General features: G+C 61.0%; 55 protein-coding genes (1 of these 55 running past the window's edge). 23 read left to right on the top strand and 32 right to left on the bottom strand.

The annotated features are described in order from the left end of the window. Positions 1 to 216: 2-dehydropantoate 2-reductase N-terminal domain-containing protein (locus AC630_RS01760; protein WP_349537804.1), on the bottom strand; the 216-nt coding region annotated here is incomplete at its 3' end. 152 nt (positions 217 to 368) lie between these two features. Then, positions 369 to 1,388, bottom strand: coding sequence for an NAD-dependent epimerase (locus AC630_RS01765; protein WP_074116824.1), 1,020 nt, complete (start codon positions 1,386 to 1,388; stop codon positions 369 to 371). A gap of 296 nt (positions 1,389 to 1,684) precedes the next feature. On the opposite strand from AC630_RS01765, the gene AC630_RS01770 reads away from it, so the two are divergent. Together AC630_RS01770 and AC630_RS01775 are read left to right on the top strand one after the other, a co-directional pair. Continuing rightward, positions 1,685 to 2,800 carry a glycosyltransferase family 4 protein gene (locus AC630_RS01770; RefSeq protein ID WP_074116771.1) on the top strand — a complete coding sequence of 372 codons (1,116 nt, stop codon included), beginning with the start codon at positions 1,685 to 1,687 and terminating at the stop codon, positions 2,798 to 2,800. 83 nt (positions 2,801 to 2,883) lie between these two features. Further along, on the top strand, positions 2,884 to 4,044 hold the full coding sequence (locus tag AC630_RS01775; protein ID WP_083636091.1) for a glycosyltransferase: 1,161 nt from the start codon (positions 2,884 to 2,886) through the stop codon (positions 4,042 to 4,044). 11 nt (positions 4,045 to 4,055) lie between these two features. Here the strand turns inward: AC630_RS01775 and AC630_RS45150 are convergent, their stop codons facing one another. Beyond that, complete coding sequence (locus AC630_RS45150) at positions 4,056 to 4,199, bottom strand: hypothetical protein (RefSeq protein WP_167561111.1); 144 nt, start codon at positions 4,197 to 4,199, stop codon at positions 4,056 to 4,058. A 513-nt stretch (positions 4,200 to 4,712) separates the two neighbouring features. Between AC630_RS45150 and AC630_RS01780 the strand changes: the two genes are divergently transcribed. From AC630_RS01780 to AC630_RS01800, 6 genes are all read left to right on the top strand, one after another. After that, complete coding sequence (locus AC630_RS01780) at positions 4,713 to 5,942, top strand: polysaccharide biosynthesis/export family protein (protein WP_245330221.1); 1,230 nt, start codon at positions 4,713 to 4,715, stop codon at positions 5,940 to 5,942. A 138-nt stretch (positions 5,943 to 6,080) separates the two neighbouring features. Then, the gene (locus AC630_RS01785; RefSeq protein ID WP_349537808.1) at positions 6,081 to 7,394 is read left to right on the top strand and encodes a glycoside hydrolase 5 family protein; all 1,314 of its coding nucleotides are present in this window, start codon (positions 6,081 to 6,083) and stop codon (positions 7,392 to 7,394) included. A gap of 96 nt (positions 7,395 to 7,490) precedes the next feature. Next, on the top strand, positions 7,491 to 8,099 hold the full coding sequence (locus AC630_RS46640) for a glycosyltransferase (protein ID WP_245330222.1): 609 nt from the start codon (positions 7,491 to 7,493) through the stop codon (positions 8,097 to 8,099). After that, on the top strand, positions 8,071 to 8,628 hold the full coding sequence (locus tag AC630_RS46645) for a glycosyltransferase (protein WP_245330232.1): 558 nt from the start codon (positions 8,071 to 8,073) through the stop codon (positions 8,626 to 8,628). The genes AC630_RS46640 and AC630_RS46645 overlap by 29 nt, the downstream gene beginning before the upstream one ends. 56 nt (positions 8,629 to 8,684) lie before the next feature. Beyond that, positions 8,685 to 9,896, top strand: a complete 1,212-nt coding sequence (locus tag AC630_RS01795) for a glycosyltransferase family 4 protein (protein WP_074116773.1) — start codon at positions 8,685 to 8,687, stop codon at positions 9,894 to 9,896. 71 nt (positions 9,897 to 9,967) lie between these two features. Continuing rightward, positions 9,968 to 11,365: a hypothetical protein gene (locus tag AC630_RS01800; RefSeq protein WP_074116774.1), complete on the top strand. Its 1,398-nt coding sequence runs from the start codon at positions 9,968 to 9,970 to the stop codon at positions 11,363 to 11,365. Here AC630_RS01800 and AC630_RS01805 read toward each other — a convergent pair. Together AC630_RS01805 and AC630_RS01810 are read right to left on the bottom strand one after the other, a co-directional pair. After that, positions 11,362 to 12,489: a glycosyltransferase family 4 protein gene (locus AC630_RS01805; RefSeq protein WP_245330223.1), complete on the bottom strand. Its 1,128-nt coding sequence runs from the start codon at positions 12,487 to 12,489 to the stop codon at positions 11,362 to 11,364. The two genes, AC630_RS01800 and AC630_RS01805, sit on opposite strands and share 4 nt — an antisense overlap. 267 nt (positions 12,490 to 12,756) lie before the next feature. Then, positions 12,757 to 13,821: a glycosyl hydrolase 53 family protein gene (locus tag AC630_RS01810; protein WP_245330224.1), complete on the bottom strand. Its 1,065-nt coding sequence runs from the start codon at positions 13,819 to 13,821 to the stop codon at positions 12,757 to 12,759. 507 nt (positions 13,822 to 14,328) lie between these two features. Here AC630_RS01810 and AC630_RS01815 point away from each other — a divergent pair. Further along, entirely contained in the window at positions 14,329 to 18,204 is a 3,876-nt protein-coding gene (locus AC630_RS01815) for a hypothetical protein (protein ID WP_074116775.1), read from the top strand. Positions 18,205 to 18,270: 66 nt separating this feature from the next. Here AC630_RS01815 and AC630_RS01820 read toward each other — a convergent pair whose 3' ends face one another. From AC630_RS01820 to AC630_RS01845, 6 genes are all read right to left on the bottom strand, one after another. Further along, positions 18,271 to 19,008: a class I SAM-dependent methyltransferase gene (locus AC630_RS01820; RefSeq protein ID WP_074116776.1), complete on the bottom strand. Its 738-nt coding sequence runs from the start codon at positions 19,006 to 19,008 to the stop codon at positions 18,271 to 18,273. Between the two features lie 305 nt (positions 19,009 to 19,313). Continuing rightward, complete coding sequence (locus tag AC630_RS01825; RefSeq protein WP_074116777.1) at positions 19,314 to 19,865, bottom strand: serine O-acetyltransferase; 552 nt, start codon at positions 19,863 to 19,865, stop codon at positions 19,314 to 19,316. A gap of 31 nt (positions 19,866 to 19,896) precedes the next feature. Continuing rightward, the gene (locus AC630_RS01830) at positions 19,897 to 21,351 is read right to left on the bottom strand and encodes a lipopolysaccharide biosynthesis protein (protein WP_074116778.1); all 1,455 of its coding nucleotides are present in this window, start codon (positions 21,349 to 21,351) and stop codon (positions 19,897 to 19,899) included. 48 nt (positions 21,352 to 21,399) lie between these two features. Beyond that, positions 21,400 to 22,452, bottom strand: coding sequence for an acyltransferase family protein (locus AC630_RS01835; RefSeq protein WP_083636099.1), 1,053 nt, complete (start codon positions 22,450 to 22,452; stop codon positions 21,400 to 21,402). Between the two features lie 79 nt (positions 22,453 to 22,531). Further along, on the bottom strand, positions 22,532 to 23,884 hold the full coding sequence (locus AC630_RS01840) for a hypothetical protein (RefSeq protein ID WP_074116780.1): 1,353 nt from the start codon (positions 23,882 to 23,884) through the stop codon (positions 22,532 to 22,534). Between the two features lie 4 nt (positions 23,885 to 23,888). Continuing rightward, positions 23,889 to 25,073 (bottom strand): acyltransferase family protein, encoded by a 1,185-nt coding sequence (locus AC630_RS01845; RefSeq protein ID WP_074116828.1) that lies wholly within the window; start codon positions 25,071 to 25,073, stop codon positions 23,889 to 23,891. 1,089 nt (positions 25,074 to 26,162) lie between these two features. Here AC630_RS01845 and AC630_RS46650 point away from each other — a divergent pair. From AC630_RS46650 to AC630_RS01860, 3 genes are all read left to right on the top strand, one after another. Beyond that, on the top strand, positions 26,163 to 26,519 hold the full coding sequence (locus AC630_RS46650) for a hypothetical protein (RefSeq protein ID WP_245330225.1): 357 nt from the start codon (positions 26,163 to 26,165) through the stop codon (positions 26,517 to 26,519). Positions 26,520 to 26,539: 20 nt separating this feature from the next. Continuing rightward, positions 26,540 to 28,750 (top strand): GNVR domain-containing protein, encoded by a 2,211-nt coding sequence (locus tag AC630_RS01855; protein WP_074116782.1) that lies wholly within the window; start codon positions 26,540 to 26,542, stop codon positions 28,748 to 28,750. A gap of 753 nt (positions 28,751 to 29,503) precedes the next feature. After that, positions 29,504 to 30,238: a metallophosphoesterase family protein gene (locus AC630_RS01860; protein WP_074116783.1), complete on the top strand. Its 735-nt coding sequence runs from the start codon at positions 29,504 to 29,506 to the stop codon at positions 30,236 to 30,238. A gap of 104 nt (positions 30,239 to 30,342) precedes the next feature. Here the strand turns inward: AC630_RS01860 and AC630_RS01865 are convergent, their stop codons facing one another. From AC630_RS01865 to AC630_RS45155, 3 genes are all read right to left on the bottom strand, one after another. Further along, positions 30,343 to 30,762 (bottom strand): hypothetical protein, encoded by a 420-nt coding sequence (locus tag AC630_RS01865; protein ID WP_074116784.1) that lies wholly within the window; start codon positions 30,760 to 30,762, stop codon positions 30,343 to 30,345. A gap of 51 nt (positions 30,763 to 30,813) precedes the next feature. Beyond that, on the bottom strand, positions 30,814 to 31,116 hold the full coding sequence (locus AC630_RS01870; RefSeq protein WP_074116785.1) for a hypothetical protein: 303 nt from the start codon (positions 31,114 to 31,116) through the stop codon (positions 30,814 to 30,816). A 294-nt stretch (positions 31,117 to 31,410) separates the two neighbouring features. After that, the gene (locus tag AC630_RS45155) at positions 31,411 to 31,566 is read right to left on the bottom strand and encodes a hypothetical protein (RefSeq protein ID WP_167561112.1); all 156 of its coding nucleotides are present in this window, start codon (positions 31,564 to 31,566) and stop codon (positions 31,411 to 31,413) included. Positions 31,567 to 32,304: 738 nt separating this feature from the next. On the opposite strand from AC630_RS45155, the gene AC630_RS45160 reads away from it, so the two are divergent. From AC630_RS45160 to AC630_RS01880, 3 genes are all read left to right on the top strand, one after another. Then, the gene (locus AC630_RS45160) at positions 32,305 to 32,478 is read left to right on the top strand and encodes a hypothetical protein (protein ID WP_167561113.1); all 174 of its coding nucleotides are present in this window, start codon (positions 32,305 to 32,307) and stop codon (positions 32,476 to 32,478) included. A 230-nt stretch (positions 32,479 to 32,708) separates the two neighbouring features. Then, positions 32,709 to 32,960 carry a hypothetical protein gene (locus AC630_RS01875; protein ID WP_074116829.1) on the top strand — a complete coding sequence of 84 codons (252 nt, stop codon included), beginning with the start codon at positions 32,709 to 32,711 and terminating at the stop codon, positions 32,958 to 32,960. Between the two features lie 363 nt (positions 32,961 to 33,323). Beyond that, positions 33,324 to 33,638, top strand: coding sequence for a hypothetical protein (locus tag AC630_RS01880; protein WP_245330226.1), 315 nt, complete (start codon positions 33,324 to 33,326; stop codon positions 33,636 to 33,638). 71 nt (positions 33,639 to 33,709) lie between these two features. Here the strand turns inward: AC630_RS01880 and AC630_RS01885 are convergent, their stop codons facing one another. Next, positions 33,710 to 34,726, bottom strand: coding sequence for an exopolysaccharide biosynthesis polyprenyl glycosylphosphotransferase (locus tag AC630_RS01885; RefSeq protein ID WP_208866944.1), 1,017 nt, complete (start codon positions 34,724 to 34,726; stop codon positions 33,710 to 33,712). Then, the gene (locus tag AC630_RS46145; RefSeq protein WP_208866945.1) at positions 34,683 to 35,144 is read right to left on the bottom strand and encodes a hypothetical protein; all 462 of its coding nucleotides are present in this window, start codon (positions 35,142 to 35,144) and stop codon (positions 34,683 to 34,685) included. The genes AC630_RS01885 and AC630_RS46145 overlap by 44 nt, the downstream gene beginning before the upstream one ends. Before the next feature lie 723 nt (positions 35,145 to 35,867). Here AC630_RS46145 and AC630_RS01890 point away from each other — a divergent pair. Further along, a complete protein-coding gene (locus tag AC630_RS01890; RefSeq protein WP_245330227.1) occupies positions 35,868 to 36,563 on the top strand; it encodes a metallophosphoesterase family protein in 696 nt (231 codons plus the stop codon). A gap of 1,046 nt (positions 36,564 to 37,609) precedes the next feature. Here the strand turns inward: AC630_RS01890 and AC630_RS01900 are convergent. Beyond that, complete coding sequence (locus tag AC630_RS01900; RefSeq protein ID WP_074116786.1) at positions 37,610 to 37,885, bottom strand: hypothetical protein; 276 nt, start codon at positions 37,883 to 37,885, stop codon at positions 37,610 to 37,612. Positions 37,886 to 38,313: 428 nt separating this feature from the next. Next, on the bottom strand, positions 38,314 to 39,630 hold the full coding sequence (locus AC630_RS42735) for an AAA family ATPase (protein ID WP_245330228.1): 1,317 nt from the start codon (positions 39,628 to 39,630) through the stop codon (positions 38,314 to 38,316). Between the two features lie 63 nt (positions 39,631 to 39,693). On the opposite strand from AC630_RS42735, the gene AC630_RS46655 reads away from it, so the two are divergent. Further along, entirely contained in the window at positions 39,694 to 39,882 is a 189-nt protein-coding gene (locus tag AC630_RS46655; protein WP_245330229.1) for a hypothetical protein, read from the top strand. Here the strand turns inward: AC630_RS46655 and AC630_RS01915 are convergent. The 3 genes from AC630_RS01915 to AC630_RS01925 all read right to left on the bottom strand — a co-directional run bounded on the left by AC630_RS01915 (position 39,879) and on the right by AC630_RS01925 (position 42,052). Continuing rightward, positions 39,879 to 40,451 carry a hypothetical protein gene (locus AC630_RS01915; protein ID WP_074116788.1) on the bottom strand — a complete coding sequence of 191 codons (573 nt, stop codon included), beginning with the start codon at positions 40,449 to 40,451 and terminating at the stop codon, positions 39,879 to 39,881. The two genes, AC630_RS46655 and AC630_RS01915, sit on opposite strands and share 4 nt — an antisense overlap. A gap of 178 nt (positions 40,452 to 40,629) precedes the next feature. Beyond that, positions 40,630 to 41,511 carry a hypothetical protein gene (locus AC630_RS46150; protein WP_074116789.1) on the bottom strand — a complete coding sequence of 294 codons (882 nt, stop codon included), beginning with the start codon at positions 41,509 to 41,511 and terminating at the stop codon, positions 40,630 to 40,632. 1 nt (position 41,512) lies between these two features. Then, positions 41,513 to 42,052, bottom strand: a complete 540-nt coding sequence (locus AC630_RS01925) for a hypothetical protein (RefSeq protein WP_074116790.1) — start codon at positions 42,050 to 42,052, stop codon at positions 41,513 to 41,515. A gap of 223 nt (positions 42,053 to 42,275) precedes the next feature. On the opposite strand from AC630_RS01925, the gene AC630_RS01930 reads away from it, so the two are divergent. Beyond that, positions 42,276 to 42,488, top strand: coding sequence for a hypothetical protein (locus AC630_RS01930; protein WP_074116791.1), 213 nt, complete (start codon positions 42,276 to 42,278; stop codon positions 42,486 to 42,488). Between the two features lie 147 nt (positions 42,489 to 42,635). Here the strand turns inward: AC630_RS01930 and AC630_RS01935 are convergent, their stop codons facing one another. The 11 genes from AC630_RS01935 to AC630_RS01980 all read right to left on the bottom strand — a co-directional run bounded on the left by AC630_RS01935 (position 42,636) and on the right by AC630_RS01980 (position 52,204). Then, positions 42,636 to 43,277 (bottom strand): hypothetical protein, encoded by a 642-nt coding sequence (locus AC630_RS01935; RefSeq protein ID WP_143197737.1) that lies wholly within the window; start codon positions 43,275 to 43,277, stop codon positions 42,636 to 42,638. A gap of 12 nt (positions 43,278 to 43,289) precedes the next feature. After that, positions 43,290 to 43,790 (bottom strand): DUF4357 domain-containing protein, encoded by a 501-nt coding sequence (locus AC630_RS01940; protein WP_074116793.1) that lies wholly within the window; start codon positions 43,788 to 43,790, stop codon positions 43,290 to 43,292. Beyond that, positions 43,775 to 44,233 carry a GIY-YIG nuclease family protein gene (locus AC630_RS01945; RefSeq protein ID WP_143197738.1) on the bottom strand — a complete coding sequence of 153 codons (459 nt, stop codon included), beginning with the start codon at positions 44,231 to 44,233 and terminating at the stop codon, positions 43,775 to 43,777. The genes AC630_RS01940 and AC630_RS01945 overlap by 16 nt, the downstream gene beginning before the upstream one ends. 250 nt (positions 44,234 to 44,483) lie before the next feature. Continuing rightward, entirely contained in the window at positions 44,484 to 44,645 is a 162-nt protein-coding gene (locus AC630_RS45165) for a hypothetical protein (RefSeq protein ID WP_167561114.1), read from the bottom strand. A 364-nt stretch (positions 44,646 to 45,009) separates the two neighbouring features. Beyond that, positions 45,010 to 46,665 (bottom strand): MobA/MobL family protein, encoded by a 1,656-nt coding sequence (locus tag AC630_RS01950; protein WP_074116795.1) that lies wholly within the window; start codon positions 46,663 to 46,665, stop codon positions 45,010 to 45,012. Positions 46,666 to 46,965: 300 nt separating this feature from the next. After that, a complete protein-coding gene (locus AC630_RS01955) occupies positions 46,966 to 47,358 on the bottom strand; it encodes a hypothetical protein (protein WP_074116796.1) in 393 nt (130 codons plus the stop codon). A 361-nt stretch (positions 47,359 to 47,719) separates the two neighbouring features. Next, on the bottom strand, positions 47,720 to 47,887 hold the full coding sequence (locus AC630_RS45170) for a hypothetical protein (RefSeq protein ID WP_167561115.1): 168 nt from the start codon (positions 47,885 to 47,887) through the stop codon (positions 47,720 to 47,722). Positions 47,888 to 47,978: 91 nt separating this feature from the next. Continuing rightward, entirely contained in the window at positions 47,979 to 48,827 is an 849-nt protein-coding gene (locus AC630_RS01960; RefSeq protein WP_074116797.1) for a P-loop NTPase family protein, read from the bottom strand. Positions 48,828 to 48,964: 137 nt separating this feature from the next. Next, positions 48,965 to 50,176 (bottom strand): hypothetical protein, encoded by a 1,212-nt coding sequence (locus AC630_RS01965; RefSeq protein WP_074116798.1) that lies wholly within the window; start codon positions 50,174 to 50,176, stop codon positions 48,965 to 48,967. A 7-nt stretch (positions 50,177 to 50,183) separates the two neighbouring features. Continuing rightward, positions 50,184 to 50,627 carry a hypothetical protein gene (locus tag AC630_RS01970; RefSeq protein WP_074116799.1) on the bottom strand — a complete coding sequence of 148 codons (444 nt, stop codon included), beginning with the start codon at positions 50,625 to 50,627 and terminating at the stop codon, positions 50,184 to 50,186. 1,292 nt (positions 50,628 to 51,919) lie between these two features. Then, positions 51,920 to 52,204: a hypothetical protein gene (locus AC630_RS01980; protein ID WP_074116801.1), complete on the bottom strand. Its 285-nt coding sequence runs from the start codon at positions 52,202 to 52,204 to the stop codon at positions 51,920 to 51,922. Between the two features lie 557 nt (positions 52,205 to 52,761). On the opposite strand from AC630_RS01980, the gene AC630_RS01985 reads away from it, so the two are divergent. From AC630_RS01985 to AC630_RS02005, 5 genes are all read left to right on the top strand, one after another. Further along, positions 52,762 to 53,259: a hypothetical protein gene (locus AC630_RS01985; RefSeq protein ID WP_245330230.1), complete on the top strand. Its 498-nt coding sequence runs from the start codon at positions 52,762 to 52,764 to the stop codon at positions 53,257 to 53,259. Between the two features lie 59 nt (positions 53,260 to 53,318). After that, positions 53,319 to 54,650 (top strand): MBOAT family O-acyltransferase, encoded by a 1,332-nt coding sequence (locus AC630_RS01990; RefSeq protein WP_208866946.1) that lies wholly within the window; start codon positions 53,319 to 53,321, stop codon positions 54,648 to 54,650. A 9-nt stretch (positions 54,651 to 54,659) separates the two neighbouring features. Then, positions 54,660 to 55,718: an alginate O-acetyltransferase AlgX-related protein gene (locus AC630_RS01995; protein ID WP_074116804.1), complete on the top strand. Its 1,059-nt coding sequence runs from the start codon at positions 54,660 to 54,662 to the stop codon at positions 55,716 to 55,718. Between the two features lie 16 nt (positions 55,719 to 55,734). After that, positions 55,735 to 56,703 (top strand): alginate O-acetyltransferase AlgX-related protein, encoded by a 969-nt coding sequence (locus AC630_RS02000; RefSeq protein WP_143197740.1) that lies wholly within the window; start codon positions 55,735 to 55,737, stop codon positions 56,701 to 56,703. A gap of 254 nt (positions 56,704 to 56,957) precedes the next feature. Further along, a protein-coding gene (locus AC630_RS02005) for an NfrA family protein (RefSeq protein ID WP_074116806.1) crosses the window boundary here: on the top strand, positions 56,958 to 57,671 show its start. The gene runs 1,818 nt beyond the window's last position; only the first 714 of its 2,532 coding nucleotides appear in the window; the start codon lies at positions 56,958 to 56,960; its stop codon lies beyond the right edge, outside the window.

The raw sequence follows: 57,671 nt of genomic DNA on the forward strand, positions 1-57,671 counted from the left end.
CTTGGACAGGTCGGTGGTGAAGTCGAGCCGCTTGGCCTTGACGTTGGTTGCGACCAGCTCGTCGAGGCCGGGCTCATAGATCGGGATCTCGCCGCGATGAAGCGCTGCGATCTTCTTCTCGTCCTTGTCGACGCAGGTGACGTCGTGACCGAAATCCGCAAAGCAGGCTCCGGACACCAGTCCCACATAGCCCGTGCCGATCATCGCGATTCGCATGAAAAACTCTTTCCGTTAAAGGCGGATGTTCCACCGAACACCCTAGACCATTTCTGTATCCGACCGCGCGCCCAACATTAGGGCAAGTTACTGCGCACCGAAAGCACACGAGCCAGGCCTTCCGGACGACACGCGTGTCGTCGATCGCGCGATCACACGCCGTGGTACTTTCGATACCATTCGACGAAGCGGCCGAGGCCCTCCGCGAGCGGCGTCGAAGGCGCGAAACCGACGTCGCGCTGGAGGGCGGAAATGTCGGCGCGCGTCTCCAGAACGTCGCCGGCCTGCATCGGCATAAGCTTGCGGATTGCCGGCTTGCCGATGATCTTCTCCAGCGTCTCGACGAATTCGATCAGGTTGACCGACCTGTTGTTGCCGATGTTGTAGACGCGATACGGCGCATAGCTCGTCGAGCATTCCGGCTGCTCGGCATTCCACGCAGGATTTGGTGTCGCGGGCCGATCGAGCGTGCGGACCACACCCTCGACGATGTCGTCGACATAGGTGAAGTCGCGCCACATGTTGCCATCATTGAAAATCTTAATCGGCTCATTCGCGAAGATGGCGCGTGTGAACAGATAGGCGGCCATGTCGGGCCGGCCCCACGGACCGTAGACGGTGAAGAAGCGAAGACCGGTAACCGGCAGCCCGTGAACGTGCGCGAACGTGTGCGCCATCAGTTCGTTGGCCTTCTTGCTCGCCGCATAAAGGCTGACCGGATGGTTCACCGAATGCTCGGTCGAATACGGCAAGGTGCGGTTGGCGCCGTACACGGAGCTCGACGAGGCGTAGACGAGATGCGCCAGGCCTTGACGCCGGCCGGCCTCGAGCACCGTAACAAAGCCGTCACAATTGGCTCGAATGCTGGTGATGGGATCGTCGATCGAGGCCCGCACGCCGGGCTGGGCCGCCAGATGGACGACGCGATCGGGCGAGACCTCATCGAAAACGCGCGTCACCGCGGCGAAGTCTGCGAGGTCGATCTCGTAGAAGGAGAACCCGGGGCGGTGCTTGAGCGTTTCAAGGCGCGCGCGTTTCAGCGCCGGATCGTAATACGGCGTGAACGCATCAATTCCAACGACCTGCTCGCCACGTGCCAACAGCCGCTCACAAACGTGCATTCCGATAAAGCCGGCAGCGCCGGTAACGATCACTGGTCGCAAGGTTGTCATCTCGTTCATTCCGCCAAGCAATGCCAGACCAAAACATGAGAGGCAAGGTTTTGACGATCACGACAATCATCAAACCAAACGGTTCGCGTAAGCGAACCAAACAGTTCACGTAAGCACATCGAAATGTGTAGGAAACATGATGGCGCCATGCACAATCGCATGCTATCCGCCTGCGAACGTGCTCGGACGATAGCGCCGCACGTGCTAAACGTCATGAAACGTATCTCCGGCGCGGATGCTCAGAGGCATTGTTCGCGTAGGACGCCCGCCAGAACCTGCAAAGAAATAGACCGGCTTTGAAACTTTCCATCAACGGCAGGTTCCTGTCACAGTCGCTAACTGGCGTGCAACGCTACGCCGCCGAAATCGTCAAGGCGATGGACCGCTTGCTCGCGAGCGGAGATGCTCCGCGGCAACTTCTGGATGCGGAATGGCAGATCCTAGCGCCGCCGAATGCGCGGACGCTCGCTGGTCTTCGGCGCATCAACGTAAAACAGGTCGGATCGTTGCAGGGGCACGCGTGGGACCAGGTTGATCTGGCGCGCGCGGCAGCCGGCACGCGTCTCGTCAGCCTCGCCAATTCCGGCCCCGTGCTTCATCGCGACCATCTGGTCGTCATTCACGACGCGCAAGTTTTCAGACGGCCGGACTTTTTCAGCTGGCGTTACCTCGCCCTGCATCGGGCGCTTGGCCATTTGCTGGCACGCACCGCAACGATCGCAACAGTTTCCTCGTTTTCGCGCAACGAACTTGCCGATGCGCTGTCGCTGGATCCTGCGTCGATTCCCGTCATTCCGAACAGCGCGGAACACTTCGCGACCGTCGATCCGGACTTTTCAATCATCGAGAAGCTGCATCTTGCGCCCCACCAGTTCTTCCTCTTCGTCGGCTCCATGTCGAAGAACAAGAATGTCGAGACCGCCGTTCGCGCGGCCGAGCGGCTTGGCCGCGCTGATTTTCCGCTGGTCGTGGTCGGAGGCGACAACAGCAAGGTCTTTGGCGGCGGCGCCACTGAGTCGAGATCCGGTGTCGTCATCGCCGGGCGCCTGAAGGACGAGGAGATCGCCGCGCTGTTCTCGCGGGCTGCGGCCTTCGTGTTTCCGAGTCTGTACGAAGGGTTCGGCGTGCCTCCGCTCGAAGCGATGTTCTTTGCCTGTCCGGTCATCGCGAGTTCCGCCGCGGCGGTGCGCGAGACCTGCGACGACGCCGCCGTCTACTTCGATCCGCTCAACGCAGGCGAGTTGTCGGCTCGAATGCACGAAAGAATTGCACTAGGCAGGATTTCGCCGGCGGAACACCAGAAGCAGCAACAGCGACTGGTGACATATTCCTGGGCCAAGTCGGCCGCAGCCATGCTCGAATTCCTCGCCAAACCCGCTCCCCAAACCACATCCGGCCGTCCGACACGATGATGCGGCCCAAATCTTGCTGCTTAGAGGCGCTAGACGGTTCGTCTGCAATATCTGGCGCCTGCAAGACAAGGAAGGAATGACCGTTGTCCAACGGCCTGAAAGTTCTACATGTTGCCGAAACGGTCAGAGGCGGCATCGCGACCTATCTGAACGAGCTTCATCCGCATCAGTGCGCGAGCTTCGGGCGCGGAAATGTCAACTACATAGTTCCGTCCGACCATCGCGGCGATCTGGTGAACATCGATGACGATGCAGTCACCACGTTTCCGCGCGACGGCCGCAACGCGGTCGGCCTGTTTCGTATGCTGTTTGCGACAATGCGTGCAGTCCGGCAGCTTGAGCCGGACATCATCCACCTGCACTCGTCGTTCGCCGGGCTCGTGGTGCGCCCGGCGCTCTGGCTGACCTATCGACGTTCGCGCATCGTCTATTGCCCGCACGGATGGGCTTTCGGCCGCGAGACCGGCCGCCTCAGCCGCGAGGTCACGAAGTTCGCCGAGCTCATGCTGTCGAAGTTCACCCATCGCATCGTGTGCATCTCGGAAAGCGAGCGGGCCGATGCCATGCAGGCGGGAATCGCGGCGAATCGCCTCGCCCTCGTGCACAACGGGATTTCCAAACGGCGTCCCGTGCTCGACAAACGCGCAGAGCCTTGGCGGTCGGAAAAGATCAAGGTGCTCTTCATTGGACGCCTCGACCGCCAGAAGGGATATGATCTCCTCATCGAGGCGGCCCGCGCGCTCGGAGACAAGCTCGATGTGCGCCTCATCGGCGCCTCTGTCGTCAGCAAATTTCGCAGAAGCGACTTGCCGGCCAACGTCTCGCTGCTGGGCTGGATGAACCGCAACCAGATCGAGGCAGAGCTCGACCAGGCCGACATGGTCGCTATCCCGTCACGCTGGGAGGCGTTTGGCCTGGTCGCAATCGAGGCGATGCGGGCGGCCAAGCCGATCATCGCCTTCCGCATCGGCGCGCTGCCGGAAATCGTCGAAGACAATGCGACGGGCGTACTGTGCGACGAGATCTCGTCCGAGAAGCTGGTCGAAGGTTTTCTACGCGCGACCAGGCTTGACCTGGCTGCGGTCGGCCTGGCCGGATATGAGCGCTTCACCCGCCTCTACGACATCGAGCAGACGCACCGCACCCTCAGTCAGGTGTATGTCGACGTCCTGCACACGCGCGCGAGCGACTCCAGCCTGCAGACGAAGCTGCAATCCGATTTCTCGAACAATCTGCGATCGTAGCGAGCAGCCGATCAGGCCGTCCGGCGGGCATCGCGCTGGGCGAACTCTCCGTCGGTCACCCGGTTGTCGGAGAATGACCACGCAATCGCGGACGCCACGATCATCGCGCAGCTGAGGAAGCCGCCCGCGAACAGCAGTGGTCCGGTCTGCAGCATTGTCTTCGCCTTCCCCAATTGTTTGACCCACAAACTAAAGCGTAATGAGTTTTGGTTGAATCGACGGGAGCCCGGAACTCAGATCACCTCGCCCGTAGGGAGAGGTCGGAACGCATCGATTCGCAATCTCGCCGGAGATGCGTTTCGGCGCAAGAATTGGCGAGATAACAACGCAGAGTAACCGCAGACGCATCCCCAACATTTGACGTTTTACTGCAGCATGTCTCACGCTGTTCCTGTCTCGATGCGTGCAGCTTCGCCGCATGTCACCTATGAGATCGCAAACGATCTCAATCGTGACATCGATCCGACACCTCCGTGTCTAACTTGCAAGCTGCATATGAATTAGAAGGCTCCGCACGAATTTTGAACCGTGCTGCTTGCGTGTTCCAAGTTCACAAGTTGCAATAAGGTCACAGCCACAAGTGCTTTACCTCAAAGTTGAAGACGCAGCAGTGACTCAGCAGCACGATGATTGGTACGGTGATTCCGAGTTTGCGTGAGTACGAGGGAATGGCGGTGGCTAAGACCGAGCGTTTTGATTTCGATTTCGGTATTAGCCGAATCCTGGCCGTCACGGCGATCAGCATCTCCTTAACGGGTTGCGGTAGCTTCATTCCGTTAGACTCTCCGGATGCCGCATCCACACACACGAACGCTGCACTCGTCACCGAGCCAAGCGCGCCCCTCGCCTATGCGCTGATGCCGGTCAATCCGGCAATCCTCCAGGCGACCAACGCATTCACGGACTCTTCCGGAATTGTGTTCTCCCGCCTTCCCGGCGGCAATTATCGCGACATCACGATCGGCATCGGCGACATCGTCACCGTGACCGTCTACGAAGCGCAGGCGGGCGGCCTTTTCATTCCGAGAGAAGCAAGCGTGAGGCCGGGCAACTTCGTGGACATTCCGCGGCAGCAGGTCGACCAGTCCGGCAACATCAACATTCCCTACGCCGGGTCGATCAAGGTCGCGGGGCTGACGCCGCGCGCCGTTTCGAACATCATCCGCGAACGCCTCAAGGACCGCGCCATCGACCCGCAGGCCGTGGTGAGCGTCGCCGAACAGCGCGGCAACCAGATCAGCGTGCTCGGCGAAGTCAACTCGCCACTCCGCTTCCCGGTCGACCCCGGCGGCATTCGCCTGATGAGCGCGATCGCACGCGCCGGCGGCCCGAAATATCCCTCCTACGAGAGCACGATCACGATCAAGCGGAACGGCCGCACCTACAACGAGTCGATGTCGACTGTGGTGCACCACCCTGGCGAGGACGTGCTGCTCGCGCCGGGTGACGTCGTCTTCCTGACCCGCATTCCGCGCGTCTATATGGTCTTCGGTTCGACGCCGTCTCCGGGGTCGATCGGCGGCACCAACAACCGTCGCTTCACGTTCGAGAACGACAATATGTCGCTGGCTGAAGCCATCGCAAAAGCGGGTGGTCTCGACGGCGCCCGTGCCGACTCGAAATCCATCTACGTCTACCGTTTCGAGCCGAAGCCGCTGCTCGAGCGGATCGGCATCGCCGTATCCCAGTTCCCGACCCAAACGGTCCCCGCCGTCTACAAGTTCGACATGAGCAAGCCCGACGGCTGGTTCCAGGCGGATACGTTCAGGATGCGCGATCATGACGTGATTTCGGTGGCGGAATCGCCGTCGACCGAATTCATCAAGCTCATGCTCCCGCTGAACGCGGCAACCGCCAATGCCGACAATATCAGCACGGTGATCGTGAACTCCAAATAGCCCAACTCGGCGCGTTGCGTGAGGGACGCGCAGACAAGGCCACCTCACCCTATTCGGGCCACAGAGGAGGACTAGCCTTTTCGAGTTGACGCGAGCAGGAGTGGACACGAGGTGAGCGAGCAAAAGGGGAAACGCGCATTGCGTCGTTTCCGGATGCTGATGTGCGGGCTCTGCGCCGCGGCTAGCCTCTCGCACTCTGCGAACGCGCAGAATGCGCAGCCACTCGATCAACGCTTCCTGCTGGGCGTCGGCACGCACCAGGGTTTTGGGGGCGTCACCAGCACTCGCGGCTACGTGCCTGCGACTTCCATCAAGCAGATGAAGGAGCTCGGGGTCACTTCATTCCGGGACGACCTTCCCTGGTCGGATTTCGAGCTGCCCGGCAAACAGCTCGGCTTCAACGCCCTGAATGGCCGCCTTGAGACCCAAATCACGTCTGGCGTCGGAATCCCACTGCTCATTCTCGGGACCGGCCATCACCTCGTCCCGAACTCCGATCCGCCGACGACCGACGAAGCGCGCCAGAGATTCGTCACCTACGCTGCGGCGGCCGCACAAGCGGTCGCGGCACGTCAGCCGATTTTCGAGCTGTGGAACGAGTACAACCTCCGAGCGCGCGCCGAGCCGCTATTCACCCTCGAGAATTACGTAACGCTTGCCCGGTGGGTGCAGCCTGCAATCAAGCAGGCGGCGCCTTCAGCGCCCTTCGTGGTGGGTGCGCTCGGCGACGATCCGGGCTGGAAATGGACCGACGCGCTGCTGAAGACCGATCTGCTTCGCATCGCAGACGGCATGTCCATCCACATCTACAACCATTGCCTATCGCCGACTGGGCGCACCGCGACGGAGGCGATTGCGCGATTGGAGAACTTTCATCAACGCGTCGCACAGGCGACCGGCAATCCCAACTATCCGATCTATCTGACCGAAACGGGCTGGCCGACCCCAAGCGCGAAATGTGGCGTGAACGAGCAACTCTCCGCCGACAACATGGCGCAGATCATCCTCTGGGCATCGACCGCAGGTCCCTGGCTCAAGGGGATATGGCTCTACGAGCTGAAGGACAGCGGGACGAAGCCCGGCGAACTTGAGGACAATTTCGGCATTTATCGTTTCGACAATTTGCCGAAGCCAGCGGTGTGTTCCGTTCGCGAGAGTTGGGCCTTCATCCGCACGAGTCTCAAGGCAACACGAACCACACCGGTGCCGGGCGTCGTCCAGATCCGCAGCGAAAGCGGATCAGAAACGAAAGTGGCGCTTTGGTCGGAGAATCCGACAAGGCGCTTCGAGGTTCGATTAAAAAATACGGTACCGAATGCCGAGATCGGCTATGTGTGTCAGCAAGCGTCGGGCCCTGCATCTGGCGCCTGGACCGCGCTATCGACAACGCCGTTGCTTGTCAGCGTCAAGGGCTCGGCCGCGCCGGATCTCGAGATTCGGTCATCGAACTGACGCTGCGGCGGACTGCTGAATCCGGGGCTACCCTTGAAAATACTGATCGTTAACACGCTCTATCCGCCTGAGATCATCGGCGGCGCCGAAGTGTCTGTGTCGCTGCTTGCAGAGGCCTTCGTTCAGCGGGGCCACCAGGTTTCCGTAGTCTGCCTTCAGAACAAGCAGAATCGAACGGTGGACGTGGTCAAGGGCGTGCGCGTGTACCGGGTGCCGCTGGACAACGACTACTGGCCGTTCGGCAACGACAGGAAGCCGTCCTCTGTCCAGCGCCTGAAGTGGCATCTCCAGGACACCTGGAATCGTAAGTCGGCGGCGCGGTTCGCCGAAATTCTCGACATCGAGAAGCCGGACGTCATTCACACCAACAACCTCACAGGATTCTCGGTCTCGCTGTGGTCGGAAGCCAAGCGGCGCAACATCAGGATTGTGCATACGCTGCGCGACTATTCCCTGCTCTGCAAACGCTCGACGCTATTTCGGGGGGGATGCAACATGCGCGAAGCGCTGCACCGTCTGCGCGGCCATGACGTCACCCTATTTGCTGGCCTCGCGCATGGTCGATGCGGTGGTCTCGAACAGCCAGTTCGTGCTCGACCAGCACACCAAGCTGAATTATTTCCCCGGCACCGACAGCCGCCGCGTCATCTTCAACATCGCCGATCCGAGCTCCGTGGTGCCGTCACCGGCTTCGAGCTCGGATGATCTGATATTCGGGTTCATCGGCAGGCTCGAGGCCGAAAAAGGTATCGAAGTAGTTCTAAAGGCCGCCGAGCAGCTTCCCGCCGAGGGCTGGCAGCTGAAAATTGCCGGAAAGGGGCTAGAGGACTACGTGCGGGGGCTAAAGAGCCGCAGCAAAGGAAACGTCGAATGGCTTGGCTTTGCCAAGGCCGACGAATTTTATGCCCGCATCGACGTCTGCCTGGTGAGTTCAGTCTGGCCGGAGCCGCTGCCGCGAACGTTGATCGAAAGCATCAACGCGGGCCGGGCGACTATTTGTTCCACAGCGGGAGGGATTCCCGAGATCGCGGGGTTTTCCAACATGGTTGGGTCCTACGAGCCCAACGATCACAAGCGACTGGGAGAACTGATGCTGAAGGCCGTCAACGAGAGACCGCGCTGGAAAATCGCCCGGCCTCCACAGCCCGGTTTTGCCGAGAAGTTCTCTGCCGATTCAGTCACAGGACAATATTTGGACGTCTATTTGGATAACAGTCGAACCAACCGGCGATAGGCCGAAACGGAGATTTCAGGAAAGCCATTTGGCAGGTAGCTGGACAGACCTTTTCGATGAAGATCCTTGTCACGTCATCCCTCTATCCGACGCCGCTGGCTCCGAAAGTGGTCGGCGGCGCGGAAATTTTCGTCCGCCGCCTCGCCGAGACCCTGGTCGGGCAGAACGACAGCGTGGAAGTGATACGTGCCGCATCCGTACCGAACCAGCAGATGGAGACCTGCAACGGCATCGACGTATATTCGGCGCCGGTGCACAACATCTATTTCCCCTTCGCCAAGCATCACGGCGCGCCCGTGCGCGGCATTTGGCATGCGATCGAAGACTGGCAGCAGACGTCGGAGATCGTCGCGGCGCGGATCAAGGCCTTCAGGCCTGATATCCTGCACTCCAACAACCTCTCCGGCCTGACGACCGCGGTATGGCGAACCGCGGCAGAACTGGGCATTCCCGTCCTGCATACGCTTCACGACTACTATCTCACCTGCCCCCGCTGCTCGCGCTTCTCGGACGGACATTCCTGCGAGACAAGCTGCATGAGCTGTCAGCTCCTGACTTTTCGCCGCCGCGGGGCGACGCGACATCTGGACGCCGTCGTCGGCGTCAGCCATCGCATTCTCGACATCCATACCAAGCTTGGCCTCTTCACGCAGACGCCGCTGAAGATCGTCATTCGAAACGCCTCGACAGCCGACGTCGGAAGCGAAGAGACGAGCATGGCCGACGGCACCATCACGTTGGGATTCATCGGGCGACTGACCGAAGAGAAGGGCATCTACAATCTTGTGCGCGCCGTCGCGACGATCCCGCCCGATCGAATCCGGCTCGTCATCGCGGGTCATGCATCCGAGGGCCAGCGCAAGCACATCAAGGCGCTCGCCCCCAATGCACGGATCGAGTTTCTCGGCTTCGTGCAGCCCAGGCAGTTTTACGAACAGGTGAACGTCGTGGTCGTGCCGTCAGTCTGGGAAGATCCAAGCCCGCTCGTCGTCGCCGATGCGCAAGCCGCCTGCAAGCCCCTGCTCGGCACTCCCTTCGGCGGCATCCAGGAGGCCATCGAGCCAGGCGTGACCGGCTGGTTGACGTCCCCCGATCCGACCTCGATCGCCAAGAGCATTTCGGCAATCATCGAAGCTCCCCAGCAAATCGTGGAGATGAGCGCACGATTGAAGTCGGGCATCAACAAATGGACCTTTGACGACGTAGTCACCGGCTACCGCAATGTCTTCGACCAGATCATGCGCAGCCGCAGCAAGCCTCGCGCGTAGCCGAAGCGGACGCAGATGCCGCCGACGGCCCTCAACCATCCCGCCATATTTTCTCTCACGCGTCGTCAGAAATGATCAGCCTGCTCGCATTCGGCAGCTACATCTACCAGAGTACATCCGCGATCATTCTGATCTTCGCCGTCAGCCATATCCTCTCGCCGGCCCAGTACACCTCGTTTTCGCTGGCGCTGGCCACGAGCCAGTTGGCCTGCGTCTTCGTATTCGAATGGCTGCAGCTGGCCGGCGTTCGCTTCCTCGCCGCCGCATCCGGGGAAGAGGCCGCTCGTCTGCGGTTCTCGCTCCTCACCGCAGGACTGCTCAGCGCGCTGATTCTGGTGGTCGTCGGTGGCGTCGCAGGACTCGTGGGCCCGCTCGAGACAAGCGTCGTCGCCCTCGCCCTGGCGATGGCCGTGCTGCAAGGCGCCACCGACCTCTACTTCATGATCGTCCGCGTGTCCGATCGGCTGGGGACCGCATCCGCCCTCCTGATCCTGCGCGCCAGCGTGCTTCCGGCGAGCGCCGTCGCGGGTGCCCTGCTCTACGGCACGGCGGCGGCGACGCTGTGCGGCATCGCCGCAGGCTATGGCGCGGTGCTTCTCTTCAGCCTGACGGTGCATCGAGCCCCGCTACGGCGAGCGTCGCGACACGCCATGCTGAGGGATTGGGGCAATTTTTGCCGATACGGCGCCATGGCCGCGGCAGCCTCCGTCATTCATCTCTCCGTTCCCGTCACGCTGCGCCTGATCGTGATCGCCACGCTCGGGCGGGCGTCGACGGGAGCCGCCGGCTTCTCGATGGCGATCGACCTTCTGCAACGCCCGTTCTCCGTTCTGGTGGCCGCCATTCATACCGTCTGCTATCCCAATGTCGTCGTGCAGTTCGAGCGCGGCGTCGACGGAGAAGCACGGCGCGCGACCGCCCAAATGCTCGAATTCATCCTCTGCGCGACGATCGTGATGCTGGGCGGACTGATAGGCCTTCTTCCCGACTCGGCGCACCTGTTCGTGCCGGCCGATCTGCTGGTCGATTTTCTCAGCGCGGCGCCGGTCGCGGCGGTCTTCTACTTCCTCCACACCCACCTTCAGGCCACGCTCGCCGTCGTGCCGCATCTGACGAAATCGGCCACTCGGCTGGTGGTCGTTGCGGCGTGCCAGCTCGTGCTTGTGTCGGCAGCGTCCTCGATCGGAGCGTTGCTGCACATATCGGTCGCCGGACAGATCGCGAGCGCGGCATTGGCCACCGCACTCATCATCCTCTTCGCCAGCGGCCCGCTGGTCCGGTTCCGGGCTACGCCGCGAGTGCTGCTGATCGCGGAAGCGACCGTCGCGGCAGCCGCGATCGCCTTGCTCGCGGCAGCCCCGTCGGCCTCCCTGCTCTGGCTTGCCGGAAAGATCGCCTTTGCGGGCCTCGCCGTCGTCCTCGTGACGTGGCGAGGCGATCTGCTGGCCTCGGCACGCGGCTCGAACTAGGCCTTCATTGGATGAGCCAGCGGATTTCCGCTGGGATCTCCGGTCAAACCGTAGATCCTGAGGGTCTCGTCGACCATCGGTCCGACACCGAAATATTGCTGGGCGCGCGCAAGGGCATTGCGCGACAGCGCGGCGCGCACAGCGGGATCGGCCAATTTCTCGAGCGCTCTTACAAGCGCATCGACGTCCTCGAACGGCACGATGAAGCCCGTCTGTCCCTGGATGATCTGGTCTGACGCGCCTCCCGCCGGGGTCCGGACTGGGACCAGTCCGGTCGCCATGGCTTCGGCAACGCCGAGCGGGAATCCCTCGAACCGGCTCGGAAGCGCGAATACGTCGGCGGCCCAGAGAATTTCACGGACGTCGCCCATGAACCCGAGGAACTTGAATGTGTCCTTGTCCTTCTCGCCGGCAAAGGCAAACGACTTGATTTCCATCTCGCGCTCGGCTCCGCCGCTGCCGACGAAATAGCACTTGATGTCGATGGGCGAAGGACTGCCACTGGCGCGAATCTTGCGCGCAGCCTTGATGAGAAGATCATGTCCCTTCACCCATGCGAGGCGGGCGGCGAGCAGGCACATGAACTCACCCTCGGCGACGCCGAATTTCGCGCGCGCATCGCGGCGCTCGGCATCCGACGGCGGACGGAAATGCACGGTATCGACGCCGCCATAGACCTTGGCGATCCGATTCTTGCCGAACAGCACATAGCGGCGGAGATGCCGGAGCGACTCCTCCGACATCAGGATGAGGGTGTGCGGAAAGAAAAGGTTGAAGAACAGGATCTGGATCGGGCTGAAGGTCGATTGCGGCGCGTTCTGCACCTTCTCAATGTTCCCCAGCACCGAGGGATGATAGGTGGCGACACAACGTGCACCGGTCAGCAGCGAGAGCAGCCTGCCCCACATCAGCATGCCCAGCCCGTGGACGTTGATCACGGTGATGTCGTTCTCGCGGATCAGCTTCAGAAGCCGCATGAAGATCGACAGCGAAGGCAGCTTCCGAAGTCCGGGAACGACGTGCCATTCCTTGACGGCCGCGGCCAGCTTCTGGCGCTTGTATTCGGATTTCTCATCCGACCGTACGATGCCGGAGACCAGGTGGATCTGCACGCCCCCGGGCATGCAAGCCCGTGGCCAAGGTCTCGCAATAGGAGGCAATCCCGTCATTGCAATTCACTACCTCGACCAGAAACATGACATTCGGGGCACCCGACGCGGAATCCTTGATGGGAATGGCCTTCCTCCGTTCAATCGACGACACTTCCAACGGTCCGTGCTTAGCGGCAAATTGCGTGCCGTGCCAGCGCTTTGCCCGCAACATCGTTGCGCGCGTAACACATTGAGGTTGCGGATCTACGACACTCCGCCCGGCGCAAACGAACAGCGGCTTCAGAAGCCTCTTTTCTGGAGCTCGGCGGCTTCCACCGGGCTGAGCTTGCCCCCGGCAAATCGCGACACGAGATAGAGCGCGACTTTCGGGCGGTTCAGGTCGTACATCAAGCCGAAGCGGTTCTCCGGAGGCTTCTTGCCGGGCTCATCAACGATTTCGTAGAAGCTGACGCTATCGATCACAACGTCCTTCTGGTCCCTGATCGCAGTCAGCATGCTATTCAAATTCTGCAGACAACGCTCGGTTGCAGCATCGCCGGGCGCGTTGCCGTAATCAGGCTTGTAGATCTCGCCACAATTGACCTCGTTGAAGACGACGTGCCGGCGATAGGAGGCGAGCTTCTTGAACAGATCGAAGCGCGGGTTCCGGCCGTTCCAGGCGCTATGCGGGCTCTGTCCCAGCACTTCATAGTAGTGATAGGAAATCATGTCGTAGTGAACGCCGCGCGACTCCATGAAATCGAGAAAGCCGAACATGGTGGACGTCGTGTTCACTATCTTTTTCAGGTGCAGTCCGCTCTCCTGGTTGACCCGGTCGATCGCATCGGACGCCCCGCGCAGAACGGCGGCCCAATCCTCCATGGCCGGCATCTCGAACTCCGCGGCGGTCATTCCGCTTCCGAAGAGACGCTTGTTGTCCCCGCCGCGCGCAACGAGGTTGATCTCGTTCTCCAGTTCCCATTGACCGATGTCGTTCTTGAATTGCCGCACGAAGTCGTAGGTCCGATTGTATCCCTGCTGATACAAGGCCTCACGATCTCCGGCGGGATACCGGCCGCTATCGGTGCGGTCGCCCCAGCGGAAGGGAAAGCCGAAGACCGGTTGCAGCTTTATTCCGTAGGTTTTCGCCAGCCGGACGGCGTTCGCCAGCATCGGACCTTCGGTCTGCTCGGTGTCCTTGGTCAGATTGACCCCGATCCTGAGCACCTTGAAGCCACGCTCCTTCATGACGCGAAAGACGGGCTCGGGGTCCTGCCGCATCGACGAGGGGCTGCTCACGCCCCACTCGAGTGCCTCGGCAGGTGACGACACCGACACGAACACCGCGGCAAGCGAGAGGAGCACACAGAGTCCACGTAGAAAGTTCCGTCGGATGCACTTCATGAATCCTCGACTGCTTTGGATATCTCTCGGAAGACTCCGCTCGGGCGCTCCACGCCGGAACGATTGTCACATTCAAAGTTCGATCCGTGTTTTTACGGTCCCTCGCTTCTAGGCAATTCGATCTGCTCTGGCCATAGCCTTGATGGCGCTTGACGCAATCGCGCATCTGCTTGCGCGGCGAGCAGATGCGTTGCGATTGGGCACCAGCACAAGATCGATCGAACATCGTCGTTGCATCGCCATGCCGACGTCACGCTGACAGCACATTGGCGTGATGATTCAGAGATCAAGACTAGTCCAACCAGTGATTCGTACGCGGGTCGACGTCGTGCAGAACACTTCGGCCAGGAATTCTCGGGGTGCCTCCATTTTTACTGATCTCACCAACTCGAAAAACAGAGATTGGCCGATACGACAGACACAAGCGCAACGAACTCTCGCGATCCAGAAAAGGCTTTAGAAATACCGATGACTACCGCATCACCTGATCAGACGATCCTGTCGGCGAGCACCTTCATTAGTTCCATCGGCGTCAATACCCACGTTGGCTATTCGTGGGGTGCCTACAACAACCTCGCCCTCGTAGAGGACGATCTCAAATATCTCGGCGTCACGAAGCTGCGTGACGGGCTCGCGTCGAGTCCATCAGCGCAACCGATCATCGATGGCCTCGCGAAAGACGGTTACACGTTCGACCTCGTGGTTCCCTCGAGCGTTCCGGCCGGCGGCACATCCGCGCTCCAAGCCTATCTGGATTCGGTCAAGGCGTTCGCGACCAGCCATCCCGGCAGCGTCGTCGCTTTGGAGGGCCTCAACGAGGTTAACCTCTATTCGTTCAGCTACAACGGCAGTTCGAGCATCTCGGCCGCAGCGCAGTTCCAGGCCGCCTACTACAGCGCCATCAAGGGCGACGCCACACTCGGCAAGATTTCGGTTTACAACCTGTCGTTGGGCTATAACGACTCTACAGATTATGGAAAGCTCGGAGACCTGTCGGGATCGACCGACTACGCCAACTCCCACGCCTATGTCAGCACAAGCCTGACCCCCGGGGCCGCTCTCCAGGAATTGCTCGGCAACGCCAAGTCGGTCGCGGGCAGCGATCCGGTCGTGATCACCGAGACCGGCTACACCACCAAGAGCGACACACCTTATATTGGCGCCAACGAGAACGTGCAGGCGAAGTCGATCCTGAACACGCTGGTCGATGCCTACAAGGACGGCGTCAGCACCACTTATCTCTATCAGCTGCTCGACGCCTCGGTGGACAACGATCCGTCCAACCCTGAATCGCACTGGGGCCTGTTCAACAGCGATGGAACCCCGAAGCTCGCCGCCACCGCGATCCACAATCTGACGACCATCCTGGCCGACGACGGCAAGGGCGGCCATACGCCGACGGCTTCGCTCAACTATACGCTCGACAACATGCCGACGACCGGGAACAGCATGGTTCTCGGCAAGAGCAACGGCGCCTATGAGCTGGTCGTCTGGGCTGAACCCAAGATCTGGAACGACGCGACCGACACCGAGATCGCGAACCCGACCACGTCGGTGACTGTCAATTTGGGCGGCGTCCACCATCTGATCAGCATTTACGATCCGTTAAAGGGCACCTCGCCGATCGCAACCTACACCGACGTCAGCCAAATCGTGGTTCCGATTACGGATCATCCCCTCATCATCGAGATCGACGCGCCGACAGGAGGCTCCGCAGAACCGCCGGCCGCGACCGACGTCAGCGGAACCGCGGCCGATATCGTGTCGCAGATGTCCGATCTGAACGCCTCGGCCTCGCTTCAGACCATCACGCTCACCGACACTCACGTCCTTCCGGTCGCCTCGGAGGCGACCATGCAGTACATGATCTCGCATTACGCGAAGGCGCTGGCGGCCATCCAGGGCGGCTACCAGTTTTCAGTCACAAACTCGACTGCGACCTGGAGCGTAGCCAAAGTCTACGATTCTTCCGCAAAACTTCTGTCGACGAGCACGTCCAACTTCACGAACGGCGTCATCACCAGTAAGGAAACGGTCAATAGCGACGGCTCGTGGGACAGCGTCACCTACAGCGGCGGCAAGATGGTGCGCGACGTCAGCATCTCGGCGGACGGCAATACGGACACCAAGACCTACGATACGAGCGGCAACCTCATCGCGGATCTCGTCCAGAACAAGGACGGCTCGTCCACGAACACGCTCTATTCAGAGGGTGTCAAGACCAAGGCCTACGTCACCAATGCCGACGGCAGCCACGACAACTACTACTACAACATCACCGGCCAGTCCTACACCAGCGAGCACGATCATCTTGACGCGAACAACAAGCTGCTGTCGGTGAGCCGCACCCATGCCGACGGCACGATGGCCTACAGCCAGGTCTTCAACAGCGACGGCAGCAAGGTCACGACCCAGTACGACTCGACGGGCCACAAGACCTCGGCCATCACCGTAACTGCGTCGGACACCACCACGGACCTCTACACCACGGCCGGCGTACTCAAGCAGCATATCGTGCAGACGACCTCCGGCAACGTGACAACGACCAACTACAACGGCTCGCTGCTGGTGTCGGTCTATGTGGTCAATGCCGACGGGTCCAAGGACTCGAAGGTCTACGATTCCAACGGCATCATCGCCAGCGACCTGCTCCAGAGAGCGGACGGCTCATCCTCGAACACGCTCTATTCGGCCGGCATCAAGACCAAGGTCTATGTCACCAATGCCGATGGCAGCCACGACAACTACACGTACAACATCACGGGCCAGAGCTACACGACCGAGATCCAGCACACCGACGCTGCAAATAAACTCACCAACCTGACCCGCCTTCATGCCGACGACTCGCTTGCGTATCAGCAGGTGATCAACAGCGACGGCAGCAAGGTCACGACCCAGTACGACTCCACGGGCCACAAGACCACGGTCGTCACCGTGACGTCGACAGCCACCACGACCGACGTCTACACCACGGCAGGCGTGCTCAAGCAGCATATCGTGCAGGCGGCCTCCGGCGACGTAACCACGGCCAACTACAACGGCTCACTGCTGGAGTCGGTCTATATCGTCAATGCCGACGGGTCCAAGGACTCGAAGCTCTACGACTCCAATGGAGTCATCGCCAGCGACTACCTCCAGAACAAGGACGGCTCGTCCTCGAACACGGTCTATTCGGCGGGCGTCAAGACCAAGGTCTATGTCATCAATGCCGATGGCAGCCACGACAACTACTACTACAACATCACCGGCCAGAACTATGTGACCGAGATCCAGCACACCACCGCCGCAGGGGCGCTCACGACCCTGACCCGCCTCCACGCCGATGACACCCTCGCATACAAGCAGGTCATCAACGGCGACGGCAGCAAGATCACCGACGTCTATGACAGCACCGGCCACAAGACGAGCGAGGTCCTCAACGCCACCGACGGCTCGACCACCACGGACACGTACAATTCGACCGGCTCCGTCACCCAGCACGTCGTCAAGACCGCGGGCGGCGATGTCACGACGACCAACTACGCAAACGGAGTGACGTCGTCGATCTACGTCGTCAACACGGACGGCTTCAAGGATTCGAAGCTGTTCGACAGCAACGGCAACCTCACCAGCGACTACGTCCAGAACAAGGACGGTTCGTCCTCGAACACGCTCTATTCGGCGGGCGTCAAGACCAAGGAATATGTCACCAACGCTGACGGCAGCCATGACAATGCTACCTACAACATCACGGGCAAGAGCTACGTCACGGAGCAACAGCACCTTGACGCTTCGGGCAAGGTGACTTCGGTCGTTCGCTCGCACGCGGACGGCACCCTTGACTACACGCAGGTCCTCAAGTCGGACGGCAGCAAGGTCACGGATGTCTACGATAGCACTGGAGTCAAGACCACCGAGACCGTCAACAACGCCGATGGAAGCTCGGACATCTTCAAGTTCAAGGTCTCCGGCCTGCCGGGCGCCGTCGAGCACGACAGCTACAATGCCAGCGGCTCGCTGCTCTCGATCGACATCCTCAACAACGACGGCACCCACACGGTCACGGCCGTGAGTGCGGGGCTAACTCTGAACGGCGGAAGTGGCAACGACGTCTTCTCCGCGGCGCCTGGCACGACCACCATCATGTTCGACGGCGGCGACGACCAGATCAAGAGCTTCCACGCCGGAACCGCCTCCAACCACGACACGATCGAAATCCTCAAGTCACTGGTGGCCGATTACAGCCACCTGCAGATTTCGCAATCGGGCTCCGACACGCTGATCCAGCTCACGTCGGCCGATTCCATCCTGCTGAAGAATGTAAATTCGGCCACCCTGGATCACGGCAACTTCCTGTTCGTCTGATGCCACGAGACCCTGCTGGCAGGCGCGCCTGCCAACAGGGTTTCTGGGACGACAGGTGAAACGACGTTAGTGCGGCCGCAAAGATGCGGCCGCACCGACGAAGATGATGTCCTCGGCCAGCAACGGGAGCTGCCGCAGCAGCATCGTCTTCAGCTTTCCGGCCCGCATGAACGTCGCCATCTTCACCTCGACCGGCGCGTAGCCGGCGTCGATCGCGACCTTCGCGATGGTATAGGGTGTGAAGAAGAACCGATGGTCGCTGTTGATCGTCTCGACGTTCTTGAAAATGCCCTTGATGTTGCCACCCCTGAAGGCATTCGGAACCGTAATCACGATCTGATCGACGACGTCTCCGTAGTTCTCCCTGAAGCGCGACAGGAAGGAGACCGGATTCGGAATGTGCTCGACGACTTCGCCGAACACGGCGATGTCGAACCGCCGGCCGGATATTGCCTCGATCTTCTGACCGGACGTCACGTCGCCCGCGACCATGTTGCTGAGCCCGGAAATTTGCGACGCCTCCCGCACCGCATCCGCATCGATGTCGACGCCGACCGTATATTCGGAGCAATCCGTGATCAGGCCGTGGAGCCAATCCTTGTTGTCGATCTTCCGCCGGATGAGCGGCAGGTGGTCACAGCATCCGACATGCAGGACCCGCTTTCCCCGACAGATGTCGACCAGGACGTCGCATCTGTATCTGACGTCTCCGTCTCCCTGATACTTCACGACGATGTTGTCGTTGAACTTCGAACCGGCGAGATAGGGATAGACCTGCGAAAAATCCGTAATGATCGACGACATCGGCTGGCCCTCGTTGCATGATCAGATGCTTCCCGACACAACTATGCATAGCCAGCAATCAGAATTGTGACCGGATCTCCGTCAAGGCTGATTTGCACGACGTCAGAGGCGCGGCCTGAATTTGCGCAATTGCCCATTGCCGCATCAAGGCCGGCGACGGCATTGGTCGAGCGGCGGAACCCGGACGCTTTCCGCAGTCGGCCGACAAACGAGCGAGACGGAACCGCTGTTGGTTCCGGAAAACGATCAGCTCGTTTAAGCACAATGGCCCGGCAACCGCCGACATCGCGGTTGCGCCATGTCCTCTAGGCGCGCATCCGGCCCGGAGCTTCCGAGCGCACGACGCGCGCGGGTGCTCCCGCGGCGACAGATTGCGGCGGAACGTCACGCGTCACGACCGCGTTTGCGGCGACGTTTGCTCCTGCGCCAATCGAAATCGGGCCAACGATCACGGCACCGGTATAGACCACCGCATTGTCGCCGATGGTCGGGCAACCCGGCTCATCCCACGCGCGCCGGCCAAGCGTGACGTTGTGATACAGCATCACGGACCGACCGATCCGTGCCCCCTCGCCGACTACGACTCCGGTCGGATGCGGCAAGATCAGTCCTGGACCGATCTCTGCGAGAACCGAAATGTAGCAGCCTCGCCGCATCAGCGCCCTTACGAGCAGCCAGGTGATCTGATGCCCCCAGCGTGTCTGGAAGCGCAACATCTTGGCGATCCGCCAGGTCGTGATCACGGCAAAGCCGGGGCTCGTGAGCAAGGCGACGAAGGCAGCTCCGACACCGGACTTGCCGGTATTTGCCAACAGGTCCTCGCGCCACGGAATTCCCGCCTGGGGCTCAGCACCCATTCCCACTCCTGAAGACATCCACCAATCTCTACTAACTTGCCGAGGGAAGATTTGCCTGAATCGGTTGAGCCGCCCCACCAAGCAACGACTGCACACTGTTCCAGATCCGGCGCCTGAATACCACATAGCTGCCAAGCACGATCAGCGCATAGACGACCGTCGCGATCAGCCAATGCGACAGGCTTTCGACATCACCCTTCGTCGCGACGAGCGCGCACAATGCGCCGAGCGACGTGGCGACCGTGGCCGGCATCAAGGCACCGAACAACGAAGCATAGGAGACCGCGCAGTTGCGAGCTCCAATCATGAGCATGAGAGCGCACACCAGGATCGACACGATTAGGTAGACCACCGCGACCGCCGTGAGCCCGAAGGGGAGTGCGAGGACAAAAGCGAGGATCATGCTGGCGCTGTTCGCGGTGCTCACCCAAAACTGGAGTCGGGCCTTGTTGTGAGCCAGCAGGATCGGTCCGGCATAGGCCGCAATCGACTGCGCCGCGCCTGCGGGCGCGAGGATGGCAATTAACGGCAGCACCTCCTGCCAATGCGACGAAAGGAACGTTGCAACGGGATATTTCAGCCCGAATGTCAGGTAGATCATCGCCGGGAACGTGATCATCGCCGTCATGCCGAGCACCGCGCAAATCGCCGCCTTGCGCCGTTCCTGCTCCCGCTCGCCGCTCATCCGGCTCAACGTGGCCATGAGAACTCCGCCGCCCGGCCACGAGAGGATCATCAGCGGAAGCGTCATGAACTGGAAGGCGAGACCGAACAAGCCGACTGCCGCCGCGCCCAGCTTGGCGCCGATCATGAGATTGCCGACGTTTCTCGCAGCAAAGTTGAGGACGTTCGAAGCCAGCACCCAGCCGCCAAACGACAGCATCAGGGCGACTGCGCGCCATTTGAAGCACAGGTGAATGTGGCGCCTGGTGTTCACATAGAACGCAACGGCACGCACCGCCTGCATCAGGACATAGTACGCGATCAGCGCCCAGATCCCCCATCCCAGCAGGGCGCCGGCCACGCCGACGATCGCGGCTGCGAGAGCCGCTCCCGCTTCGATCAAGGCGATCGTCTGATATTGCAGGGACCGCTCCAGAACCGCGCGCGGTCCCATCGCGGAGATGGACAGGACGACCGAACCGGAGAGAGCGGCCAGCACGGCCGGCAATCCCTGCATGTCGACGGCGGCCCCCAGCGGCTTCGCGGCGGCGGCCAGCACCAGGGCACAGCCAATCCCGATCGCAACCATCAGGGTCGTCGCCGCGCCGGCTTCCTCCTTCGTGAGCGACGTCCTCTGGATCATCGCGCTCGACAGCCCCAGATCGGTCAGCATGGAGATGAACGCGATGAACGGCAGCGAGAACGCCACGAGCCCGAATTCCGTCGGCGTCACGAAATAGGTGATCAGCAGCGTGATGAGGAACTGAACAGCGGACTTCACGATGTTCACGCTCGACATCGAGAGCAAGTTCTTGATGATCATGACGTCACTCGCACGTGATCCAGCTGAAACGATTGCGAAGGGATACGCTCAGGCGACATAGCGGGCCTCACGACGCACTCCGAAGAACAAGCCCCGCAGCGCCGGATCGAGCAAACGGCGGAGTCTCACTTCGATCAGCTCGTAGCTGAGCGTGCCCGCAATCAATGCGGCAATCAGGCCAAGGCCCGCAAACCCGGCCCAGAGGAGCCAGAGATTGACCCCATGTGCGGCCAACTTCACTCCGATGATCTGCAACGGGAATAGCGCAAAAGGATGGACCAAATAGAGGCTATAGCTGATCTTTCCGAGGAACTGCAGGAATTTGCCGCTCAAGGCGACGGCAACACCGGAGTCCGGAGCGAGGACCATTCCGAACAGGAGCGCTCCAGGGATCATTCCGATCAGGGGATGCAGATATTCGATCGACACATACATCGCGACGCCGCAAAGGACTCCTGCGACCAATCCGGGCCAACCGCCGACGCGGATCCGCAGGTCGACGAAGCTAAACAGCAGCCCGACGAGGAAGAACGCGGCGATCGGCCGAAAGGCGACGCCAGCGAGAGCGAGCAGGATGAACGGCGTCGCGAGCAGCCAGCTTCTCCACCGGACCACGATCACGAAGACCACCGCGAACAGGATGTAGAACGCCCATTCATAGCTCAGCGTCCAGGCGTTCTGCTGGCCGATCGGCAATCCCAGGGCATCCGGCAGGAACGCGAGATTGACGAAGAAGAGCTTGAGGTAGGTCGGAAGATCGATTCCCTTGAAGAACTTGTAGCCAACCAGCGGTCCTGCCGTAAACAGGATCAGGTGCAGGATCACGAATACAGGGAGGATCCGCAGACAACGATCCAGAAAGAACCTTCCGACACTGCGGTGACGCACGAGGCTCGCCGGAATCAAGAAACCGCTGATCATGAAGAAGAGCTCGACGCCATGCCCGCCCATGTTGATGGTCGATTCAACCCATGACCAGATCGGCGGCAGAAAGCCCGCAAGAAGCGGCATGTCCTGAAGGTGCACGATCAGAACGCTCAGCGCGGCGACGCCGCGCAGACCCTGGATGGCCGGCAAAAATCCCTTGTTGTCGTCGCTCACGGCCGATTCTCCGCTCGCCATCCGAGGCCGGAATCGGACGAGACCAATGCGAAATACGTAGGGCGCGATGACACGGGTTTCACGCTGGCCGCGAGACCAGGTCGTTGACGTCTGGCGCGAGCGGCACCGTGTCCGCTGTACTTTTCCTCATCGCCGGTCCGCCGAACACATCGCTGAAGGCCACCGCGATCATGATCAAGCCGCTTGCCGGACCGTAGGCAAGCACGGTGATGGTGAAGAGGTTCATCGCGAAAGTCGCCGAGAGTTTGTACACGTCCCTGGATCTGGCGACCGAAACGAATGCGATCACCACAAACAGCAAGAAGATCGGACCGAACATGAGGTAGGTGCCGAGATAGAAGTTGTCGACCGGGACGTAGTAGCTCAGCTTGTTCGAGAACAGTAACTGAGGATAGTTGAAGCAACCGAGCCCGCAGCCGAAAATGAACCCGATGGGCATCAGATCGCTCATATACACAAACGGCAGCTGCCAGCTATTGTTCACACGATCCTGCAGGCTGAAGAGCCCCCGCGAAATGCTAGTCAATCCGTTTCCCGCAAAAAAAGCGATGAGAAGGAACGGGACCAGGATCGACAGGAATGACAGCAGCGACATTCGCCGGAGCATGGGAAACCTCTCACGCTCGGGCAGCATCCGGATGATGACGAGGCACACCACATATATCGCCATCACACCGAGCGAGGTCTTGCTGGTCGTCAACTTGATCGCATAGAGGCCAATCGGCGCCCAGAACAGGCACCAGAGCAAGCTGCGACGCGCTGACGTCAAGACGAAGGTAATGAACACGAAAAATGCGGCCATCGTGCTGTCAGCCGCCAGGCCGGACAGCCGCGTTTCTGACGCCGCCCACCAAAGCCTGCTCGCCTGCCGCGTCGCGCCAAAGGTCTCGTAGGCGAAACCGACCCACGGCAACTGAACGCGGGACGACAGGAAGATTCCGAAGATCGTCAGGTAGAAGAGAGGATGAATCCAGGCCAGCAAACGCCGGTACTCGCCGAGATCGCGCCCGCAGAAGCAGAATCCCACGAACACGGGCGCGATCATCTTGAACGACGACATCATGCCCGTGAAGTAGCCCAGGAAGACGTAGCCGAGATACAGCGCAAACGCCATGTAGAACAGCGTCAGGATGGCAACCAGGCTCTTTCCGACCAGGATGTACCGCTGAATGAAAGCGAGGATGCACACCATCGCGAAGATGTCGGGCAGAAACCAGATGGCATCGATTTTTGCGACTGCCAGGTAGTAGCGCAACGCGCCGGCGAGCGCGTCTCGATAGAAGTAAAGACCGAGCGCGATGGCCTCGAGATTGAAGGTCGAGCCGCTTGCTCGCGTCCCCTCGTCAAGGGGCGGCTCCGCGAAGCGGAAATTCGCGGCGGCAAGCGCTGAAGATGAATGATGGGCGGCCATCAATTCACTCGGCAGCAGCGAGCGACTTAGCCGGCCGGGGCCTGATCAGCCCCAGAAACAGCCGCGAACCCGCCATTTCGATGGTTGCGTAGGTCAGGCTCGAAAGCCCAAGCACCGCGGCGACGAACCCGACGAGGAGTGCCGACGACGGCAGGCCAGGCAGCAGACCATCCAGCGACTGGAAGCGAGCCGCTCCAACGCCGCGCGCGAAATATTCGATCAGTACGAGCACCAGCGCATGAACCATGTAGATCGAATAGGATCGCTTGCCCAGCCACACCAGCGGTTTCGCCGTCAACAGTTCAGGCAAGGCGCGACGGGGAAACACCATCAGCGACCCGAGCAGAACCGCAAAGACCGCCGGCGCGATGAAGCTGATGGACGGCACCCACCCGACCAGGGAAATGATCACGATCGCTGTGACCGCCGCGCCGATCTGCACGGTCGACTGAAGCAGCGAACTCGCACCCGGCCGCACCATTGCGACCGCGCGAACCGTCAGCACGCCGAGAAAAAAGCTGAGGATGCAGCGAACGATGCCGAAATGGTAGTGGAAGTCGAGGCTTTCCATTCGAAGCACCAACAGGATGATGCCGAGACTGCCCACGACGAGCAAGCCCGACAAGGCATAGACCATCCGAATGTTCCTCGCGGCCTGCGCCACGAGCATCACTGCGGCGAATACCAGGTAAGTGTAGAACTCTGCGCTGATGCTCCAGCTCGGTCCGTTCCAGCTCAGATAGTCGATGATGCCGGACGCCTGGAGCAGCAGCAGGTTCACGATGAAGGAGAAATAGTTGTTCACCGCCATTTCCGGAGCCGCGAAATGCAGGACGCCGATCGCCACCAGGCCGAGTTTCATCAACCGGAACGACAGGAAGGCGAGCAGCATCGCCAAGTGAAGCGGGTAGATTCGCGCAACCCGCCGCGCAACGAACTCACGGACATCGAACCGGCCGAATTCCGACTGCATGTAGCTCATCGAAATGACGATGCCGCTGAGTACGAAGAACAAATCGACGCAGAGCCACGCATTGTGGAAAAACGCAACGTCGATCCACGCCCGGTGCGGAAGGATTGTGTTGAGGATCTCCGAGCCGACAAAATGGTGAACGACCACGCACAGAGCCGCGAGGCCTCGAACGCTGTCGAGCGGCACGTAGTGCGCTTTTGATTGATGGAGCGGCACGGCAGGCACCTGACAATGAGCTGGAGCAAAATGCTGCGATGCAGCATAATGCCTTTCTTCGACCTGCGGTTCAACTCTTAACCGTCAAGTTGAACTGAGATTTACCGAGATGCTTGGCGCTCATCGTCGCTCGACGTCCGGCTGTTGCATCAATGTCGACGTAAACGCGCCGATCGTGCTGAAATCGTGACCGGCCGCGCATTAACTTGGATCTCGCGCAAACTTCGGATAGCTCGATGGCCGCTGAGTTGAGCGACAGAGGGCGTTTGGACGCGATATCGCGATTTTTCGCCGCAGCTGTTTTCGCGCTGGCGCCACCTTTGCTTTAATCCTTCAACAATTTTCTGCTCGTTTGCAGCCTCCTCACCGCCGATCTTTCAGCCGTAAGCCGCTGCAACGCCATGTTGCTCACTCCATTGGCAGTGGCGATCGCCGTCGGCGTCATGGTGGCATTGCAAATGTGGAGTAGCTCAACCTGCACAATCCGCAACTGTCTGGGAACTGCCGCGGCAATTATTCGATCTCGCACCGCCTGACCGCCTCTCGGTGACCGCGCGCGGACCGTGGCGTTCGAATCGGTCTTGCTGCTGCTCTCTGCATCTGGGACCAAGCTCACAGCACGCGCCTTTGTCTTGGTCTTTTCTTGGCATGGCCGCTGCCTAACATTCGTGCTTCAGGCATGCGGGCACGTGCAATCATTCCGCGAATCTGCGCCTGATCGGAGCTCAGGGAGATGGCAATCTGGTCACGCCGGTTTATCTTTTGCGCCGCACAAGAATTTGACATAGTTCTAAGTCATCAAGGACCTACGGTCCAAATCGATACATCACCAACAGTTCGCAACGAGATATGAGCGCGATCTTAATCAAACTCGATAGCTTGTTGCGTGTCCCTCTCCCGGCCTCACGGATCGCCGCGGCCGTCGTCGTGGCTCTGTTTGCAACGCTTGCCACACCGGCGCGGGCTCAATGCGTGGATCGCTCCGAACGCGCTCCACCGGCCGCTGTCAGCGCCTTCGTCTCGGACCCGTCGGTTCTGCTGCGCCTGTCAAAGAACGACAGGGACAAGCTTTCGGGCCGACTGACCGGATTGCTGGTCACCGACATCGCCGCGCTCGATTCGGTCCGCAACATGCTGCGTGGGGCCAGCCAGGCCGATCGGATCGCAATCGGCATCGGGCTTCACCGTGCCGAGGAGCGCTGCATCCCGACAAAGCCCGACGTCGCGCGCAGGATCGGCGACTTTGTTGCCAAGCTGCACGACGGATCCGTTCTCAAGGGATATTTCGCGGATCAGGACGCGGAGATGGCACCCATTCCCGGGAGTTCGGCTCCGTCTACGGCCAACAACGTGCCGGCAGGTTCAAGCTCGAACGCCGGCCTGATGACGGGTGAATGGAAGACCGAACTGGCCGACCCGTTCAAACCCGTCCCCCTTCCCGAGTGACAGCCTCAAGATTTCCAAAGATGTTTCAGCCACGAGATCAGTTTCCGCAACGTCCGAAGTATGCCATCGAGGTCGGCGGCACGACGCTCAGCGCCGAGCGCGCTCTGGACATCGTGCGTCGCCAGTGGCCGCTGATCGCCGCCATCGTGGCGGGTACGCTGGCGCTCGTTCTCGTCTACCTGATCCTCGCGACGCCGATGTACACGGCAAATGCGCGCATCCTGATGGATACGCGTCAAACCCAGGTGCTGGACAAGGACAGCGGAACGGCCAACGCCCTGATCGATCCGGGCTTCGTCGACAGTCAGGTTGAGATTCTCCAGTCTGACGACTTGATCCTGTCGATCGTCCGGCGCCTGAAGCTCACCGAAGACCCGGAATTCAACGGCTCCGACCCCGGATTGATTCCCCTGGTCATCGGAAAGGTCATCTCGCTGTTCGGATCGGACGGCCCTCCCACCAAGGAGCGGGTCGAGCGGGGCGCGGTCGAGCTCCTCCAGAAGAATCTCAAGGTCGAGCGCGTGCTGACGACCTACGTCCTGTCGCTGAACTTCCGCTCGATCAACCCTAACAAGGCCGCGCAGATCGCGAACGCGATCGCGGATGCCTATATCGTGGGTGCGCTGGAGGCGAAATATCAGTCGACCAAGCGCGCCGGCGAGTGGCTCCAGCAGCGCAGTGCAGAGTTGCGCGAGCAGGCGACGGCGAGCGACCGCGCCGTGCAAACCTTCAAGGCTGAGAACAACATCGTTGGCACCAGCCGAGGGCTCATGAGCGAGCAGCAGCTCGCGGACGCCAACTCTCAGCTCGTGACCGCGCGCGCCGCAACGGCAGAGGCCAAGGCGCGCCTCGACCGGATCGAGGCGTTGCTCGACAAGGATCTTGTCCAGCCGACGGTGACGGACGCCCTCAACAACACCGTAATCACGCGCCTGCGCGCCCAATATCTCGACCTGGCTGCCCAATACGCCGATTGGTCGAGCCGTTACGGAAAGAACCACCAGGCGGCCATCAACCTTGCCAACCGCATGGAAGAGCTGCGCAAGTCGATCGCCGACGAGGTGCACCGCATCGCGGACGCCTATCGCAGCGAGTACGAGATCGCCAAGAGCCGCGAGACGTCGCTCGACGAAAATCTCAAGAATCTCGTGTCGCAGGCCGGCAGCACCAGCCAGGCGCAGGTCAAGCTGCGCGACCTCGAGAGCGCGGCGGACACCTATCGTAATCTCTACAACAACTTCCTCGAGAAGCTTCAGAACGCAACGCAGAATCAGAGTTTCCCGATCAGCGAAGCGCGCATCATCACCACCGCGGTCAAGCCCGACAAGAAGAGCTCGCCCAAGACCCTGCTGGCGCTGGTTGGCGGCCTGTTCGGCGGTCTGTGCTTCGGTTTCGGTGCCGCCTTCACGAAGGAATTGCTGAGCGACGTGCTGCGGTCACCGAGCGACGTCGAAGATCAGCTCGGGGTGAAGTGCCTTGGCGTCCTTCCCGATATTCGCCCGGCAAGGGCTTCCGTGGACAATCCGGAAGGAAGCCTTTCCAGCTACGTCGTCGAGCACCCGTTCTCGCGATTTGCCGAGACGCTGCGGAACATCAAGGTATCGATCGACGTCGCGCGCCTCTCGCGCCAGGTCAAGGTGATCGGCATCCTGTCGTCGCTGCCGAAGGAAGGAAAGACCACGGTCGCTGCCAATTTCGGTCATCTGACCGCGTTGACCGGGCACCGCACGCTGCTGATCGACGGCGACCTTCATACCCGCTCGCTGACGAGAGCCCTGGCCCCCCATTCCAAGACGGGCCTGGTCGAAGCCCTCAAGGACCCCGGCTCGTACGGCTACCATATCCAGCGCAGCAAGGAGAGTGGGCTCGACTTCCTGCCGTCCGTCGTCGCATCGCGCATGGTGAACTCGGCAGACGTGATTGCCTCCAGGTCTATGGCTGACCTGCTCGCGGTGATGCGCGAGGACTACGAGTACATCATCATCGATCTGGCGCCGGTGATGCCAGTGGCGGACGCCAAGGCCGTCAGCCATCTCGTCGATGCGATGGTGTACGTTATCGAATGGGGCCGCACGAGCCGCAACGCGCTCCAGGAGTCGATGGCAAGCTCCGAGGGCATTCAGAAGAAGATCCTGGGCGCAGTGCTCAACCGCGCCAATCCGAAGATGCTCAAGCGGATCGAAGCGTACAAGGGCGCGCATTACAACAGCTATTATGTCGAGGGAGCCTAGCGCCATCGAGCCGGCGTCGAAGGCAGCAGGGGCCGGGTTTCGCTGCCCCCTGCGCGGCACGAGCATCGCTCTCGCTTCGCTCGCGCTGGCGTGGACCGCATCCGTCGCCCCGATGTGACCGATCCCGCCGTTCCGCAGTTCGGGCCGTGTTGCACGCGGCGAGCGCTATGAGACCGATTTGCCTGAGGCAGATCGTCGCCGACACTTTGCGATCCGCCCGTCGCCTGTGCAGCGCCAAGACGCCGCACAAGTTCCTGTTGCCGCAGCTCGCTGTCGCCGACGAATCGCCACGCCCGGCAACCTGAAGCAGACCGACACCGTCGCAGATGCCGTCGCGTCCACGAGCCCCGCTCCTGGTGGAGTGCGCACCGACCGAAGGGCTGGCCTGGTTTGGCAGCTACTGGGCCGAAATACGTCAGGAGGGCTTTGGGCCGCGGACGGCGCAATTGATGGGTCTCTCCTATCGCTTCGCGCCGCACGAGGCCTGGCTTCAGCTCATGGGCGCCGCTGGCGATTCGCGCGTTCAATGCGGCCTCGTCCCACGACAAAGCCGCACCATCGTTCGACCGTCAGGGTTTCGGCCAGCCGGACCGGAAGCAGGTAGCGTCGATCCGCAGCACGGTCGGGTGATCCGTCAGACGCGCAAGTGGGCGTCCGTCCCGCACGCTTGGAGCAAAAGCGGCTCGTGGCACCCCGATTTCGTCGATAGTGTATTGACATCTCGGGCGAAGCTCTCTGAAAGAGTTGGACTCCATGCCCACGAACGCGCCCCCAAATTCGCCCCGGCCGAAACTACCGAACGGCGTGCGCATCTATGCGATCAGCGACATCCACGGCTGTGCGCATCTGCTCGAACAGATGTTCACCGTCATCGATGCGGACATGGCAAACAGCCGGCCATATCGCGCAATCGAGGTCTTCCTCGGCGACTACATTGATCGCGGACCGGACTCGCGCCACACCCTTGATCTCCTGATCAGGCGCAGCCTCCGCCGCAATACGGTCTTTCTCAAGGGCAATCACGAAGCCTATTTCACCTCGGTGCTCGAGGACCCTTCTCGCGCCACCGAATGGTTTCAGTTCGGCGGCCTCCAGACCATGATGTCGTACGGCGTGTCAGCCGCGCCCGGCCTCGGCAAGGACGAGCTGTCCGATCTTGTGCGCGAGCTCACGTCCGCGATGCCGCCGGAGCACATCGCGTTCCTGCGTCAGTTGCGGCCGACATTCACATGCGGGGATTTCTTCTTCGTCCATGCCGGGGTACGCCCGGGCATTCCGCTGTCCGAACAGCGCGAGTCCGACCTCTTATGGATCAGGGACGAATTCCTCCAGAGCAAGAGGCGCTTCGGCAAATATGTCGTGCACGGTCATACGCCGGTGCGGCAAGCCGAGCTGCTGGAAAACCGTGCCAACATCGATACCGGCGCGTATGCGACCGGCAATCTGACGCTGCTGTCTATCCAGGGCAACAGCATGCTCGCAATCTAGACACTACCGCCTCTGTTCCAGAAGCGACCGAAGAACTCGTCCGCTTTGCTACGCCGTTTCCCCACACGTCGAAAGTGCCCCCAAAATAGGGCGCACTCCAACAATTAGTGGGAAGCGGCGGCAGGCTTGTATTCCGGGAAGCGGCTCAGCGCCGCCGCCTTCAGGAACTTGAAATGAGCGATCGAGGCGCCGAGCTCCTTGAGCCGGCGTTGGCCGTTCAGGATTTCCTTGTCGAACAGATCCTGGTGGTGATTGTCCAGCGCTTCGCGCTCGAGATATTCGTCGTCGCCGTTACCGATCGTCACGGCCGCGCGCGCCAGCACGTCTTCCACCCGGCGGTTGAGGCCTGACTGCTCCCGCTCCGCCGCGTGCAGGGCGTCCTCGATCGCAATCATGATGGCTTCGATGCGCGTGCGATCGGTTTCGGCGTCACGCTCGGGCGAGCGCGCGCGGAACGTCTGCTCACCGCCGAAACGGTCTTTCAGGAAGTTGTGGGTGCGGGCCCGCAAGAAGAGCTGAAACATGCGTGCACTTTCCGGTTGGAGGCGCCAGACCAGAAAATGGGTCCGCGATGGTTAATAAAGGTTGAATCTTTCGCGCTGCTCCGCCCGGCTTCGCGCCATCCAGGTCTTCCAGGCACCCTCGTGCTTCTGATAGAGTTCGACCCGGCGCCGCTCGCCAGTATCCGGCCACGAGTCACGGCCGCCAGGGGCGGCCTGCGCCTCTCCGAACGCCAGCCCGCTGTCGAGCCGCTCGAACTCGAACGTCTCCTCGGGCGTCAGCCCGATCAGGACACGCCGACCTCCGGCATCGACGAAATAACGCCGCGGCGCGTTGTGCGTCGGGCTCGTCACGGCGTCTACCCGCGATCCCGTCATGATCCGATCCCCCTGCCAAGATAGAGGCGGCCACCGAACTCTGGTTGCAACTCAGAAAAATGCACGCGGCGCCTCGTCAATGAATCATTCTGCCGGACCAGCGCCGGCGAGGAGCGGGATCGGGACCACAACTGATAGCATTCGGAATTCGTCCAAGTTACCGAGCGCGTTGTCGTCGTCGCACGTCAGTCTCATCTGCGAGTTGTGTCGAGATCATGATGAGCGCGCTGATTTTCTTGTCATGCCAGAGATTTTTTGAGCAGCACCGTGCTTGCGAGGTGATCGCCCACGCGCTCAGCTGAAGAACCAGAGGAACAATCTCACCAGCAGCAGCGTGATGAAATACACCCAGCCCGCCATCGCGATCAGCGCGACGCTGAAAAACACGCCTTCAAATGCCCGCTCTCTGATCCTCGTGAGAGGAAGTGCCGCTCGCGCTTTCTGAAGCATCTCGGTCTTCTTGGATTATTCGTGGTCGCTTGCGAGACCATAGCCGAACGAATTCGACGATCTCGTGACGGTTCGCCTGACTGAAGCGCAACGCTGCTCGTCAAGATCGTCGGCGCATGCGCGTCGCGCTTCGATCGATTCTCGTTCGTCGCTGCAGTCAACGTCGCGCGGCGATTCAATTCCAATTGCGTCCCAACTCCGCGACGTGTCGCGGCCCGACGATTTCCGGTCTCGCGCAAATGATCACGGCAAGACCATGACTCCGGGTTGCCGCGATGTCCGCCATTGGTGGTTACCACAGGTGGCATGCCCCCGCTCCGGCAACTCGGCTTCACACAAGGCCAAGTTCTCAGCTACGACATGGATCCCGGCAAGATCGAGCACACGCTCGTCTAGTGGCCCCGCGAGAATTTCGAGAGCGGGCTTGCGCTGACCGTCCGCTGGTTCTGCGACAATCGGACATGGTGGCAAGACATCCTCGACCGAGGCTATCGAGGCACGCATCGGCCTCCGCTAGCGAAAACTCCGTGGTTATACGGAGCACTAGATGCCGATTTTGTCCCGGTAAGGTTGAGCAGTTAGCTTAATAGGCGGTGTTTATTGCGAATGCCGCTGGATCGCATAATCCATCTTCTCACCGGGCTCCCCAAGGCCCGGCCCACCCAAGCAGAGCCGTCGAGCGAACGTGGGTCCGCTTGGCAGCTTTGTCGTTGTGTTGACGAGAGGATGATTTCGGTTATGGCGCGCAGGCCCTGGTCGTTCAAGGAAGACCGCCGGCTGATGGAATTGGCCAAGTCTTCGACTTCGCTGGAAGAAGCGGCGAAACTTCTCGGGCGATCGCCCGATGCAATCAAACGCATGGCCTTGCGCCTCGGCCTGTCGTTGAAGTCGAAGGGCACCAGGAAGAACTAACGTCCGTCGCGCCGGCCGCGCGCGACAATTCACGGAACGAGTGCGTCTGCCTCATCAATCCATGGAGGCCGCCAATCGAGGCAGCCCGAAGCTCTTCAGCGCTCTCGATCTCTCCGCGCCCGAATGTTAACCTATTCGGTAGTCAAGATTAAATGCCGTCCCTTTCCGGCGACAAATCGTCGCTGGACTGGCGTCGATATCCGTCCGATCGTTCGTTGGAGGAACGCACCATGTTGTCCCGCGCACTCGCCGTGGCTTTGCTTCTGGCTCTGCCTTCAATAGCGTCGGCGCAAGTCCCCGTGCGGTTCGGGTTTCCGAACGGCGCGCCGTGGTGCGCCTTTGGTTTTGACTGCCGCTTCCTGAACTTCCGGGAATGCGCGGACTGGATCAATGATCCCGCGAGAAACTGCCTCAAGAATCCGTACTTCGCGGCGCACTATCCGACCGATGTCGACAAGCGCTGGTCCTACAATCGGCGCTGAACGCCAATTTTCACGATGAATGATGCAAATGATCTCGATTTCGTTGGAATGTCTACAGTCGGGGCTCGCGCCGTCAGCCACAGTCTGCGGTCTGGTGCATCGATCTCGCAACCGAAATGGTACGCATCGCACCGCTTCGCGGTACCGTAGCACTCCGGAGGTTGGACGGCGTTGCCGCAGCCAGACTTTGACGCTATTGACGTTGCCGTTTGAGGTCGCGGAACATTTTTGTGCAGACCGCAGAATATCGAAAACGAGGCGAGACAAGCCTTGCGAGCCGCTGGAGCCACGATTTGTGCCCCCCTTTGAGCATCGACGGGCGAGTTTCATCCTATACCTGCAGTCCTATTTTGGCGGTTTCAGATGATGACGGTGATATTAGCCCTGCTAGGGGTATGGGTGCTGGTCAACGTCCTGTTTGTGTTGATCATGGTCCCGCCCCTCAAACCGCGTAAGCGGCCTGACTTATCGGAAACTGCCTTGTCACCAGTGCCCATCAAGAACGGGACTGATAGTTTGGATGACGACGAGCCGTTCTCCCTGCGTCATGTCGTTATCTCGGTTGCAATGGGGGCGTTCTTCATGCTCGTCCCTCCGCTAATCGCCGCGCTTCATGCCCTCGAGCGGCTTGCCAGGCGATCGTTCAGCGGGACAAAAGGAAACCCGGACCAGGAATAGCCACACGGCTGCGCTAGATGAGCGCAACCGATGACGCCAGCTTCCGTCTGTCTCGACCATCGCGGCGCGCGTCAATAAGCTTCCTGGAACATCACGGCCGAGGCCGTGCGCACCATGATCTTCAGATCAAGCCAGATGCTCCAATTACTGACATACCAGACGTCATATTCCACGCGCTTTTCCATCAGGTCGATCGTCGGGGTTTCTCCGCGAAGACCATTCACCTGAGCCCAGCCGGTCAGACCAGGTTTCATGTGGTGGCGGTAGACATATTTGCTGATGAGCTCGTCGTAGTAGTTGTCGTGAGCCAGCGCATGCGGACGCGGCCCTACGAGGGACATGTCGCCCCGCAATACATTCCAGAGCTGCGGCAATTCATCAATGCTCGTCATACGTAGGAAGCGCCCGATCCTGGTGACCCGCGCATCCTTTTTGGTTGCCTGGGCGACCGTCTGACCATTTTCGCAAACGGTCATGCTCCGGAACTTCCAGATATCAAAAGGCTTGCCGTTGAACCCGCGGCGCGACTGCCGGAAGATGACGGTTCCTGGCGAGTCCAGCTTGATCAGCACGGCGACAGTCAATAGCAACGGCGTCAGCACGACGAGCGCGAATATTGCTACGCTGACGTCGAGGCAACGCTTCTGCAAACGCTCGAAGATGCTCAGCGGCGGTCGCTGAATCTCCACCGCCACAGTTCCGCTGACCGGCAGGAAGGGGCGTGAGACGATATCGGCGATGGAATCATCCGGCAGAAGACGCACTGGTTGGGGTACAGCGCGCAAATACTGGCCGAGCCTTCGAAGCATCGGCAATTCATTCCAATCGATCGCGAGAAGATACTCGTCGACATCCACGGCGCGCGACTGGCGGAGGACGTCCCGAACCTCCCGTTCCCAATGGCTACCGTCGCTGTCGTCGATTCCAAGCACGAAGTGACGCACGACATCGAAGCCGTTTCTGTGCAGATCCTTGAACCGGCTCGAGGTGAAATCGAGCGGCTTGAGACTTAGGAGGACCACCTTGCGATCGACCAGCCGGCTTCTAGCAAAACTCGTGCCGAGCACGATCTGCCAGACGAAACGCAAGCTGATCAGGCCCAGCCCCCCCTATTGCAGCAAACACGATCACGGTGCCACGGGACAGATTGTCCGTCGACTTCAAGAGGAAAGCCGCGACGGCGAGCACCGTCAGCGACACCAGCCAAATGAAGACAGCCTTGCGCAGCTGCCAGACGAGATTGAGCAGGCGGTGCGTGGCGTAGACATCCTGAAGATACGCCAGCGCGATGAACACCAGCCCAACGATCAATCCGGCGCCGACCGAAGCGCCGTCGACAGTGGATGCAGTCGCGAAGCTGTAGAGAGCAGAGCCGGCGACGTAGCTCAGCAAAATCAACAGAAAGTCAGCAGCGATGACGACGATCTGAAATGGTCTCTGAAGGGCTGTGCCGCGCGATAGTGACGGTGAATAAGTCTTCTCAGAACCGAAAGTTGCAACAGCCATTCGAACCTCTGCATATTGAGAGTGCCTGACGCCTCATCGTGATGCTGAAGAATCGCCATTGCCCCGGAGCGAACCTGTTAAGTGATCGCAGCGATATTGTGGCACCGCACGCGAAACTTTTGCAATGCAAAGAGGATCGCAACTTGTTGAAGTGCGTTACGAGGATTCAGCGTGATGAGCAGTGCGTCATAGTGCTGACACATCGGCGCACCCGCTGTCGCACTTTGAATCAAGTTTCGCAACGAAATTCGATAAGCGGCGTTTGTTCGAGCTTCTCAGCTCACCTTTGACGCGGCGCTGTCGTTCTCAGAGAACACGGCGAATCAAATACGAGAATTCTGACGCAATTACCATCTCAAGCTGCATAGCTCATATCTCCTCAAGGCATGCATCTTTGCCGTGCGTCTCACGTTAGCAATGCAATATCACGCACGGCTTGGCGCTCGTGCAAAGTTGGTCGGCAAGGAATGCCGTTCCCTTCTTTCGGCGCGATCAAGCCGCAGAAAGAGCAGGACCTTCACAAAGCTCACGATGTTCGCTTCAGATGGAAGTTCTCCGGTGCCGATCGCTTGGAGAAATCTCTCGACGACCTGAGACCGCGCGATGATATCTCCTGCCCGATCAAGCCCTCGAGTGCACAAGCCGTAACTGCCGGAAGACGTCCCCATCTGCGCGATCTCGGATATTCACGGCTGTGCTCATTTGCTCCAACCGATGTTGCGGGTGATCGACGTCGATGTTGCCCGCAGTCGGCCGCGCTATGCGATCGAAGTGCTCATGGGCGGCTATATGGATCGAGCCGGACACGCGTGCCACCCTCGACATCCTGATCGAGCGAGGCCGGCGCGGAAATGCGATCTTTCTCAAAGGGAAATCACGAGGCATTTCTGGTCAACGTTTTTTGAAGAATCCTCATTGTTTAAGGATTGGATCGGCATTGGTGGGGGCCCAGACCTGATGTCCTATGGCCTTGCCTCCCCAGATCTGAAGCGGGGGAGTCAGCACCGACGTTGCGCGATCTCGACCGAGCACTTGAAATTCCTGGACAATTTGCGACTCAGCTTTACTTGCCGGAACTGCTTATTTGTTCACGCCGGCTTTCGGGCGGGCGTGCCCCTGGAGGAGCAAACTGAGCACGACCTGCTTTGGATCCGCGACGAGCTCCTGCGGAGCGAACAGCGGTTCGGCAGGAACATGGTGCTCGGCCGTACACCAGTCCGCAGTGCCGAATTCCTGGCAAACCGCGTCAACATCGACACCGGTGCCTATGCAACAGGCAATCTCACCCTGATGAGCATCCGGGGAAGTCGGATGCTCCGCAGTGTGAGCGATAGCGAGAGAATCCGGCTGATTGCTTACTTTCGCCCGCAAGATCGGGGAAGACTTCGGCGGCGGAAAACCGAAGGGATGCCTAGTTGAGCAGACGCGGCTCGTCCAGCCGTGCACGCATTTCAGCCATCCAATCGCTCCAGGCGCGCTCGTGCTTGACATAGAGTTAGAGTCAACGCTGCGCACGCTTGTCCTGGCGAACGCCGCGCTCTTCGCCAAGGAGATCGGCGCCGTCTGGGCGGGCTCCCGGATTGTCCAACGCCTCGAACTCGATGGTCTCTGAGATCGTAAGCCCGACAAGCACGCGCTGTCCGGCCCATCGACGATATAGCGGCGTGGAGCATCCTTCTTGGGTGAGGTCATCTCCAGACGCTCCGTTTATCGGCGCGAGCGAGGGCTGTGCGGATTGGACTATAACTAAGAGGCTCGTCGAGCATGGCCGAACGTTGAGATGGGAACCGATCGGCGCGCTTGGCGCGAGGCGTTGCGAGGAGAGGTTGTATTCTCTCGGTCTCGCCGGATGCCCAGCGCTTATCCGAGAATGAGGCCGGCGCAGAAGATCAGCGCGGATAAGGTTACAGAAGCCATGGTTGTCCGTCCTGAACAGTGCGATGGGCACCAGGAGCGAGTAGTGTGTCGACATCATGGTTCTTGGCAGCGAAAGATTGTTCAGACATGATCTTTCGTGTGCAGCGGCGCCTCGGTCCTCTCCGCTCGCCTGAGCCCCTCTCTTCCCCAACTCGCGCTATGACTCCAGTTGCTGCGCTGGGACCCTTCGGCTCAGTCCGTCGCGTCATCGGGCAGATCCGGCGTCCGAGGTCGCGCCTGGAGATGCAGGTCGAGATCACCAAAACGAAGCCCATCGAGTTGATTAGGGCACATGCACGCCCCCGGCGGGCTCAGGCCTCAGTCGACCGCTTGCTTGCTCGAGCCAACGTCCCTCAGATCGCTTCAGCGCTCGAAGTCGGGTCAAACTTATTCCAGACCCGGCTCTTTCACGATGCGTCCCCACAGTTGCATTTGTCTCGACACGCTCCACAAGGCCCTCCGGCTTGCCGGCGTCAAACCTGATACTCGCGCTTGCATGTAAATCCTGGGCCTCCACCGAAGACGGTGTTCCACATTCAAACGCGAATTCAGTCGCGGCTCTCTCCAGTTGTGACCAGATTTGTGATCTCCTCAGATGCCCTTGCGAGCAAAGCCCAGACAGACTGGGCGCGTGCGTGGCCCTGAATGACGCATTGGGCGGTACGTTCTGGTGTACCAATGAGTGGATTGCTCGTCTCGACCGTCTCGACGCGATAGTCCGAGATGTCCGCCAGATCGGAAATGTTCGCGATCCGCATCGAGGCTATCGTACGCCGCATCGGCTCAAATCCGCCTGGGACGAGATCGATTGTGACAACCAGCATTGCATTCCTCCATCATTGCAAATTTCTAAGTGGGGCCCCAGTGTTGCCCTACCTTGACCGCGACCGTGATGCTTCACCGCTCGTCGGCGCCGATCGCATCGCATCGGACGTCGCCGGGTCGCGTGGCACGGAATTCTCGATCGGTACTCGCGATCTGATCATTCTTTTTGGACGAGTATCATCGTGCGTCGATGCCATCGATCGGGTCGTCCAACCGCTCCTGTTCGTCGTCGCGAAGCAGGTCAACCGGACACCCTCGCGACATGCTACGAACTGTGTGTACTGAGGCGTCCATCGGGTGGCCTGGCCGCATCGAAATATTTGATGCCGCGGCTGCGCGTGAAGGCCGGCAGCTTTCAGTCGTGTCGGAAGCCCCGCCGCGCAGGAACGCAGGAGCGTTCCGCGGGCACGTTGCCGGCCCGCCATGCTCAATTCCTCACCGCTCGCAGATCGCGCTCGCGCAGGATTGCCTCCACCATGCGGCGCAGCCGCCGTACCGAGCCGCCGCGCCAGCTGTGTGCGATCGCCGCGCGCTCGGCGCCGTCCAGCGGCGGCACCCAGGCCGCATCGAGGCCGCGCTCCCGCGCGAGATCGGCCAGCACAGCCGGCAGTAGGGCGTCGAGGTCGTCGGCAGCCGGCTTGGGGAACGTCACCACACGAAACCGGTCGCGGATCGGCGACGGCAGCGGATCGAGGCTGTTCGCCGTCGCGACGTAGGAGACCTCCGAGGCATCGAGGGTGGTCTGCAAAGCGGGGTCGGGATAGCGAGCACTGGTCTCGGGCTCGAGAAAGCTGAGCAGGCAATCCCACAAGCGGCCATAGTCCGACCGCGTGCCGGCCTTCTCGAGTTCCTCGATCAGCACGAGCGGATTGGCAATTTTGCCTTGCGCGATCGCCATGAATGCGTGGCACGGTTCGGCCGAATACCAGCGCCGGTCGGTCCCACCAAACACCGCGCCATCGGAGCGCGCGGCGTCCTCGCGCCAAACGGTGACGCCCAGGGTTTCGCCGAGGCGCCGGACGAATCGGCTCTTGCCGCCGCCGGGATCGCCGACCAGCAACAGGGGCCGCAGCCGGACCGTCGCACGGCCGACGAGATCGGCCAGCGCGAAATCGATCACGCTCATCGCATAGGGAAACTCGAAGGCGAGCGCGTTGCGGACCTTGTGCAGCGGCGGCACATCAACCAATGGCAAGGGCGTGTTGACCGCGTGCTTTAGTGGTCCCAGGATATCCTTCAGCTTGGGGTTCTTCATCTCGACTTCAGAGAGGCGCGCGACCACGATGTGGCGCTCGGGAATGGCTTCGCCTTCGGCGGCGGCCGGCGCCTGCCAGGCGGCCGTCTTCTCTTTCTCCTCGGCCTCCTGCTGCGTCCGGCGCTCCTCCTCCAGCTCCCGCCGGACCGCCGTCTTCGTGGCGGCGACGCGGTGCTCTGCCGTGCGGCCTCCAAGGTAGGCCGCGTTCATCGCCGCCGACATGCTCCTGGACACGATGGCGGTGCAGGCCGGCAGCGCGGCCCAGCCGAAGGTGAACCGCTCGATATCGCAGCAGAGCTCCTGCTCCGCATGCCTGGCACTCGCATGAAAGGCCTGGAGCAGCGCCTTGCCGACCCTTTGGTGCTCCGCGAAGTGATCAGAATCGTGCGGCGTCGGCAGCGCCAGCAGCCGGACGCAATCGGCGAGGCTCCGCAGGTTCGGCTCGTCCTGAGCGACGGCACGACGATCGAGCTCGGCGGCGAGCGCCAATCCGGTTTCAAGCGTGCGCTTGTGGACCCAGGCGGCGCTGTGCGGCAGCTGCGGGCATAGCTCATGAATCTCGGCGATCAAGCGCTCCGCGACATGCTGGCTCCCATTGGTGATGAACATGGCATACCGCAGGAGGCGCGGCAGGCCCTTCAGGCGCTCGTCGCAGTCGGCGGAATCGGCGGCCGCGCCGGTCGAGACGGCGTCTTCGACGGCAGCCAGCAGATCACATGTCTCCTCGTCAGACATGCTTAGTCTGCTTGCACGCTGTATCGGACAAGGGTGGTCGGGCTCAGCGGTTGGTCGGAGAGATCGAGATGAACGAGATTGGCGCAGGCGAGCGCCATCACCGCCGCCGCGGGGTCGCTTTCGCCGGCCAACGCCTTGATCAACTGGCCGAGCGGCATCGGTCCCTCGTCGAGCAGGACCTGCAGGATGCGCATGCGCAGCGCGATCGCAACAGTCACGTCCTTGTGGGACCAGATCAGGTTCGCATTGGTGCGGCGTGGCTCGCGCCGGATCTCTTCGGCCGTCAGAACGAGCGGCTTGAGCTCGAGCTCGCCCAGCGCAATCAGCACGAGACCTTCCTCATCGATATCGCGCACGGCTCGTGCCGGGACGACATCGAGGACATCGCGGTCATCATCATGCTGGATAACGATGGCGTCGATCGAAGCGACGTACTCGATGGACCGCACCTGCGGATCGAGGGAGAGCTGGATCAGCGCCTCGCGCAGCGCCGGGTGTCGCACCGGGATCGCAGTTGTGGTCTTGGCCGAGACGAAGAGACCGGGGAGGCCCTCGGCCTCTTTTGTATCGCACATGACTTTTGAACCCTCACTAAAAGGCCGGGACTGGACGCAGCGCGTTCGCCCACGTTCGATGGTCGTCGATATCGGTCATGGACTGCCCCCTGCCCCGTTTAGATCTCGATCATCAGGTTCGGATCGAAGCTCCGGTACCGTTGTTCGGGAACGCGTCGACGTGATCCCTGCCTCATACTCACCGCAGCGGTTTTTCCCGGCCGTCAAGTCTAGAGGAGCGGAGCACGAATGCGCCGAAGAGGCGGCTTGCCTCATCGATTTTCGCTACGGTATCGCCCGAGACCTCGCCATCCCACTCGATCCAGGGAACGCCCAGTCTCTGTGTTATCTTAAAATACTTGAACGTCTCATTCTGACCCAGTGCGGTTTCGATGCTGATGCAGAGCTCCTCCAGGGCGTCGCGCCACTCCTCCGCGCAGTTCGGATAGCCGAAAGACGATTTCGGGTCGTCCTGCACGATCTCGAACAGGCGGGGATGGGTCAGCATCAAATCCACCCGCCAGTTCTCGGTCACAATCGTCTCACGTCTCTTCGATTCCAGACCTGTCGGATCCTCGTCGGCAAAGCGGTCGGCCTCGCGGTCGTAGCGCCGTGCTACGACCCGGTCGCGACCTGGCGTCGCGACACGAACAAGATGGACATTCTCCGGGCCAGGCGGGGCCGGGACCAGTTCACCTCTCGCGTGAGTAGCGCAGCGGGTTATGCAGGCTCCGCCAAGGTTGTAGGGCTCCCCCTCCGTGCCGCACACCTCGCATGTGCAGGCGGAGCGCGCCTCGGCAACCGCAGTAGCCTCGTGAATCCGGGCGATGGTCAGAGGCGTCACGTCACCGCGCCAGTAGACCCTCAGCGTGGCGGACTTCTTCTTGATCTGAAGGATACGGATCGTCTCGCCTCGCTGCAGCGCCGCTTGCATCCGCACGCACAGGCGCGCGAGCAGATCGTGCCACCCTTCCTCGCAGCTGATGTAGCTGGCTGCCGCTTCCGGCTGTCCCTCAGGAGGATGCAAGAGGTTAGGATAGTTCTCAATCAATTTGGTCCGCCAGTTCGGTACCTGCGCCATCTCACGTCTCCTCGTTTGCAAAAGCAGTCGGGTCGACCTCGATGAAGCGATCGGCCTCGCGGTCGTAGCGGCGGCACCGGATCACGCGCCGGTCACGGACGGACCATTCCTTGATAAGGATCTCGAACCCTGGCCGCACCTCGACCGGGCTCCGCTTCTCGGCATGCGCCATGCAGCGCGTCGTCAACCAACCGTCGCCATACAGCTGGCCAACCTCTCCGCAGACCTCGCACGTGCAGGCGGAGCGAGCTTCCGCAAGATCAATGGCCTCCTCGGCCCTGCTTGCAGCCATGGGCGACAGCCCACTGTCCCAGTAGAATCTCAAGGTTCCGTACTTCTCCTTGATCTGCGTCGCCCTGAACGTTCCGCTATCGGCCAGGATCGCAGCGCGGATGCGGGCGCAGGCTCGCTCCAGCAGATCGCGCCAACCGTCGCCAACGTCGGGGAAGGCCTGCACCGCCGCCGGATCGCCGGCCGGGTGGAACAGATCCGGATACGCACGCACGAGCGCGACCCGCCACTCCCTCTTCAAACGCGCCATCACAGTCCCCAACCACAATCGCCGCGACCGAGAACAAACCACAAACATATATCCATGTCAATGTTCATATAGATTGCAAGCTATCTATGTAGCTGCTTTCACATGTCCCTATGTCCAACGCTGCCTGTGGCCATTTGGCCGAACCCTGCCTAGAGTCATTCCACTTCGAGAGATTCGCGCCGCCGTGCGATTCCCTTTCGCCTTCACTACCGCCGGAGAGCTCATGGCTGACGCAGGAAAATCCGCTAAGGGAAGCAAGGCGCCGGTCGGGCAGCCAAGACGGAATTTTTTCGCGACCATGTCCAGTGAGGTGATCCGGTCGATCAAGCGGGCCGCCCTCGAGGACGACACCACGGCCTCGGAAATCCTCGAGGAGGCCGCCCGCGACTGGCTCGAACGGCGCAAGCACAAGGCACCAAGGCGCGAGCCCGGTTAGCCACGCGCAATCGGCATGCGCCCGCTGATGGTGCCTCTCGCTGCGAGCTCGACGGCCTTTGCGCTCTGCGCGTGCAATGCGTCCGCGCGCGGCTTTCTGACTCGACCGGCACCATGTCGGCCTTGAGGCTGCAGGCGGGCTGACGCTTCATGCCCGGCCTTCCTTGCGGGCGCGCGGGGCATCGAATGCGCGGAGTGCCTCCAGCACGGCGTTCTCGGCCGGAGCAAAGCCGCCTCGCGAGACCGAGTGGTTCTGGTGGAATTCGAACCAGGAGCCGCACAGCTGATCGGCGCGGCGCGGATCGGGCTCGGCGCGATCAAGGACATGGGCGAGCACGAGCGCACATCTAAGCTCGCCCCCGAGCGCGAGCGATAGCACCGCAGTCATCGCGATGTCGGTCTTGATGCCGCCCACCCGCGTGATCGGCATCAGCGACAGCACCAGCGCGATCGCGGCATCCGCATCGCCTTGCAGCGCCGGCTCGACCTCGGCGCCTTCGATCAGCGTTGCGACGTCCTCGAGCGCGGACCGGACCTCAAGATATTCTGCCGCCCGGAACGCGTCGGCCGGCGCCGACCGCCACCAGCGCAGCGGCGAGATCTTAAGCAGCGCGCGAACGACCGGCGACGAGGCGTCGAGGATCCTGTCGTCGTGGCCATCGCGCGGACGTTTTGAAATTCTCCCGGATGCTTCGGTCTTTCCGATCGACGCGCCGCCCGCGCCATGGTGGCCGGGAAGACCAGCCTCTTGCCGGGGCTCGTGCCCCGGCATCCTCCTGGAATTGGACATGGCCGAGCCCTCCTATTCCGCGCGCGCGATCGGCGCGAGGGTGCGCGGGCGCACCCACTTGGTCGCGGCGACATGCGCGCCGGTGACGAACTTGGCCGCCACCGCAGCGGAGAAAAACGGCCACGCGACCTGAAAGCGCAGGCGATTTTTGACCCCGGCGATCGGCACCACGACCCCCCTGCCGAGGAGGTCTGCGCGGAGCCGCTTGATGTTCTTCCTGAGGCTGGGGGTCTGGACGTTGCGCACCTCCGAGCCCGCCGTGACCACAAACCCCTCATGACCGTGATAGCCCCGGGCCCAGATGCCGCAGTAGTCGAGCTCAAGTGTGGGTTCGCCTTCGGGCGGGAGTGTGATCGGCAACTCGATCTCGACCGCCTCGTCGACATCCTGATTGTCATCGATCGCGGCCTGGATCGCGGCTTGCGCTGGAAGCTGGCTGGCGAGGTTTCCGTTGAGAATCCTGCAACCGGCGTCGAACAACAAGCGCCGGCCATCCGTCACCAGCCGTTCCATCGTTGCGGTCTGCTCGACAGGCCAGGGCAGAACCCGCGGCTCCATCGTGTTGGCCAAGGCGACCAGACCAGCCTCTTTGGCGAGCCGGTCAGACGGTGCTCCAGGTAGAGCCGCGCCGACCACTCCAACGTGTGCGGCTCCTGCTCGTGGAGCAGGAAGGCCTCCGCGGCGAAGGCTTTGGCGGGACCCTCGGCGTGCTCGGCGACGCACTTGAGCGCTCGATTGCTCGCGCCGATATAGGCCCTGCCCTGCCCTGCAATCACGTAGCACGCGGACAGATCACCGGTCGCGGCCAGGCTTCTCACCATCGCCAGCGGACAGGCCGTGACGGCGAGCCGGCCGCCCGGATCGCGGATCTGGCGATAGCCTTCGATCCCGCCAAACGGGCGATAAATCGTATGGGTGCAAGGCTGCACCGGAATAGCTTCGTTGGAAAAATTCATTGGATCGATCTCTCCTTCCTTTGAGAAGATCGCGAAGCCGACGACATCGGACCGGTGACGCGCCGCTGGACGCCCTGCCAAACGTGGCAGGACGTAGGCCGTCACCGCGGCTTGCGTGGCCTGTTCTGCAAAATCGCGGACGCCAGGATTTTGCGTCCCCGACCGGCGGAATCGCCAACGCATGGCGCGGACCGGGACCGATTCATGCGACGCTGTCGCGCCGCATGACGTCGAGCCTCGCGCTCGCGCCTTAGCCGATGGAGGGAGTGATGGTGGAGAAGGACATGCTGCGCGCAGTCTGCCCGACACCGGGCACGAAAGCGCAGCCGCCGGTCACATGGGACCGGACACTCGGCATCGCAGAGGACGAGAGAACGAACGCCGAATCGGCGGTATAAGCTTCGGTAGCCATGATTGACTCCTATCGGTCGATTATGGTCAGGCCGTCTGTCGGTGTTGGAAGCACCGACGGCGGCCGCTTCGCATGGATTGCGAAGGCAACCTCCAATATGCCGCCTGTTCACGGAATATTCTAGGCCGCGCGGCATTCCTTCCAGGATTCATAGTTAACGATATCTAAGCAACAGTCCCTCGAGAAGGTCGGTGTTCTGCTGATCGAGGGAGCCCTCGCTCGCGAATGGCCCACCGCCAATACACGCCGTAAGACGGAATGCGCTTGGCGCGCCGAACACTTTCCTTCTGACCGCCGAAGCGGCCACAATGCTGTCAGGCCGCCGCGAGATCGGCCTGGGATTCCTCCGTGGGCAGGGGGGAAGCTAACGTCTGGGGGGCGGCCGAGCAGACACGCTGCGAAGCCCGGACGATCGATTGTGCATCCGACGGATGCTCTCGTCGACGCTCTCCAGATCTTGACGCTGGCGATCGGCATAGGACTGGAGAAAGAGAGCAGTTTGCGCCAGCTTGGCCGGATCAGGGCCGATCTTCCACGAATTGCCGTCCGGCAGGCTTTCCATAACTTCGATCGCTTCGGACGGTGCACCGACGGTCTGCTTCACGTCCGAGTCGGTGGACACGGCGCGAGCGTCCTTGCCGGATGTCGTGAGAATGGACGGCAACGCGAAAGCCGTCTCGGCGACCTTGCCCGGCTGGAACGGAACAATATTCGCAGACACCAGATCTGCCGCCGATTGAAGATAGCCTGCGCTGGCTGCATCCACTTGCATTGGAGGCTCGGGCACGTCCACCTGCACGCCAGCCGTGTTCGCCTCGAAATCCGCCAGGAATTCTGCTGCCACCCCGAGCGGATCATGGCGTGCGATCGCCGCCTTCAGCTCCGACAAAAATGCCAGCGAGATGATATCCCGGGCAGCAGCGGAGGGTGCTCGATTGATCATGAACACATCTTCGTCAGCGGCCGCTATCGCCATCACGTCGGCAAGGCGCGGACCTCCCTCGATCACCAGAGCGGGCCAGTCAAGCTGGCGCACGAAGCGCGTGATGATTGCCGCATCCTCCGAAGTGCCCGTTGGCGTGATCCTGAACGCCCAACCGTCGAAGGTGACAGACGTTCCGGTCAACGACAGCGTCGGCAAGCCCCTTGCCGCATCCACGTTGCCTTCCAGCGCATAGCCCGCCTCCTCCGCCGCAGCCGCGAACCGCCTCCGGAGTTTTGCGGCCTCCTCATCAACGAGACGATCAACGGCGGCGTTCGTGACCGTCAGGTTTGCAGCCTCCGGCTCCGGAGAACGCGTCGGTGCCTCGCGAGCCCGCTTCAGCCGACGGCTCGCCTTCAGCTGTTCGAACTCATGGACATGCCTGCCTTCGTTGTACTTCTTGATCGCGACCCGGGGCAGGCGCTGCTCCGGAATGCCGGCTCCCCTCTCATCGTTGCGGCGTGGATCAACGTAGGCATCAACGCCGAGGATCGCACAACCCAGCGTCAATCTCGCAGCAACCAGGGCCCGCACGTACCTCCCGCCATCGCGTCGGAACAGCGTGTTCCAAGTACGCTCCTTCAGACCGAAACCGTCTTGCTCCAGCTCGCGTTGCGCGAGCCAGGCGTGAGCGTGCGGGTTCGGCTTATCGTCACTCGCGGGCACGCACTCTACGTCGAGCCGTACCGCCATCCCGAGTTGGACGAAAGGCAGCAAAGTAAAGGCCGCGAGGGGCAACAGCAGCTCGCGGGGCACCGCGCGCGGGAGCGCAAAATCAAGAATTCGGCCGTCCTGCGCGTTCCGACGCGTTTCTCTGAAAGCCGCCATCTTGTAAAAATTCTCCCATTGGGCGAATTCCAAGGGCACGCCCGGCGGCAGCAGCACACACCCTCCGACGTGAAAGCCGGCATAGCACTGGTAGTCGACGCTCCTGAAGCGATCAGCGGCGGCCGAACAGGTTTGGTAAGCGAAGCGCGCGATAGCCGTGTAATTCTGGGAAGTCGGAACAACGCCGAAGTGGATGGAGCAGAACGGCACGATGACCTCGAACTCTCGAACGTATAAAGGACACCCGCAATCGCTAGCACCCCGTCCAGCAAGTCCCGAGGCCGATACGAGACCGTCTGAAGACCGCTCCCTCATCAAGTGTGAAATCGCTCCGCACAGCGACAATCAGGCCTCCGCAGGGAAGCTTTCGCGATAGCTCCGAAGGGCTCGTTAACGAGATGCCAGAGTCTTCGCACCACGGTGGCCTCCGTTCGACCCAGGAAAGGTCGGGCAGGCGCGCCAAAAAGCGCACGCGAAATCGCGTGACCGAAAACGTCCGACCCAGCCGCATTAACCGGGTGCGAGAGCGGGAGGCAGCCGGTGCGCCAACGGCAACGGCAGGCGGGGCTTATTCTGACGCTGATCTTTGGCGAGTTGCTCGCGGAGATTTTTCACGAAGTGGCGATCGTGTGGCCCGGGTTTATCTCCGAGAAATTTCTTCAGCGCCGCCTTCTTGGAGATGTCGAGCATCTCCAAGACCATGGCGGACATTTCGTCAGCACCAGCGCGCACCGGCTCCTTCGCCTTATCTTTGGCGCGGCGAATGCATTCCTTGACGCTTTCAACCGTCAGCCGTTCGCCGCGGCGTACCCGCTCCAAGACTTCGACAACGGTTGCATCGTCACTGTTGAGGAGGGCCGAGCATTCAGACTTGATCGCTGCGACCGTCGGCTGATTAACCATCGTTTCAAGACAAGACCGGAAATCGATCCACCAGGCAGCTCCGCTGTAAGCAATGATCTCATCAATTGCACCCGGGGCGCACGGCGAGCACGGTGGTCGTGGCCCGCTCGATCGCCTCCGGAGAGGGGCCGCGCCTTCCCAAGATTCGGCAAAAGTGCGCTGGTATTTCCCGCTCAACAACGAACAGCCACTTTCTCACGAATGCGGTTGGCCCACTCGACCTGTTTTTTGGTGCCGGTCAGCTCCATTGCGACGGCGGCCTCATTGGTTCGCTGAACCTGCTCGTTCACCTCACGCTCAAAGTATTCGAATTGCCTCTTCCAACACAGCTATCTCACGGCTGTGCGAAAGAGTGCTCAGGTCATCTGCAACTCGCGCGGATCATGTCCATCCAGCGGCCGACCCGGCGCAACGCACGCTCGCACGGGCCAATGCGCTCCCGAACCAGGCGAGCGCGCAGCAACGCGAGTTGCTTGCGTTCCGAGGGTTTCATCAACTGCACGGCAAGGGGAAGATCGTGCAACAGCATGAAACTGGTGTTCGAGCGGGCAAGGCGCTGGATTAAGTCTCTGACGGCTTCGTGCCCCCGCCGCTCGACATGTTCGAACTGCGCGGTGAGCCTAGTTGGCGCGGGGAAACCCCACGGCCTGGTGGGCCGCCTCCATCATGACCGCGATCCAGCTTGCGACGCGGCGCTGAACGACCGCCGCAGACAACCGGTCCAAGGGATTACCCGCATGGTCGGCCCACAGCGGGGCAAGCCGCGCGGGATCGGCCGTGACAAACTTCATGAGGTTCAAACCCGGCGTGCGGTCTACGGGCTGCCACAACCGGTCATCCATGCGCGGCAGGACGATTGCGCTGGCGTCAGCGCGCATCCTGGCGAACTGTTCCGGCTCGAGGTTCAAAAGGCGGGGATCAAAATCCGGCGGGAAAACGGCGCCAACCCGCTCGTTGAGAACCCAGACCGGCCGCGCCAGCGGGAGCGCGCCACGCACCAGTTCAGTGGATGCCGTCATCGCACGCATGGCATCCAGATTGGACGTTGTCACCAGCGCGACGATCAATTGGCCGCCGCTCTCGGTCACAACCTGGTCGAGACGCATGTCGCGCATGAATTTCATCACGGGCACGTCCCACGCAGCCGCGGTGTCCAGCACGATGCTGCCGCCATTCTCCGCCGAGTGAGCGATGGCGCTGGTGAACGGCGAGAATGCCCGCAACAGAGCGAGCGGATCCTCGGATGCCGCCTCGAGCAGATCGGTGTCGATCGTGACGACGTCGTCGCCGAGCTTGGCACGCAACCGCTGCTGTACGTCCGCCGAAAAGACGTGGACGCGGTAGCCGACCGAGCGCAGAAGCAGGGTGACGAGCTCGGTGAACAGCGTCTTGCCCTGCCCGCCCAGGGCCGAAAGCACGACAATGAGATACCAACCGACGGCAGGATTGGAGGTTTTGATCTTCGGCATGAGCTTCTCCTTGGATGATGAGAAGCCGAATGGGGCACAATGGGAAATCGAAAGCCCCCACGAACCCGAGGTGAGAAATGTCGTAAAATGTCGTTATTCGTCGTATTTTGTCGTATTTCGTCGGCAGATGCCTATCTTCAACCGCTCCGCAGCCAAGGCTTGCAGGCGCGCGCAAGCTTCACGAGAAACAGCGCGTCCGTTTTAGCTTGAGAGGTCGGTCCAAGATCGATGGTTGGCACCGGCAGTCCTGTTGCGCGCGTCTTCGTTGCAATGACCATCGCTCCCTTCTCTCCAGGAGCCCTTGGGTCGCTCCGAACTTGGTTCACATGATGAAAGTCACCCATATGGGCGCGTCGCAAGAGTTCAGCGGACGAGCTAATGACCGCTTCGTGGCACGCCAACCAAAGATCTCGCCGGCGCCGCTCGCGCGGCGTTTCCGCCCGTTCCGACCGGCCGTCCAGTATTCCCGAGAGCCGCTGCGCGACCAGCCGGTGTTGATTGATCGCCACCCAGATGGTCAACATGGATCCGAGAACGTCCTGGCGCAGGCGATCCGAATTCTGATCGTCGATCAGGACGTCGATCATCTGTGCCAGAAGCGCTTGAACCGCGGTTCTCGGGCGTTCGACCGCGGGCTCGAGCACCACCTGGAATACATCGATCGCCAAGCGAGCCACCGGCACCGGTTCAGCCCAGTCGTAGAGCGTTCGGCGACCGGTATTCTCTTGCGCCGGATCCCGTGTGGCGCGGCGTACCGCCTCATGCACCTGTCGAAGAACGGACGAAGCCTCCTTGGGCATCCCGGCAATGAAATCTTCAAGACGCTGCCGAAGATTGGCTGCCTTGGGCTCGGGCAGATTGCCGAAAAAGTACGCGTCGGCCGCAGCAAACGGAAAAGGCATCGATCGGACGGCCACCAAATGGGGCTCGTCTGGAAGCTGACGCATCGCCGCATTCACGACGTGGGGCTCGACGGAAGCATTTACGACCGCCTTCCGGTAGGAGCTCGCAATTGCCTCCGGATTTCTAAAAGTTTCAAGGGTGACGGCAGCCATGTCGACGTTCGAAAATGGATAGCGTCCCACCAAAGCGTCATACGTTTCGGAAAGAATTTGGTCCGGGATAGAAGCCTTATGTCCCGAGCACACACGCTCCGCCGCGTCCGCTAAAGCACCGAGCTGCGACACCACCGCACTGATCTGGGGCGAATTTGCGCGACGCTCGCACCGGCATCGAAACGATAGCTTCGCCTCCTCAAGCTCAACAATCTTGATTTCGATTTGGTCGGCAGGAATGCCAATGCGGTGGAGGAGACGCTCGAGCTCCCCACGATCATCGTCTGACCACATAGCCGAGCTACTTGCGCCTCGTCCTGTCAAACAAAATTTCGCCCCTGGCGGCAAAAGATTGCGCATCGCTGATGCGCTGCTTGAACTCGCTAAGTTCCGGAGACAGATCCTGGTCCCAGCCTGAGGTTGTTGCTGTCGCTACATTGTGATCCGCCAGGGGAGCCCTGACGCCGATCTCGGCTGCCGGCCGCTTACCGGCGCGCGCGACTTTGGCTCTCGAAATGCAGTTGTGAAGCGAATTGCCCTTGAAGCGAGTTCCTTTCCGGCTCAACGCGCCTCCGGCGTTGAGCGCGCCGGCGATCTGCTCGTAGGTGTAGCCTGCCTCGAGCATCGCTTCGAACAATTCAAGGTGCTCGGTAATCACCGCCTGAGTTTTCGGGCGGCCCATCCCCGTTGGAGCCAGCGCGTCGATGACGGGTTGCAGAATGTCCGCGGAAAGGCACGCCTTCATGTTGATCTCGTTGTGTCATCAGAGTTTTAAGCCGTTGATATCGGGGGCAGGAAGCAGCCGATGTCCAGATAAATCGCCCGAGATCCGGTTGAATATCGGGGAGAGACAAATATTCCGGCCCGGAGACAGTTGCCGACAAATCCGCGTATCTCGGCCTCAATCGAGCAACACCCGAGCTGAAAGAGCCGACAGGCGAGCCCTCTTTCGGACGACGAAGGCAGTTGTTTTGGAGGTGCGTTCGCCAGTGCCTCCCCCAAAACGCTTCAGTGCAAATGGCAGTAAACCGCGAAACGCTTCCCATCAGATCGTCGCTCCCTGCGGCACCCTGGTCGAACCTGCCTGTGGGAGGAGTGCATGCGACCGAACCCAACGGCTACCGTTCCGCCTCCGTGCCACGCGGGCGCCTCGCTCGGCGCTTAGCGTCGGTGGTCACATCGTCGGGGAAAAGCCACCGGCACCGATCGCGAAGAGAATGACAAGACGCGGCCCCTGTCCGGACTGCTGATCGCGCCATCGATTCAAGTCACAGCGATCGGCCGGTCTCTGCCGCCGCCACAGGATTCAGCTTGCGGGCGGCGGGCAATCACTCACCGGACAACTCGAAGCAAAAATTCAGATTTGCTTCCTTAATTTGCCAAGCGGCCTCTTACCGCAATCTGAAAATTGGAGACGCACGTTTCGAGGCTCCGAGCCGGACCATCATCGCTCAAATCCTGGGCTATGAAACGAAGGCGCGCGTGGGATCGTCCCTCGATTTCGTCAAGGTCGGTCGCAATCCTCTCGAGCGCCTCTTGTAGGCGTCGCAGATGGGTGAGGTGCAGTTCGGCTTGGCCCATTAGATCGCTCCCCGATACTCGGCTATGATTAGGGATCGGGCCCGTGACGGCCAGTGGAAAGCAGACACCCACCGGCAACGGTTCCGAGGCCGCGCCGCATGCCGCCTCAACAAGCCGCCCCCCCTAATAGGCTCCGCGCACTGACCAAGATAAATACTCAGAATTTTAAATAAATTCTATTATTTGCGATTTTATAAGGTGCGGTCAATAGTCCGACTTAATCGGTGGCGGATTATATTTTGCAGGAACGGTTTGGATGTAGCCAAGGTTGGATGCCCGCGCGCTCCTCGATGGACACCTAGCCCGGACTATTCACGCAAATGGTGGTTCAAGCCGACAGCCCGAGTTCGAAGGCGTCAGTGACGTCCGGCACGGCTTCGCGACTGCACGTAGCATTGAAGAGACCCGTCAGCTGCCGCCACGTAACGGCCACCACGCGGCGGTGCCCTCAGACGCCTACCACCAAAAGTACGGAAATACCCGATATCGCAGCCGCGGATCGCCGTAGTAGCCAGGCCCGTCATATGGGCCGTAGAAATTGCCGTCCCCATAGACCCAGCGCGCGATCGGCCTGCGGACCGGCGGACGGTAACAGCGCCCTTGCTGGTCGCAGATTACCTTGACCTGCTCGAGCGGAGGGCTGGCATGAGGCGTGGTGGCTTGGGCCAAAAGCGGCGCTGCAGATACCTCGCCGATTAACATCATCGAAAGACCGGCGATTGCTCCAGCCAGTTTCAGCATTGTCCCGCCCCTCTGATCCGCCCGATTCAAATCCGACCGAGTTTAACTGTCTTAATAGTCTCCTATCCGCAGGACAAGGCCACCCAGACCGGCCCATTGCCACCCGGCTCTCGCTAATCCGCAGTTGCGATGTATCTGCCACATCGAGTACCTGTGCGGTGCCCGCGACAGACCCACCTCGGACTAGGCCTGGTTGCTCGACGGCCAGAAGCACCTGATCAGAGGCGCATTCCCGCCCAAGGAAATCACTAACCAAGTCTGTTTGCCATGCGAGGAGCGGCGATGCCCGCGCCGGTTTCAGCTTCCATGGTTGAATGCTATGTCTAGGCGCGATTCAACCACGCCCCCCGAAATGGCCCTTTCCTCATCTTCCAGCGGTCGCCTTTGCCTGTGGCTGTGCCGCTTTGCCGCACTCCTCCTCCTTTCAATCGTCATGCCTCCTCTCCAGGGACAGGAGCTCGGCCGCCTGTACGCGACAAGACCGCCCCCCGGGATACGCCTTCATAAGGATCGCCATCGCGTTCGGCGAAAATGTTCCTCAGGTTCAGGTCAACTCGATGGATCTTCGGATCAGCGAGGCCACAGGGGCAAGCTCGTATCGCGCCGTTCCCGGAAATCAGCCCCTGAACCTCTCTGTCGACGGCTCTACGATCTCGAAAGATATCGTGCCGAGCCCCGAGGCGTATCTCACCCTTGTGATCTCGAAAACCAATTCGGCCTGGACCGTCCAATCCATTGACGAGGGCCAGAACTCCGGCGACGGGCTGAAAGCCAGGCTTCGCTTCTTCAACCTGGTGCCCGGATGCACGGCCACACTAAGAATTGCCGACGGTCCCACGATCTTTCAGCAAACTCCATTTGCCTCCGTCCAGTCCCGATCCATCAATCCTGTGGTTGCAAAGCTCGAGGGCTCTTGCAGCGAAGGTAACGCCACCACTCTGATGCTTCCTCAACTGCGAGCTGGCGACTACTACAGCGTATTCCTTCGCAAGGACGCCGAGCGACTTCGTCTCACCGACCAACTGGATGAGACCGAACCCTATCGGGAGCGCTAGGCGGCGCGCCGATGGTATTTGTCAGCGATTCCTTCGTTTTTCTTTTTCTGCCTCTGTTTTTGCTCGCCTATGCGATCGCCCCTGCGCGCTTGCGGAATTCCACGATCCTCCTGTTCAGCCTGATCTTCTACGGCTGGTGGCGGTTCGATTTCCTCCCGCTCCTCGTTGCCATCGCTTGTTGGTCCTGGGCGACGGGCCTTTGGATCGTTCGAAGCGCAGGCCGCGAACGTCAATTCGCCCTGCTCGCAGCTATCGTGGCGCCGCTCGCGAGCCTGATCTGGTTCAAATACGCCAACCTCCTCGCTGAAAGCGCTTTGGCCCTTGGTGCCCCGATCGGGCATTGGACAGCGATCCCCCTGCCCATCGGTCTTTCATTCTTCGTGTTCGGCGCGATCTCCTACTCGGTGGATGTATTCCGAAAGACGGTCGCCGCCGAGCCAAGCCTCGTGAACTACGCCACCTACCAGGCCATGTTTGGCCACCTGGTCGCGGGTCCCGTGGTGCGCTACCAGTCGGTGGCAGAACGGCTGGCATCGCGCTCCTTCGACTTTGCAGAGTTCACCGAGGGATGGCGCCGTTTCATGCTCGGTTTTGCGCAGAAGGTGCTGCTCGGAGATACCCTCGCGCCCCTCGTCGATGCGGGCTATTCGCTGCCCAACCCCAGCACGGCTGATGTCGCCTTGACCGTCGTGGCCTACACGCTACACCTCTACGGTGACTTTGCCGGATATAGCAGCATGGCGATCGGGCTCGGCCTGATGGTCGGCCTGAAATTTCCGGAGAATTTCGACAATCCTTATTTGAGCAGATCGATCACCGAATTCTGGCGCCGCTGGCACATCAGCCTGTCGAGCTGGCTACGCGATTACCTCTACATACCGCTTGGCGGAAACCGTGCTGGCAAGATTCGCTCGTATTTCAACTTGCTGGTGACGATGGCGCTTGGCGGCCTCTGGCACGGAGCAAGCTGGACGTTTCTGGTATGGGGCGTTTGGCATGGGCTGGGATTGATCGCGGCACGGCTTTGGCGCGCAACCGGTGCACCCGCGATCCCAGGACTCATATCCCACGTCCTGACAATGGCTTTCGTCATGGTCGGATGGTTGTTGTTTCGCGCCCAGGACTGGCAGGTTGCCCAAACGATGATGTCGGGACTACTGGGACAAAATGGACTATTCCCGTCGTCACCGATGAGTGCGGCCACGAGGCCAACTGAACTCCTAACGCTTTGCATCGGCCTGCTCGTGATCTACGCCCCGGCGCTGCCGCACTATCCTCTGCGGGGCTACATCGCGCGCCCACCGTTCGAATTGGCGCTGCTCTTGTGGCTCTGCGCCTTGTGGACAATGCAGAGCCGTACCGTAATTCCCTTCCTGTATTTCCAGTTCTAGGGGGAATTCGTGATCGTCAGGACGCTTCTCGTGCTTGCGGTGATCTTCTCGGGACTTGTAGCGGTGGTGACCAGAGGCCGCGAAGCGCTCGGCGAAGTGCTGAGAACGACGACCATGAATGATCTCACCGACGGCCGTTTCGCCCAGAAGATAGACAAGGCCATCTTCGGGGCTGTGCCGCGAAGCGGCACGCTCGACGGCCTCGTGTCTGGGCTGCAGTACCGGATACTCGGCGACGCTGGACCACAGGTCCGCGCCGGGTGCGGTGATTGGCTCTACACCATGGAAGAACTGCGAGCCGAACGCCACGACCGCGACAATATGGCTCTGCGGGGGGAACTGTTGCAACGGCTGGTCCGTGCCATCAAGCAATCGGGCGCGCGGCTCATCATCGTTCCTGTACCCGACAAGGCAGACGAAGTCGAAGACAAGCTATGCGGCGGCATCACGGCGGCGCAATCACGGCTACGAGACCAATTCTGGACCGAACTCGCCCGCATCGAAGGCGCGCTTGTCGTCGATCTCCGCAATGACTGGCCGAAGCCGGGCTATTGGAAGACAGACACACACTGGGATCAGTCCGGCGCACGATTTGCGGCCAATCAAATCGCGCGGACTATGGCGGGCGCATTCGAACCTGGACAGGACACTGTCAAGCTTGTCGAAGGAGCTATGCGTCGGCGCACGGGTGACCTCGCGAGACTGTCCGGGTTGACCGATGCGCCACCAGTGCTCGCGCCGGCGCCCGAACATGAGCGTGAGCTAAAACTGGATATCGCACGGTCAGGCGGACTGCTCGACGACACGCCCGAACCGTCGGTCATTCTTGCCGGATCCTCCTTCTCTTTAAATTCGGGGTTCTCCGAGTATCTCCAGGCCTCTCTCGCCAGAGAAGTGGCACAGGTCAGCCAGCCCGGCGGAGGATTCGCTGGCGCGCTGCTCGAGATGCTCGAGAAGCGACCGGCTAGCTTGGCGAAGGCCACGGCCGTGGTATGGGAGTGGCCGATGCGATCCTTGGTTTCTCCCCCGAGTGAGGCCGAGAAGAATTTCATGCGCCAAACGAGGTGATCCAGTGAGGCCAAGCGTGACCCGATTGATGGTGGCTGCTGCTGCAGCGTTCCTCGCACTTGCGCCGCTCGCGTCGCCCGCGGTCGCGCGCGATGCTGTCCTCGAGGGAAAATCCAACTGGCTCTTTGCCGGCTGGGAAAGCCTTACACTTGCCAAGCCGGACGCCGAGCGCGCGTCCATCAAGCTTATTTCGGACGTCGGCCACCTGTTGGCTCAGAAGAATATCAAACTGATCGTAGCCGTGGTCCCGCTGAAGCCGCGCTACTATGAAAGCCTGCTTCCCGACGCAGCAGCAATGTCGGAAGCCGTGCGGGGACGCTACGACAGGGCCCTCACTGAACTCCGCGCTGCGGGGGTCAATGCGCCCGACATTCGAGACGCGTTCAAGACGGTCGTCGCCGAGAAGAAGGAGGTCTTTTACCGGACTGATTTTCACTGGACTACCTTCGCCGCCGAGGCGACGGCAGATCTCGTGGCTGGCGTGATCACCGCGGAGGGACCTCTTCCCGGCAACCCCGGCAGCGGCACGCAACTCGGTGAATGGATGAACGATCGGCATCTCGGCGATCTTGCTGCCAACTTCTTGCCGCCGGAGCGGAAGCGAGCTATCGGACCGGAAGCCTACGTCATCCGCACCTCCGTCAAGCCTGCAGCCGGACTGCTCGACGGTGACCCGTCCCCGGTCGCTGTCGTTGGCAATAGCTTCGTGCAGCCCTATTTCGGCTTTCCGCAACGCTTGTCCAACAAGATCGACAGACCGGTCGCCTTGAAGTGGAATCCCGGGGACGTGGGGCCGTGGGCCACGCTCCTGCAATATCTCCAATCAGCCGAATTCACCCCCGCCTCGGTCAGATACTTGGTCTGGCAATTCAACGAGGCGCAAATTCAGAATGGCCCTGACGCGGTCGGCGAATGGGCTTCGCAGAGTATTGCGAGCCCTGTGGAGTGGCGAGCGAAGGTAACGGAAGCATTGAAAAATCGGTGAAAAGCTTAATTTTCCCTGACAAAGGGTTTGCTGCCTGAAACTGCTGACAAAATACCGCAGCAATTGCGCAACATGCGTCGGAAAAGCATGACTTTTGAAGATCTTGTTGCACGCGAACACTGAATTCCGGTTCCGCCAGAGCGCCGGCTCAGCTATTCAATACAACGTAAGTTTTACTGCCTGTGGGGGCTATGGTTATTTGGGGCGCAGAACGTCCGGGTCGACGTAAGCTGCGGGCTGCCCTCGGCGGCCTTATGCTTTCGCTTGCCTTGATCTCCCCAGCGGCCGCCCAAACCGCAGACTCGGATCGTCCGCTCGAAGGCGAAGCCTATAGCGCCGCGGAAGACGCGTACAAATCCTTTGGACAGGGAGACTATCAGACCGCCGCAAACCGGGCTGCAGCCTCGGTCGCCTTACGGCCCGACATTCTCCGTTTGCGATTGCTGCTGATCGACTCGCTGGTTGCCGCAGGAAATCTCGCCTCCGCTGAACAGGCGACCACGGCGGCGCTGGCGACCTTTTCCGCGAACCAGGAGTTGGAATCGCGGCAAGCCAGTATTCGCCAGCGCCTTGCGCAGCAACCTGCAGGCGAGGGCTATAAGGCGCTGGAACGGGGTGACACCAAGGCCGCCATTCGCGCTGCCCGCAAGGCCGTGGAGTACGGGCCGGATGTGATGTCCTACCGCCTGCTCTTGCTGGCAGCCCAGCTCGCCGACAATAGCCTTGCCGGTGCCGCCGAGACCGCATCCGAGGCGATCAAGCTCGATCCCGGCAACTACGTGCCGCTCGTCTGGCGAGCTTATATTTACCAAAAGCTCGGCAATCGGACACTCGCCACATCCGATTTCAATGCAGCTCTTGCCCTCCCCGACCTCACCGACGGTGAGAAGAAGCAGATTCGATTGATCGCTTCCGACGCTGCGCTTGCTTCCGGCGACTATCGCGCCGCTCAGGCCCTGCTTCAGGGA

This window comes from Bradyrhizobium sp. AS23.2 (assembly GCF_001908185.1).
GTDB lineage: Bacteria > Pseudomonadota > Alphaproteobacteria > Rhizobiales > Xanthobacteraceae > Bradyrhizobium.

What these genes read in the sequence shown, in the direction of transcription:
- AC630_RS01765 (WP_074116824.1), bottom strand. Translation starts at nt 1,388, where the DNA reads ATGACAACCTTGCGACCAGTGATCGTTACCGGCGCTGCCGGCTTTATC.
- AC630_RS45150 (WP_167561111.1), bottom strand. Translation starts at nt 4,199, where the DNA reads ATGCTGCAGACCGGACCACTGCTGTTCGCGGGCGGCTTCCTCAGCTGC.
- AC630_RS01780 (WP_245330221.1), top strand. Translation starts at nt 4,713, where the DNA reads ATGGCGGTGGCTAAGACCGAGCGTTTTGATTTCGATTTCGGTATTAGC.
- AC630_RS01795 (WP_074116773.1), top strand. Translation starts at nt 8,685, where the DNA reads ATGAAGATCCTTGTCACGTCATCCCTCTATCCGACGCCGCTGGCTCCG.
- AC630_RS01800 (WP_074116774.1), top strand. Translation starts at nt 9,968, where the DNA reads ATGATCAGCCTGCTCGCATTCGGCAGCTACATCTACCAGAGTACATCC.
- AC630_RS01805 (WP_245330223.1), bottom strand. Translation starts at nt 12,489, where the DNA reads ATGCCCGGGGGCGTGCAGATCCACCTGGTCTCCGGCATCGTACGGTCG.
- AC630_RS01815 (WP_074116775.1), top strand. Translation starts at nt 14,329, where the DNA reads ATGACTACCGCATCACCTGATCAGACGATCCTGTCGGCGAGCACCTTC.
- AC630_RS01820 (WP_074116776.1), bottom strand. Translation starts at nt 19,008, where the DNA reads ATGTCGTCGATCATTACGGATTTTTCGCAGGTCTATCCCTATCTCGCC.
- AC630_RS01825 (WP_074116777.1), bottom strand. Translation starts at nt 19,865, where the DNA reads ATGGGTGCTGAGCCCCAGGCGGGAATTCCGTGGCGCGAGGACCTGTTG.
- AC630_RS01830 (WP_074116778.1), bottom strand. Translation starts at nt 21,351, where the DNA reads ATGATCATCAAGAACTTGCTCTCGATGTCGAGCGTGAACATCGTGAAG.
- AC630_RS01840 (WP_074116780.1), bottom strand. Translation starts at nt 23,884, where the DNA reads ATGGCCGCCCATCATTCATCTTCAGCGCTTGCCGCCGCGAATTTCCGC.
- AC630_RS01855 (WP_074116782.1), top strand. Translation starts at nt 26,540, where the DNA reads ATGTTTCAGCCACGAGATCAGTTTCCGCAACGTCCGAAGTATGCCATC.
- AC630_RS01860 (WP_074116783.1), top strand. Translation starts at nt 29,504, where the DNA reads ATGCCCACGAACGCGCCCCCAAATTCGCCCCGGCCGAAACTACCGAAC.
- AC630_RS01865 (WP_074116784.1), bottom strand. Translation starts at nt 30,762, where the DNA reads ATGTTTCAGCTCTTCTTGCGGGCCCGCACCCACAACTTCCTGAAAGAC.
- AC630_RS01870 (WP_074116785.1), bottom strand. Translation starts at nt 31,116, where the DNA reads ATGACGGGATCGCGGGTAGACGCCGTGACGAGCCCGACGCACAACGCG.
- AC630_RS45155 (WP_167561112.1), bottom strand. Translation starts at nt 31,566, where the DNA reads ATGCTTCAGAAAGCGCGAGCGGCACTTCCTCTCACGAGGATCAGAGAG.
- AC630_RS45160 (WP_167561113.1), top strand. Translation starts at nt 32,305, where the DNA reads ATGGCGCGCAGGCCCTGGTCGTTCAAGGAAGACCGCCGGCTGATGGAA.
- AC630_RS01875 (WP_074116829.1), top strand. Translation starts at nt 32,709, where the DNA reads ATGTTGTCCCGCGCACTCGCCGTGGCTTTGCTTCTGGCTCTGCCTTCA.
- AC630_RS01880 (WP_245330226.1), top strand. Translation starts at nt 33,324, where the DNA reads ATGATGACGGTGATATTAGCCCTGCTAGGGGTATGGGTGCTGGTCAAC.
- AC630_RS46145 (WP_208866945.1), bottom strand. Translation starts at nt 35,144, where the DNA reads ATGGCTGTTGCAACTTTCGGTTCTGAGAAGACTTATTCACCGTCACTA.
- AC630_RS01900 (WP_074116786.1), bottom strand. Translation starts at nt 37,885, where the DNA reads ATGCTGGTTGTCACAATCGATCTCGTCCCAGGCGGATTTGAGCCGATG.
- AC630_RS46655 (WP_245330229.1), top strand. Translation starts at nt 39,694, where the DNA reads ATGAATCTCGGCGATCAAGCGCTCCGCGACATGCTGGCTCCCATTGGT.
- AC630_RS01915 (WP_074116788.1), bottom strand. Translation starts at nt 40,451, where the DNA reads ATGTGCGATACAAAAGAGGCCGAGGGCCTCCCCGGTCTCTTCGTCTCG.
- AC630_RS46150 (WP_074116789.1), bottom strand. Translation starts at nt 41,511, where the DNA reads ATGGCGCAGGTACCGAACTGGCGGACCAAATTGATTGAGAACTATCCT.
- AC630_RS01925 (WP_074116790.1), bottom strand. Translation starts at nt 42,052, where the DNA reads ATGGCGCGTTTGAAGAGGGAGTGGCGGGTCGCGCTCGTGCGTGCGTAT.
- AC630_RS01930 (WP_074116791.1), top strand. Translation starts at nt 42,276, where the DNA reads ATGGCTGACGCAGGAAAATCCGCTAAGGGAAGCAAGGCGCCGGTCGGG.
- AC630_RS01935 (WP_143197737.1), bottom strand. Translation starts at nt 43,277, where the DNA reads ATGTCCAATTCCAGGAGGATGCCGGGGCACGAGCCCCGGCAAGAGGCT.
- AC630_RS01940 (WP_074116793.1), bottom strand. Translation starts at nt 43,790, where the DNA reads ATGGAACGGCTGGTGACGGATGGCCGGCGCTTGTTGTTCGACGCCGGT.
- AC630_RS01945 (WP_143197738.1), bottom strand. Translation starts at nt 44,233, where the DNA reads ATGAATTTTTCCAACGAAGCTATTCCGGTGCAGCCTTGCACCCATACG.
- AC630_RS45165 (WP_167561114.1), bottom strand. Translation starts at nt 44,645, where the DNA reads ATGGCTACCGAAGCTTATACCGCCGATTCGGCGTTCGTTCTCTCGTCC.
- AC630_RS01955 (WP_074116796.1), bottom strand. Translation starts at nt 47,358, where the DNA reads ATGGTTAATCAGCCGACGGTCGCAGCGATCAAGTCTGAATGCTCGGCC.
- AC630_RS45170 (WP_167561115.1), bottom strand. Translation starts at nt 47,887, where the DNA reads ATGCTGTTGCACGATCTTCCCCTTGCCGTGCAGTTGATGAAACCCTCG.
- AC630_RS01960 (WP_074116797.1), bottom strand. Translation starts at nt 48,827, where the DNA reads ATGCCGAAGATCAAAACCTCCAATCCTGCCGTCGGTTGGTATCTCATT.
- AC630_RS01965 (WP_074116798.1), bottom strand. Translation starts at nt 50,176, where the DNA reads ATGTGGTCAGACGATGATCGTGGGGAGCTCGAGCGTCTCCTCCACCGC.
- AC630_RS01970 (WP_074116799.1), bottom strand. Translation starts at nt 50,627, where the DNA reads ATGAAGGCGTGCCTTTCCGCGGACATTCTGCAACCCGTCATCGACGCG.
- AC630_RS01980 (WP_074116801.1), bottom strand. Translation starts at nt 52,204, where the DNA reads ATGCTGAAACTGGCTGGAGCAATCGCCGGTCTTTCGATGATGTTAATC.
- AC630_RS01985 (WP_245330230.1), top strand. Translation starts at nt 52,762, where the DNA reads ATGGATCTTCGGATCAGCGAGGCCACAGGGGCAAGCTCGTATCGCGCC.